Genomic DNA, 57,671 nt, shown 5'->3' on the forward strand with positions numbered 1-57,671 from the left:
CGATCTTTTCGGCAAGATGTTCATAGGCCTGCCGGGTGAGAGGAAGATTATACTCCTCCCGTGCCATCATACCACTGGATTTATAGGTCAGTACATACTGTCCACCTTCTCTTCTGACTCTTACAACAGGGGCTGTGCAGAGATATCCCTGCTCCATTTGGATATGAGGGTGATCTTCAAGATGAAACGGCAGTTCCTTTGGCAAAAACTTTCTTTCAATTTCCATAGATATGTTATCCTCCTTTTTCATTATCATAATATAATAGGGGATAGAAGTAAATGTATTTGCATTTTTGCCAGGCTTTTGTTAGAATGCAAAGTGAATTGATATGGATAATTTTCAGGAAGGAAGGATTTACCATGAAAAAAGCATGCATATTTTTAGCGGATGGATTTGAGACCATTGAAGGCCTGACTGTCGTAGATGTGTTGAGAAGAGCAGGGATTGAGACCTGGACAGTGTCTGTCAAGGAAAGCAAAAACGTGGTAACATCGAACGGAATTTCATTACAGGCAGATAAATTGTTTGACGAAGTAGATTATGATGAAATAGACATCCTGATTTTGCCGGGAGGCACTGTGGGAACGGATAACCTGAACGCACATCATGGTGTCAAAGTACTGACAGAGAAATTTGCGCGTGAGGGAAAATATGTGGCAGCCATCTGCGCGGCTCCTGGAATTCTGGGAGATATGGGACTTTTAAGAGGAAAGAAGGCTGTATGCCATCCAAGCCGTAAGGCTCATTTGAAAGATGCACTGTTTATTGACGAGCCGGCAGTGTGTGATGGCAACATCATCACAGGGCGCGCTATGGCAGCATCCTTGGAGTTTGCACTTCTGATACTTGAGAAACTGGCGGGAGGGGACGCTGTGTCTTTGGTGAATGAGGGAATCGTATATCGAAAAGAATAGGAGGTTTGAATGAAGAAACATAAAAAGTGGATCATTGTGGCAGTGATTTTGATCGTGGCCGCAGGCACAGGTTTGTTCTTCTATTTCCGTGACTTTGACGCAAAAGGGTACACTCAGGCAGTACTGGACCATATGTTTCAAGGGGAGACAAAAGAGGCTGCAAGTATCATGAAGAATGTAACGGAAGAAGAGATGGAAGAACAGTATGAAAAGCAGGTGGCCGCGTTTGTTGAGAACAATATCACAGGTGGAATCGAGGTGGCGGATAGCGATAGAGCCCGTTTTGAAAATCTGACAAAAGAGATTTTTGCGGTCATGCGCTATGAGGTCACAAAGGAAGATAAGATTTCCAGAAATGAATACGAGGTGAGCGTGGAAATCCAGCCGACAGACATTTTTCCGGTGTTTGTCGCAGGAGTGAAACAGGATTCACAAGAGCTGATGAACAAAGCCGAGGCTGGGGAATACTCCGGCAGCGAGGAGGAAATCAACCAGCAGATGCAGAGGGATTATATCAACCATGCCTATGAGCTTTTGGAGAGCGCATACAGCCGGGTGGAGTATGGAAACAAGGAGACTGTCATTTTGAAGGTGAAAGCAGGCAAAGACAGAGCCTTCTCCATATCAGAGGAGGAGTTGAATGACCTGATTTTGAAAATCCTGCGTTTAGACGAAATTCAAGACTAGCAATTTGGTATGGTTTATGCTATACTACTTCAATGACTGTGAGTATATAGAAAAGTCAGAAGATTAATTGTACCTTTCCGGGAATGACCGGGCGGATATATTTAAGGAGGAAAACGATAAATGAGTTTACAAGTAGAAAACATGGAGAAGAACATGGCGAAACTTACAATCGAAGTTTCTGCTGAAGAGCTGGAGAAAGCGCTGCAGGGTGCATATTTAAAACAGAAAAATAAAATCAGCTTGCCAGGATTCCGCAAAGGAAAAGTACCGCGCAACATGATCGAAAAAATGTACGGCGTAGAAATTTTCTATGATGACGCAGCAAACGCATTGATTCCAGAGCACTATGCAAAAGCATACGATGAGAGCGGACTGGAAATTGTATCACAGCCAACGATCAACGTAGTACAGATTGAAAAAGGAAAACCTTTTATCTTCACAGCTGAGGTGGCTGTAAAACCAGAGGTTACCTTAGGTGAATACAAAGGATTGGAAGTTGATAAATACTCCAACAGAGTCACTCAGAAAGAAATTGATGAGAGACTTGCACAGGAGCAGGAGAAAAACGCAAGAACAGTTGCAGTAGAGGGACGTCCTGTTCAGGATAAAGATGAGGTTGTTCTTGATTTTGAGGGATTTGTGGATGGAGTTGCTTTCGAAGGTGGAAAAGGTGAGAACTATTCACTCACAATCGGTTCCGGTACCTTTATTCCGGGATTTGAAGAACAGCTTATCGGCGCTGAACCGGAAAAAGAAGTGGAAGTCAAAGTGACATTCCCGGAAGAGTACCATGCAAAAGATCTTGCAGGAAAAGAAGCAGTATTCAAATGTACAGTACATGAAATTAAGGCAAAAGAGCTGCCGGAACTTGATGATGAATTTGCAGCAGAGATTTCAGAGTTTGAGACTTTGGATGAACTGAAAGCAGATATCAAAGCAAAAATCAAAGAAAAGAAAGTTAACGATGGTAAGAGAAATCAGGAAGACCAGGCAGTTGCAAAGGCAGTGGAAAATGCGACAATGGAGATTCCTGAGGCAATGATCGATACACAGGCGAGACAGTTTGTGGATGATTTTGCAAGAAGACTTCAGGCACAGGGACTTACCATGGAGCAGTATGCACAGTTTACAGGGATGACACTTGACAAGATGATGGAAGAGTTCAGACCGCAGGCATTAAAACGCATTCAGACAAGGCTTATTCTTGAGGCGATTGTAAAAGCAGAGAACATTGAAGTCAGTGAAGAGAGAATGAACGAAGAGTTCGAAAAGATGGCCAAGGCTTACCAGATGGAAACTGACAAGCTGAAATCTCTGATGGGAGAAAAAGAAGTTGAGCAGATGAAGATGGACATTGCAGTGCAGGATGCAGTGACATTGCTTGTAGATGCGGCAGTAGAAAAATAGGATGGCCGCAGATTTAGGAGGTAGAACATGAGCTTAGTACCATATGTCATTGAACAAACAAGCCGTGGAGAACGCTCTTACGACATTTATTCAAGATTATTAAAAGACAGAATCATTTTTCTGGGTGAAGAAGTGACGGATGTATCCGCAAACCTTATTGTTTCACAGCTGTTATTTTTGGAGGCGGAAGACCCGGATCGCGACATCCAGTTTTATATCAACAGCCCTGGCGGCTCCGTGACGGCAGGACTGGCTATTTACGATACGATGCAGTATATTAAGTGTGATGTCTCAACTATTTGTATGGGAATGGCAGCGAGTATGGGTTCATTCCTTCTCGCAGGAGGAGCGAAAGGAAAGCGTCTTGCGCTTCCGAATGCGGAGATCATGATTCATCAGCCTTCAGGAGGGGCGCAGGGACAGGCGACGGAGATTCAGATCGCTGCAGAGCACATCCTGAAGACTCGCCGGAAACTGAATGAGATTCTGGCACAGAATACGGGACAGAGTCTTGAGCAGATTCAGATTGACACGGAGAGGGATAACTTCATGTCTGCACAGGAAGCAAAAGAATATGGTTTGATCGACAGTGTGATCACAAACCGGTAATATAAAATCACGAAGGGGTTGTTCCAAAAGGAGCATCCCCTTTCCGTGTAAAAAAAGAGGTGATAAAATGGCAGGAAAATTGAACGAAGTAATTCGGTGTTCTTTTTGTAATAAATCACAGGCGCAGGTCAGGAAACTGATCGCAGGTCCAAACGGCGTTTTTATCTGCGATGAGTGTGTGGAAACCTGTTCTGAGATCATTGAAGAGGAATTTGAGGAAGAAGAAAAGGAAGAAAAGATGGATGCCATCAATCTTCTGAAACCGGAAGAGATCAAAGCGTTTTTGGACGATTATGTGATCGGACAGGATGAGGCAAAAAAGGTGCTGGCAGTTGCAGTGTACAATCACTATAAGCGGATTTTGGCCGGAAGAAACCTTGGTATGGAACTGCAAAAGAGCAATATACTTATGCTCGGCCCTACAGGAAGCGGAAAAACACTTCTTGCACAGACGCTGGCAAAGATATTGAATGTACCGTTCGCCATTGCAGATGCAACAGCTTTGACAGAGGCCGGATATGTGGGTGAGGATGTGGAGAACATTCTCCTCAAATTGATCCAGGCTGCAGACGGCGATATCGAGCGCGCGGAGTATGGAATTATCTATATTGACGAGATTGACAAGATTACGAGAAAATCAGAGAATCCTTCGATCACAAGGGATGTCTCGGGGGAGGGCGTGCAGCAGGCTCTTCTTAAAATTGTTGAGGGGACAGTTGCATCCGTGCCTCCGCAGGGCGGAAGAAAGCATCCGCACCAGGAACTGATACAGATAGACACAACAAATATTCTCTTTATCTGCGGCGGAGCTTTTGAAGGAATTGAAAAGATGATTGAAACCAGAATGGACAGAAAGTCTATTGGATTCAATGCACAGATTGCATCCAAACATGAGGAGAATGTGGATATCCTTTTGGAAAATGTTCTTCCCCAGGATTTGGTAAAATATGGGCTGATTCCAGAATTGGTAGGACGTGTGCCGGTGACTGTGTCACTGCACCTTTTAGATAAGGACGCTCTGATGAAAATTTTGGTTGAGCCGAAAAACGCGATAGTGAAACAGTATCAGAAATTGATGGAGCTTGACGATGTTGAGCTGAAATTTGACGATGATGCCTTGGAAGCGATCGCTGATCTTTCTATACGCAGAAAGACGGGAGCCAGAGGGCTGCGCGCGATCATGGAGAATATCATGATGGATACCATGTATCATGCACCGTCAGATGAGAGCATCCGTACATGCAGGATTACAAAAGAAGTGGTGGAGGAAGGAAAAGAACCACTTTACAATCAGGATACAGTTTCAGAAAGTGCGTAAGAATACACACGGGGGTGTTGTGAAATCTATGTTTTACAACACCCTCTTTTAGACAAGGAGTTGCAGAACATGAGTGAAAAGAAAAAGAAACTTCCAGTGATTGCTCTGCGCGGGATGACAGTGATGCCCCGGATGGTGATCCATTTTGACATCAGCCGTACAAAGTCTATAAAAGCGGCGGAATATGCCATGGACACAGAACAGATGATTTTTCTGACAGCCCAGAAATCTACACAGACAGAGGATCCTGGACTTGACGACATCTATGAGGTGGGGGTGATCGCATCTGTCAATCAGCTTGCAAAGCTGCCGAAACATATATTAAGGGTACTGGTCAGCGGCGAACAAAGGGCGCGTATCGTAAAGATGAACCAAACAGAGCCTTTTATGGAGGCAGAGGTGGAGATTCTGGAGGATACAGGACTGGATGAGGAAAACGAGCTGAGCAGAGAGGCAATGTTAAGAGGGCTTAAGGACGTCTATTTGGAGTACTGCTTAAAGATGCCAAAGATGGGAAGGGAAAGTGCCATGCAGATCATGGAAACCGATGATCTGAAAAAACTGGTGGATGAGATTGCGGCCAATGTCCCTCTGCACTATAAAGAACTTCAGGAGATCCTGGAAAAGGACAGCCTCATAGAGCGGTATGAATTTCTGCTATATAAACTGGTGAATGAAATCCAGATCATGAGGTTAAAAGCGGACATTCAGGAAAAAGTAAAGGAAAGAGTAGATAAAAATCAAAGAGAATACATTTTAAGAGAGCAGCTGAAACTCATCCGCGAGGAATTGGGGGAGGACAACGCCTTTTCCGATGCGGATGAATTTGAGGAGCAGGCAAAAAATTTGAAGGCCCCGGAGGAAGTAAAGAACAAACTGTTAAAAGAGATTTCCAGGTTTCGTAATACAATGAACAACCCTTCGGAGAACGGAGTGATTCGTACATATATTGAGACTATGCTGGAGATGCCGTGGGACAGGACCGTTCCGGATGAACACGACCTTGCCCATGCAAAAGAAGTTTTGGAAGAAGACCATTACGGACTTACCAAGGTTAAGGAAAGAGTGTTGGAATTCATGGCAGTGCGCGCCCTTGCGCCAAAGGGAAACAGCCCGATCCTATGTCTTGTGGGGCCTCCGGGAACCGGGAAGACTTCAATCGCAAAATCTTTGGCAAGGGCAATGGGAAAACCGTATGTCCGGATTTCTCTTGGCGGTGTGCGCGATGAAGCAGAGATCCGGGGCCACAGAAAAACGTATGTGGGCTCCATGCCGGGAAGGATTGCAAATGCAATGAAGAGCGCAGGGGTGAAAAATCCTTTGATTCTTTTGGATGAAATTGACAAAGTGAGCACAGATTATAAAGGAGATACATTTTCAGCGCTCCTGGAAGTGCTGGATGGCGAGCAGAACACAAAATTCAGAGACCACTACCTGGAAGTGCCGCTGGATCTGTCCGAGGTGACTTTTGTCACCACAGCGAACACACTGCAGACCATTCCAAGACCGCTTTTGGATAGAATGGAAGTCATTGAGATCACAAGCTATACGGAAAATGAAAAAATGCACATTGCCATAGAACATCTTGTGCCGAAACAGATTCAGCGGCATGGGATGAAAAAGGAGCAGCTTTCAATAAGCAAAAAAGCACTTTGGAAGATTGCGCTGAATTATACAAAAGAAGCAGGCGTACGCCAGATGGAGAGAAAGATTGAAGAAATTTGCAGGAAAGCGGCAAGAGAACTCCTGGAGAAGAAAAAGACGGAAATCCATGTGACAGAGAGAAACCTGGAGAAATATTTGGGGAGAGAGCGTTATAACTGCCAAAGAGCCAACGAGGAAGATGAGGTTGGAATCGTGAGAGGACTTGCGTGGACAAGCGTGGGCGGGGATACTCTTCAAATAGAGGTCAATGTGATGCCGGGAAAAGGGGAACTGATCCTCACAGGTCAGCTTGGGGATGTGATGAAAGAGTCTGCCCGTACTGGTATCAGCTATATCCGCTCTGTGGGAGAACAGTATTTGGTTGCGCCGGATTATTTTGAAAAGCACGATATGCACATCCATATTCCGGAAGGTGCGGTGCCAAAAGATGGCCCATCCGCAGGCATTACGATGGCAACGGCCATGCTGTCTGCAGTGACGGGGAGAAAGGTGAGGGCGGATGTTGCCATGACCGGTGAGATTACCCTGAGAGGGAGAGTATTGCCAATCGGAGGGCTCAAGGAAAAACTGCTGGCTGCAAGGAACGCGGGGATGAAACTCGTTCTTGTGCCAAAGGAAAATGAAAGGGATGTGGAAGACCTGTCAGCTGAGATAACAAAAGGATTGGAAATCATTCCGGTTTCCCATATGACAGAAGTTCTGAAATATGCCTTTGCAGGAAACGAATAGATTCAGGAAAGGATGTTACAATGGTTATAAAAAATGTAAATCTGGAGACCGTATGTGGAATCACCAGCACGCTTCCAAAGAACCTGTTGCCGGAGATCGCATTTGCCGGAAAATCCAACGTAGGAAAGTCTTCTTTGATCAATGCCTTGATGAACCGTAAGGCTTACGCAAAGATTTCAGCGACTCCGGGAAAAACGCAGACGATCAATTTTTACAATATCAATCAGGAATTATATCTTGTGGATCTCCCGGGATACGGCTATGCAAGAGTCTCTGAGAGTGAAAAGATTCAGTGGGGAAAACTGATTGAGAGATATCTTCACAATTCCGGCCAGTTAAAAGTGGTATTTCTTTTGATCGATATCCGGCATGATCCATCTGCAAATGACAGAATGATGTATGATTGGATCGTGGAACAAGGGTTTTATCCGATTATTATTGCTACGAAACTGGATAAAATAAAAAGAAGCCAGGTCCAGAAACATATGAAAATGGTGCGTGAAGGGCTGGGGCTTGCGAAAGGAACAAAAATCATTCCATTTTCAGCACAGACAAAACAGGGAAGAGATGAAATCTGGGAGTTTGTGGAAAATGAACTTTTAAGTCAAACCGAGGTGGAATAAACGTGGAAAAAGAACGTCCTTATTGGAAAGTAGCTGTCAGCCTCCTTTTGAGTGTGGGGGCGACCATACTGTTTGTTGTGGCAGGGATCAAGCTGATAGGGTATTTTATGCCATTTGTCATCGGATGGCTGATCTCAGTGATTGCCCATCCCCTTGTCTGCTGGCTGGAAAAGAGGCTGAAGATCAAGAAAAAATTCGGCTCAGCCCTTGTCATTGTTCTCGTGCTGGGAGGCATCGTGCTGGCAGCATATTTTGGAATTACCAAACTGGTGCAGGAGATCGCAAATTTCTCCAACAATTTCCCGCAAATGTACTCAGAGTTAGAGCAGGGAATTCATGACATTGGAGAAAAACTGCACGGCATGATAGAGATTCTTCCGGATGCAATCCGCAAAGGAGGAAATGCAGTCCTTGCAAATATAGACGAATGGATTGGCAAGTTGATTCAGAAAATCAGCACACCTACTGTCGCTGCGGCCGGAAATGTAGCGAAGAAAATCCCTTCTCTGTTGATTGGGATCATTGTGGCGATCATGTCCGCATATTTTTTTATTGCACAGAGAGATGAGGTGATCGCGTGGTGCAATAAAGCGGCTCCGGTGTCTGTGCGCAAGAGGATGAAACTGGTGAACCAGAACCTTCACACTGCAGTCGGAGGGTATTTTAAAGCGCAGTTTAAGATCATGATCGTGGTGGCTGTCATACTTTTTGCTGGATTGAGCATTCTGCATGTCAAATATGCGATCCTTTTGGCGATCTGCATTTCGTTTATTGATATGCTGCCGGTTTTTGGGACAGGAACTATCATGATCCCGTGGTTTATCTATAAACTGCTTATAGGAGATTACAAGTATGCAGTCGGGTTGGTGGTGCTTTATGCAACGACGCAGATCGTCAGACAGGTCATACAGCCAAAGCTTGTAGGGGACAGTATGGGATTAAACCCGATCGTGACGCTGTTTTTCCTGTACATTGGTTATAAGGTAGGGAGTGTACTGGGACTTTTAGTAGCAGTACCGATAGGGATGATTCTTTTGAATATGTATCAGGCGGGAGCGTTTGACTATATCCTGGATGATGCGAAAATATTGCTGAAGGGTATTTTAAGCCTTCGGGGAGACGGCAAACAGTAACATTGATTTATAGGAAAAACGGACGATATATCCAAAAAAGTGGTATATCGTCCGTTTTGGCGTTTGAGCATAATTATATTTATTGTACAATCAAATTTTTGATAAAATTGTAATCTATAGTAAATAATAGATGAAGAAACATGATATAGTAAAACAAAAATTGGTTAATTTTTCAAAAAGATATTGATTTTTTGTTAATTCTTTTATAATATATATAAGTAAGATAAAACCTGCAAATTTGGTGGGTAGTAAAACAAAATATTTACAGGAGGACTAAGACATGGGAAAGAAAAAATGGCTTAAAAAGTCAGCAGCTACAGCTTTTGCCGTTTCTTTGGTCGTGCCTATGGCGGCAAACGCAGCCACATCATATCATACGGCTGACAATACCGGGGTATCCGCAAAGGCAGAAGAAACTGTAGAAACCGGAATTTATCCAAAGCCGCAGGAGGAAGTGCTGACATCAGACGAAGGGATGAATCTGAAAGGAAAGGTCAATGTCGTTATCCACGGCGATCAGAACCAGGCCCTGGAGGCAAAGCTTGACAGTCTGTTGGAGAAAGAAGGAATTGACTATGAAAAGACAGATGCATTGAAGGAAGATGCGGCAAACATTTTCATTACATCTGATGCAGACGACTGTGCGGTATGTGAAGGGGAAGCAGAGGCATGGATCGATGAACAGGCGCTCAAAGAAGAGCAGGGCTATGTACTCAAGACAAGCGATGATGAAAATGAAAAAGGCGAGGTTACCATCATAGGAGCAGATGAGGATGGAGCCTACTATGGTGTTGTAAGTTTGATCCAGATGATGGAGCACAAAACGGACGCAGGATTTGCAGAAGCAGAAGTGGTGGATTATCCGAGTATTAAATTGAGAGGATATGTAGAAGGTTTCTATGGATATCCTTGGTCATGGGACGCACGTCTGGGACTTATGCAGGATTCCAGCAAGTATAAAATGAATACATATATTTACGCTCCGAAAGACGATCCTTACCACAGAGCGCAGTGGAGAGAGCTGTATCCGGAAGACCAGCTAAAAGAACTTCAGAAACTGGCACAAGAGGGCAAAAAAGACAATATGAGTTTCTGCTGGAGCGTACATCCGGGCGATGGATTTAATTACGATACGGATGACGACTATAATGCCCTGATCCGCAAATTTGAACAGCTCTATGATGCCGGAGTTCGCCAGTTCGGTATTTCCTACGATGACCTTGGAGGAACTGTAAGCGGACAGCAGCATGCAGACCTGATCAACAGAGTAAACAGAGAGTTTGTGCAGAAGAAAGGCGACGTAAAACCATTGATCGTTGTAGGAACAAGGTACTGCAATGCCTGGGGACCTGACATGCAGGAGTATTTCAAACCATTCTTCGGCACTCTGGATGACGATATAGTTGTAATGTGGACAGGTGCAAACACAATGTCTGCAGTCGAAAAAGACATTTATGAATGGCCAAAAGAAGAGGTTGGAGTGACAGATAAAAATCTTGCATCATGGTGGAACTATCCGGTAAACGATTACTGTCCTGGAAACATCATGATGGCTCCGCTTGAAAATCTGTCAAACGACGTGGATAACTTAAGCGGATTCTTCTTAAACCCAATGCCTCAGGCAGAGGCGTCAAAGGTTGCAATCTTCAGCGGCGCTGACTATTCCTGGAATGTTCCACAGTTTGAGAAGATGAGCAGCTGGGAGCGCGCAGTGGAAGAACTCGTTCCGGAAGCAGCAGACGCATTCAAACGCTTTGCAGACAACAGTTCCTACATCAAAAATGGATTTGAATTTGATGAATCCAGATATCTTGTCGATGATTTGGATGCACTGACAGAAGCGCTTAAAACAGGGGAAGGCGTTGCAGAGGCAGCAGGGACATTGAAGAGTGATTTTCAAGTGATGAAAGAAGACTGTATGGCCTTGAGAAATCTGAACAACGAAGGATTAAAAGAGGAAATTGCACAGTCTGTAAATGGATATGAGGCAGTCGCAGAAGCCGGTATCGCCGGAATGGACGCATTTATCGCTGCAGAACAAGGAGATATCTCAGGATGCCTGAAAAACCTGCAGATACTTCAGGAAAACTTAGACAAAGCGGAAACCTTTACCATTGCCAGCCTGGATGGAGACGGTTCAGTGGAGAATGTGGTAAGAGTCGGAGAAAAACGTATCAAACCATTGCTCAAAGAAACCAATGATCAGGCTCAGATGGTTTTGCTGAACAAAATAAAAATACAGACTCCGGCAAAAGCAATCGGTCAGGCAGAAGGAACAGAAGTTGTGTTTAACATGGGGAACTATTCTATCAATAATGTTCAGGCTGTTCTTGCAGATGGAGAATATGCAGGATTTATGATTCCTGAAGCAAAAGTAATTTCTGAAGTTACAGTAGAGACGACAAATGCCGATCATCTGAAACTGCAGTATTCCCTGAACGGGATAGAGTGGAATGATGCCGAAACAAGTGTAGAAGGAAATGTTCTGAAAGCGACAGAACATATCAAAGGAGCATATGTCCGTGTGGTTAACAAGACGGATGAAGATGTGGAAGCGAATATTGCTAAATTCGAGATCAAACCAGTCTATAAAGCTAAGAATGTCAGAGTATCCACAGACCTTGGAGCTTATGAGAATTATGTGATCGAAAACGCCATTGACGGAGATATGAGCACAAAATTCTATTCATACTCAGGTGCGAGTGAAGGCAGTTACGTCACAGTAGATCTTGGCACTGTCATTCCGTTGTATGATACAAAAATCTGTTTTGCAGAGAATACAAAAGGACCTGGACACGAATTTGACGCATTTTATGGAACAAAGATGGAAATTTCTGAAGATGGTGTGACTTGGACACAGATTGGCGACAGCATTGCCGACGATGACTATGTACAAGAGACGATCGATGGACAGGGGACAAGCACAGCATCCTTCAATGCAGAAGGACAGCTGGCAAGATATGTGAGATTTACAGCTACAGAAACCGGCAGCAACTGGGTTCAGGTATATGAGATCTTCTACAATGAGAGTCAGGATGTATCAGGGGAATCTGAGGTAATTCTTGTGGATGGCACATTTGATTCTGGTGACGTAAGAAACTTGTATGATGGCAATTTGTCTACTGCATTTGAACCGGAGAGTGTCAAAGAAAATGACTCTTTGACTTATGCAATGACAACGTTGACAAATGTTGAAAATCTGGTTGTTGTTCAGGATACAGCAAATATCAGCAATGCGGCAGTCAGCGTAAAAACTGTTGATGGGGAATGGCGTGGAGTTGGAACTCTTGATCAGGAAGTCACAGAAATTCCGGTTAATGACAACATTTTGGATGTCAAGTTTACATTTGACGGACAGGTTGTACCAAAGATTTACGAAGTAATTCTTGCACAAAGCGAGACAAAATTTGAAGAGGTTTCCACAGCAGTTCTGCAATATGCAGTTGAACTTGCATCCACAGCAGACACGGACGGTGTGGTAACAGCTGTAAAAGAAAAATTTGATGCTGCTTTGGCAAATGCAAAGGATATCCTTGCAAAAGTAGAGGCCGGTGACAAGAGTGTTACTCAGACAATGGTTGACAATGCATGGCAGGAACTGATCAAAGTAATGCAGTATCTGTCCTTCAAACAGGGAGACAAAGCAGACCTGGAAAAAGTGATCGCATTTGCAGAGACAATGGAAACGAACATTGATGCATATATGGACGAAGGCAAACAAGCATTTACAGATGCTCTTGCAGCGGCAAGGGATGTATATGCAGATGGCAATGCAATGCAGGATGAAGTAAACACAGCATGGCAGAACCTTCTTAGCGCAATGGCAAACATGATGCTCAAACCGGACAAAGGTCTTTTGGAAGGTCTTGTAGCACAGGCAGAAGGTCTCAATGCAGCAGACTATGAGGCAGAGGGATTTGCAGTTATGCGCACAGCGCTGGCAAACGCAAAGGCAGTGCTTGCGGATGAAAAGGCAACCCAGGAGACCGTGGATGCATCTGCAGCAGAGCTTGAAAAAGCAATGGCAAAACTGACACCGGGTGAAAGCGCACAGACAGCAGGAAAAGGTGAGACAGTAGCAAATGCAGCAGGAAGTCAGAATACCACAGACAAAAAGGATACAACATCAGCAGATAAGACGAATACAACATCCACAAAAGCAAATACGGAGAAATCTGCAAAGACAGGGGATTCTACCGCTGTTCCGGCAGCAGGAATGACTGTTCTTCTCAGCGGATGTGCACTTGCACTTCTTGCCAGAAAACGCAGAAAAGAAATGTAAGAGTGATTGGGGAGATACCTTTGGGCATCTCCCCGTTTGTGGTCAACAGGAGGAAGTTATAAGATGAAAAATAAAACAGTAAAGACATTGCTGGCAGCCACCATGTCAGTGGCAATGGTAACAGGAAACGCAGCGCCTGCAGTGCAGGCACAGGGCATGGATGAAACCGGCGCAAAAGCAGCCGCTGGGGCCCAGATCGTGCCGACTCCAAAAGAGATGAGTACAGACGGACAGGAGCTGACTATGACAGAGTCCGTAAACATCGAAGGAGCTGACGCTGCGGACAAAGACGCGGTGAGAGAGCTGAAAGAATTTTTGACGGACAAAGGCATTGAAGTCAACGAGACAGCAGATGATCAGGATACGACCATTATCCTGGGAGAGGCGGACGATGAGATCGCAGCCCTTGACAAGGCAAAAGAACGCCTTGGAATGGAGGACGCGGATGCTCTTGGAGAAGAAGGCTATGTGATGGCCGTAGATTCTGAAGATTCCAACGCAGGCACGATCGCCATTGAAGGAAAGAGCGGAGACGGTACTTTCTACGGAGTTCAGACACTGAAACAGCTGGCAGAGGAAAGCGATGGAAATGTTGTAGTTGCAGATGCCGTTATCAAGGATGAGCCTACCATGTCTGTTAGGGGTACGATTGAAGGTTTCTATGGGAATCCATGGAGCCATGCAGATCGCTTAAGCCAGATTGAATTTTATGGAGACATGAAGATGAACACATACATCTATGCTCCAAAGGATGACCCATACCACAGAGAACAGTGGAGAGAGCCATATCCGGATTCTGAGATGGAAAGAATGCAGGAGCTGATCGACACTGCAAAAGAAAACAAAGTAGATTTCGTGTTCTCGCTGTCTCCTGGAATTGACATTCAGTTTGACGGAGAGAACGGGGAAAATGACTATCAGGCATTGGTTTCCAAATGCCAGTCTCTTTACGACATGGGAGTGCGCAGTTTTGCAATCTTCTTCGATGATATCTCCAACAAAGACGGCGTGAAACAGGCAGAGCTTTTAAATCGTTTTAACAAAGAATTTATTCAGGCAAAAGGTGACATCAAACCATTGATCACGGTTCCTACAGAATATGATTCCAATGCAATGGGCGTGGCAAGCACAGTAAGTCAGTACACAAAAGACTTTGCAAAAACTCTTGATTCCAGTATAAAAGTACTCTGGACAGGAAGTGCAGTTGTTCCGGAAGGCATTGATGTTGCCAATGCGCAGCAGGTAAAATCCGTTTACGGCGACAGAATGGGAATCTGGTGGAATTATCCTTGTACGGACTACATCCAGAACAAATTGGGACTTGGACCGGTTTACGGCCTTGACAAGGGATTGGAAAATGAAGTTGATTTCCTTGTGATGAACCCAATGGAACACGCAGAACTTTCCAAGATCACACTTGCAACAGGCGCAGATTATTCATGGAATACAGCGGCTTATGATTATGAAAAATCATTTGAGACCTCCATTAATGAACTGTATGGAGATTTAGCTCCATATATGTACACGTTTGCAAATCATTCTTCCCGTCTTGTTGCAGGATGGGCATCAACCGGAAGGGCAGATGCACCGGAAGTGCGCACGCTGATGGATACAATGATGAAAAAAGTTGCAAGAGGAGAAGATGCAACAGCAGAGATCGATGCTCTGAACAAAGAATTTGACAATATGATCCTTGCAGCGGATACGTTAAAAGCAGAGCTTCCTGCAGAAGAGCTTTCACACTGCAGCGGCAACCTGGACAAGCTCAAAGCGCTGGGAGAAAATGACAAAGTGGCTCTTGAGCTGTTCCTTGAGAAGAATGCAGATGACAGAGATGAAGAGAAGATCCAGAATCTGACAAATCAGCTCCAAGGAAAGCTATCTTCCCTTCAGTCAGGAAAACTGGTATCTGAGCAGACAGCTCTGGCATTTATCACAGATGTGTTGGATTACAGTATTGAACCAAGCGCAGCATTTAATGTGTCCAATACATTCGTAGCACCGGGGGAAGAAATTCAACTTACAAATGAAAGCTCTCTTTCTTCTTCTAACCTTGAGTGGTCAATGCCGGGGGCAGCCGTAGAGACAAGCACAGAGGAAAATCCGGTTATCTCCTATGAAAAAGAGGGAGTTTATACGATCAGCCTGACAGCAAAAAATAAAAACGGTGAAGACGAAATTGTGAAGACAAATCTTATCACTGTTTCCGAGGACGCAAAGAAAGAGCAGGTAAATCTTGCACTGAATAAAACAGCTACTGCCAGTGGCTATACAGCTTCAAGCGAAGCCCCAGGAAAAGCAATCGACGGAATTGTAAATACAAAATGGTGTACAACAAATTACGGCCAGCAGTGGCTGCAGATCGATTTGGGAAAAGTAAGCACCATCACAGAAATCATTATCAACCATGCTGAAAAAGGTGGAGAAGGTTCTTCCCTGAACACAGCAGCATACCATGTGGAAGTCAGTGAAAATGGAACAGATTATAAGGAAGTACTGCGTGTGGAAGGAAACACAGCAGGTCTTACAGAAGATCCGATCCCGGTTACGCTTGGAAGATATGTGAAATTGTATATTGACCAGCCGACACAGGGCGGAGACAGTGCAGCACGTATCTACGAAGTGGAAGTAAAAGGACTTGACGAGGCGATCACAATCCCTCCGGTTTATGTGGCAGAAGTATCCACAGCAGTATTGGAGTATGCACTTTCCCTTACAGAAGATGTAAGTACAGATGGCGTGCTGGAGTCCGTAGTGGAAAAATACAATGCAGCACTTGCAAACGCAAAAGATATCCTGACAAGAGTACAGGAGGGCGATGCAACTGTTACGCAGTCCATGGTTGACAATGCATGGCAGGAACTGATCAAAGCAATGCAGTATTTGTCCTTCAAGCAGGGCGACAAAACAGATCTTGAAAAAGTGATCGCACTTGCAGCGACAATGGAAACAAACATTGATGCATACCTGGACGAAGGAAAACAAGAATTTACAGATGCTCTTGCAGCGGCAAGAGATGTCTATGCAGATGGCGATGCAATGCAGGATGAAGTAAACACAGCATGGCAAAACCTGATGAGCGCTATGGCAAACATGAGACTCAAACCTGACAAAGATGCATTGAAAGGACTTGTGACACAGGCAGAAGGTCTTAATGAGGCTGATTATGAGGCAGAGGGATTTGCAGTAATGCGCACAGCATTGGCAACTGCAAAAGAAGTCCTTGCTGATGAAAACGCTACACAGGATAAGGTAGATGCATCTGCGGCAGAACTGCAAGGAGCAATTGCAAAACTGACTCCAAGCGACAGCGCAAAAGAGACAGGAAAAGGTGAGACAAATAACGGTCAGATCCTTGCAAATGCAGGAACACAGAATACTGCAGGTACAACGACAACAGACAAGAACGATACCAAGACAACTGCAGCTAAAACATCTGCACAGAAATCCGCAAAAACAGGAGATGAGACAAGTGCTCTTCCATTTGCGGCAGGAGCAGCAGCGGCAGCATTGGCAGCGCTTGCAGCGTTCAGGAGAAAAAGAGGATAGATTTCAAAAGAAATTGAAAATGAAATAAGAGATGAGAGGCACCCTGCTAGACGATAAATGGTCTGGCAGGGTGCTTTTAGATGCGCGGAGAGTGAAAAAGGGGAAGGATTATATGGGAAAAGCTAAAGTTTAAGCTTAAACAATGAGTACAAAATCGAACATTCGTTCTTTTTCGATTTTCATCCTATATACTTTTATCATTATATTTGCTATAATATGCAAAAAGAGCAGAACAAGATACATGCAAAGAAGATTGCTATGCTTGTATGAGCAGTCTGGGGTGAAAGTATATCTTGTGAGTAAAACGATCACGGAAAGAGGTAAGTTTTCGTTATAAATCATTTACGTGTAGTCAATAAGCACCAAAAATTGTTAGGATATGTTCCCAGGTATTATTCTCAGGCTTTTGTTAAGTTTATTGAGGAAAATAGAGTATGAAATATGTCATGTCGCGAATGTTTCAAAAGAGAATTGTTGCGGTGAATGTATTGGTGTAGTAATAATAATTACAGGATTAAAGAAATAATCAATTTTCATTTGTGATATGGTTGTTTGATTTCTTTAGGTACAGAATGAATTCGAATGTTTGTTCTGTACTTTCTTTTTATACTTTGCTATAATAGCGGAAGAGAATGAAAATACTAGATTCGTAAAGGAGATTTCTATGGATCATTTTGAATTAGTATCAGAATACAAGCCAACCGGTGACCAGCCTCAGGCAATTGAAACTCTTGTCAAGGGCTTTAAAGAGGGCAACCAGTGCCAGACTCTTCTTGGTGTCACCGGTTCGGGTAAGACGTTTACGATGGCGAATGTCATTGCACAACTGAATAAACCAACGCTGATCATCGCCCATAACAAAACCCTTGCGGCTCAGCTCTACGGCGAGTTCAAGGAATTTTTCCCAAACAACGCAGTGGAATATTTCGTCTCCTACTACGACTACTACCAGCCGGAAGCCTACGTCCCGTCCACGGACACCTACATTGCGAAAGATTCCTCCATCAATGACGAGATTGACAAGTTGCGCTTGTCCGCGACCGCATCCTTAAGTGAGCGGCGGGATGTCATTGTGGTGTCCAGCGTGTCCTGTATCTATGGGCTGGGCAGCCCGGAGGATTATCTGAATATGATGATTCCGTTAAGACCGGGGATGGAAAAAGACAGGGACGAGCTCTTAAAAGAGCTGACGGATATTCAGTATACAAGAAACGATATGGATTTCCACCGAGGAACATTCCGGGTAAGAGGAGATGTTGTGGAAATCATCCCGGCGCAGGAGAGCGACCTTGCGGTAAGGGTAGAGTTTTTTGGGGATGAAATTGACAGGATCACGGAGATTGATATACTCACAGGCGAGATGAAGTCGGAAGTGAAGTTTGTAGCCATTGCTCCGGCATCCCACTACGTTGTACCGATGGAGAAAATAAAGGCAGCGGCGGTAGAAATCGAAAAAGAACTGGACGAGAGAGTTGCCTATTTTAAACGGGAAGGAAAACTTTTGGAGGCGCAGAGGATCGCCGAGAGGACAAACTTTGATGTGGAAATGTTAAAAGAGACGGGATTTTGCTCCGGAATCGAGAACTACTCCAGGCATTTGTCCGGCCTGCAGCCAGGCCAGCCGCCGTACACACTGATGGATTTTTTTAAGGATGATTTCCTTATTATAATAGACGAGTCCCACAAGACCATTCCGCAGATCGGGGGGATGTACGCGGGGGACCAGTCCAGAAAATCCACGCTTGTGGACTATGGTTTCCGTCTTCCTTCTGCAAAGGACAACCGTCCTTTAAGTTTCCAGGAATTTGAGGAGCGGATTGACCAGATCATGTTCGTGTCCGCTACGCCGGGAAAATACGAGGAAGATCATGAACTTTTAAGGGCAGAGCAGGTGATTCGCCCGACAGGACTTTTGGATCCGGAAATCGAGGTCCGTCCTGTGGAGGGACAGATTGATGATCTGGTAGGAGAAGTATACAAAGAGATTGAAAAGAAAAATAAGGTTCTGATCACAACACTGACAAAACGCATGGCAGAGGATCTGACAGATTATATGAGGGAGCTTGGAATCCGTGTGAAATATCTGCACTCGGATATTGACACATTGGAGAGGACAGAGATCATCAGGGATATGCGTCTGGATGTATTTGATGTGCTGGTTGGGATCAATCTTTTGAGAGAAGGTCTGGATATCCCCGAGATCACACTTGTGGCTATTTTGGATGCGGATAAGGAAGGTTTCCTTCGTTCTGAGACATCGCTGATCCAGACGATCGGACGTGCGGCAAGGAACTCGGAAGGACATGTGATCATGTACGCGGACACAGTGACAGATTCCATGCGTCTGGCGATTGAGGAGACAAAGAGAAGACGTGCGATTCAGATGAAATACAATGAGGAGCATGGAATCACACCAAAGACAATCCAAAAATCCGTCCGCGATGCCATCACTATTTTCAAGAAAGTGGCGTCCGAGGAGATGCGCATGGAAAAAGATCCGGAGTCCATGAGCCCGAAAGAGCTTGAAAAATTGATCAAAGACGTGGAAAAACAGATGAAGAAGGCAGCAGCAGAGCTGAACTTTGAGGCAGCGGCAGAGCTGAGAGATAAATTAATTGAATTGAAACAGAGGTTGAAAGAATAAAATGGCAAATGCAGTTAGACAATATATAAAGATACGAGGCGCAAATGAGCACAATCTGAAAAATATAGATATTGACATTCCAAGAGATGAGCTTGTTGTTCTGACAGGACTCAGCGGTTCAGGAAAATCTTCTCTGGCGTTCGATACCATCTATGCGGAAGGACAGCGCAGATATATGGAGTCGTTGTCTTCCTACGCAAGACAGTTTTTAGGGCAGATGGAGAAACCAAATGTGGAGAGCATCGAAGGGCTCTCCCCTGCCATCTCCATTGACCAGAAGTCTACAAACCGGAACCCGAGATCCACGGTGGGGACAGTGACGGAGATTTATGACTATTTCCGTCTTTTGTACGCTCGGGTGGGAATTCCGCACTGCCCAAAATGCGGCAAGGAGATACGCAAGCAGACAGTGGATGAGATGGTGGACCAGATCATGAGGCTGCCAAAGTCAACAAAGATTCAGGTGCTGGCTCCGGTTGTAAGGGGGCGTAAGGGCACACATGCAAAATTGCTTGAGAGAGCAAAGAAAAGCGGATATGTACGTGTGAGAGTGGACGGCAGCCTGTATGAGCTTTCGGAGACGATTGAGCTTGATAAAAATATTAAGCACAATATCGAGATTGTGGTGGACCGTCTGGTCATCAAAGAGGGAATTGAAAAGAGGCTGACAGATTCCATTGAGAATGTATTAAGTCTTGCGGAAGGTCTTTTGGTCGTGGACGTGATCGGGCAGGAACCGATGAATTTCAGCCAAAGTTTTTCCTGTCCGGACTGCGGCATCAGTATTGATGAGATTGAACCGAGAAGTTTTTCCTTCAACAATCCGTTTGGAGCCTGCCCGGTCTGCTATGGGCTTGGGTATAAAATGGAATTCGATGTGGAGCTGATGATACCGGATCCTTCTCTCAGCATTGATGAGGGGGCTATTGTGGTACTTGGATGGCAGTCCTGTACAGACAAGGGCAGTTATACAAGAGCGATTTTGGATGCACTGGCAAAGGAGTATGACTTCCGGCTCGATGTACCATTTGAGAGTTACCCGGAAAAGGTAAAAAATATTCTTTTGCACGGGACGGATGGAAAGACTGTGAAAGTTTATTATAAAGGACAGCGTGGGGAAGGAATCTATGATATAGCTTTTGAGGGGCTTATCAAAAACGTGGAGAGACGATATCGAGAAACCGGATCAGAAACGACAAAAGCAGAATATGAAAGTTTTATGAGGATCACCCCTTGTCATGAATGTAAAGGACAAAGGCTGAAGAAAAGTGCGCTGGCGGTCACAGTTGGAGATAAAAATATTTATGAAGTGACATCCATGTCCATTGAAAAGTTGAGAAATTTCCTGGAAGAACTGAAACTTTCCAACACACAGATGATGATAGGCGGACAGATTTTAAAAGAGATCAAGGCAAGAACCCAGTTTCTCATTGATGTGGGGCTTGATTACCTGACACTTGCAAGGGCAACAGGTACGCTCTCCGGCGGGGAGGCGCAGAGGATCCGTCTGGCCACACAGATTGGTTCCGGCCTTGTGGGAGTGGCGTATATTTTGGATGAACCGAGTATCGGCCTCCACCAGAGGGATAACGATAAGCTTCTGCGCACATTAAAACATTTGCGGGATTTGGGAAATACGCTGATCGTGGTGGAACACGATGAGGATACCATGATGGAGGCAGACTGTATTGTGGATATCGGGCCTGGAGCAGGAGAACACGGAGGAGAAGTTGTGGCGGTCGGAACAGCGAAAGAGATCATGGAGAATGAAAACTCTGTCACCGGCGCATACTTAAGCGGACGGATAAAAATACCGGTCCCTGAATTTCGTGCAGAGCCAAAAGGCTGGCTGAAAGTGGTAGGAGCTGCGGAGAATAATTTAAAGAATATTGATGTCAAGTTTCCTCTTGGCGTGATGACCTGTGTGACCGGGGTGTCCGGTTCCGGAAAGAGTTCCCTTGTCAATGAGATTCTCTACAAAAAGCTTGCCAAGGTGCTGAATCGGGCAAGGACCATACCGGGGAAACACAAAAGGATTGAAGGGCTGGACCAGGTGGATAAGGTCATTGACATTGACCAGTCTCCAATCGGGAGAACTCCCCGCTCTAACCCGGCGACATACACCGGGGTGTTTGATTTGATCCGGGATCTGTTCGCAGCGACAGCGGATGCCAAGGCGAGGGGATATAAAAAAGGAAGATTCAGTTTCAATGTCAAGGGAGGAAGATGTGAAGCATGCAGCGGAGATGGAATCATAAAGATAGAGATGCATTTTCTTCCGGACGTGTATGTGCCGTGTGAAGTGTGCCAGGGAAAACGGTACAACAGGGAGACATTGGAAGTAAAATATAAAGGAAAGAGCATTTATGATGTGCTCAACATGACAGTGGAGGAGGCAATGGAGTTTTTTGAAAATGTTCCAAGTATCAGAAGGAAGATGGAGACGCTCAATGATGTGGGATTGTCTTATATCCGTCTTGGACAGCCTTCCACCACACTTTCAGGGGGGGAGGCACAGAGGATCAAACTGGCAACAGAGCTGAGCAAACGGAGTACGGGAAAGACGGTATATATTCTCGATGAGCCAACTACAGGGCTGCATTTTGCGGATGTGCACAAGCTGACAGAGATTTTGCGCAGATTGTCCGCTGACGGAAATACCGTCATTGTCATTGAGCACAATCTTGATGTTATAAAAACAGCAGATTATATTATCGACATTGGCCCGGAAGGGGGCGACGGAGGCGGTACCGTGGTGGCCGTTGGAACTCCGGAAGAAATTGCGGCCAATCCAGCGTCCTATACAGGCAAATATATTGATACAATCCTTAAGAAAAACTAAAATAAAAAAAAGTGCTTTCCATTTATCGGAATTTTTATTATAATGATACATGCGTAATTATGGGACAACTAAAAGGTATGAAATAGATAAGATAAATGAAAGGGGTATTTAAATGTCAGTGGATATCGGAATCGACTTGGGGACGGCGAGCGTTCTTGTATACGTAAAAGGAAAGGGAGTTGTGCTCAAAGAGCCATCTGTTGTGGCTTTTGACAGAGATACAAATGCTATTAAGGCAATCGGGGAAGAGGCAAGACTTATGCTGGGGAGAACACCTGGAAATATTGTGGCAGTCAGACCGCTGAGAAAGGGAGTAATCTCTGACTATACAGTGACAGAAAAAATGATCAAATATTTCGTGCAAAAAGCGCTTGGAAAAAGAACATTCAAAAAACCCCGCATCAGTGTATGCGTTCCAAGCGGAGTGACGGAAGTGGAGAAAAAAGCAGTCGAGGAGGCAACTTTTGCAGCAGGCGCAAGAGAAGTCAATCTGATCGAAGAGCCGGTGGCAGCGGCGATCGGTGCAGGAATCGATATTTCAAAGGCGTGCGGAAACATGATCGTAGATATCGGAGGCGGAACTTCAGATATTGCGGTTATCTCCCTTGGAGGTACAGTGGTAAATACATCCCTGAAACTTGCCGGAGATGATTTCGATGAAGCAATTGTCCGCTACATGAGAAAGAAACACAATCTTCTGATCGGAGAGAGGACTGCGGAGGATATCAAGATTAAGATCGGGACAACCTATCCACTTGTGGAGGAAGAGTCGATGGAAGTAAGAGGAAGAAATCTGGTGACAGGACTTCCAAAAACTGTGACAGTCACTTCTTCTGAGACAGAGGAAGCATTGCGCGAACCGGCAGGACAGATTGTCGAAGCAGTAATTTCTGTGCTGGAGAGAACACCGCCGGAATTGTCTGCAGATATTCTTGACAGAGGAATCGTACTCACGGGAGGAGGCTCCCTCCTTCGAGGATTGGAAGAGCTCGTAGAAGAGAAGACGGGTATCAACACTATGACTGCGGAAGACCCGATGCAGGTAGTGGCGATCGGAACCGGTCAGTTCGTAGAGTTCATGAGTGAAAAGAAAGAGCTTTAATAGAGGGAAAGATACCATTGGGACCACAGGAGGGCGTTGCAGAGTTGAACATTTGCTGCTCCCTCTTTTTTATTTGCAGAGCCGGCATTGACGGGGCTGTACAGATGAGCGGAAGGGAGTTACTATGGAAGTAGTTAAAGGGTATGTCGAGCACATCGTATTTCGAAACGAAGAAAACGGATACACAGTCTTTAATATAGAAAATGAAAACGGGGAGCTGACATGTGTGGGTGTGTTCCCCTATATCAGCGAGGGCGAGATGCTGGAGATGACCGGCGATTATACAGAACATGCAATTTACGGACAGCAGTTTAAAGTGAAATCCCATGAAATTAAGGAGGCTGAAGATATTGTCTCCATGGAAAGATATCTTGGATCCGGGGCGATTTCCGGAGTGGGAGCTGCGCTTGCAGGAAGAATCGTAAGGAAATTTAAAGAGGAGACTTTCCGCATTATCGAGGAGGAACCGGAAAGACTTGCAGAGGTCAAAGGAATCAGTGAAAGAAAGGCAAGGGAAATCGCAGAGCAGATGGAAGGGAAAAAAGACATGCGCAAAGCCATGATCTTTCTTCAGAAATATGGGGTTTCCGTTAATCTTGCGGCAAAGATTTATCAGCATTACGGGCAAAATGTATACCGTGTGCTTGAGGAGAATCCCTATCAGCTTGCAGATACGATTCAGGGAGTGGGATTTAAAACTGCGGATGAGATTGCAGAAAAAATTGGGATCAGACAGGATTCTGATTTTAGGATTCAGAGCGGAATTTTTTATACACTGCTGCAGAGCGTGGCAGAAGGAAACATTTATTTGCCAAAGGAAGAACTCCTGGAAAAAGCAGGGGAGCTTTTGAGAACTGGAATCGAGAACATTGAGAAATATTTGATGGACCTTTCCATGGAAAGGAAGATTGTGGTCAAGGACAATGATGGAAGAACATGTATTTATCCTGCCTTGTATTATTATATGGAATTAAATACGGCAAAGATGCTCCATGACCTTGACGGAGAGTGTGATGTTGCGGATGTTGTGATTGAAAGCAGGATGAAAAAAGTGGAAGAGAATGCGGGGCTTTTTCTGGATGAAAAACAGAGAGCCGCAGTGGTGGAGGCAGTGCGTCATGGAGTTTTCATTCTGACCGGGGGACCTGGCACAGGAAAGACAACGACCATTAATGCCATGATTCGGTATTTTGAGAGTGAAGGGATGGATTTTCTGCTCGCAGCTCCGACAGGAAGGGCTGCAAAAAGGATGAGCGAGACAACAGGTTATGAGTCACAGACTATCCACCGGCTTTTGGAAGTGAATGGGAACCCTGAGGAAGAAGGGGCCGGCAGCGCATTTATGCGAAATGAGGAAAATCCTCTGGAGGCAGATGTCATTATCATTGATGAAATGTCTATGGTTGATCTGCCTCTTCTGCACGCACTTCTAAAGGCAGTCAGCGTGGGCACAAGACTGATCCTGGTGGGTGACAAAAACCAGCTGCCCTCTGTGGGGCCGGGAAGCGTGCTGAAGGATATGATAGAATCCGGATGCTTTTCTATGATGGAGCTGACAAAGATTTTCAGACAGGCCAGTGAGAGCGATATCGTCATGAATGCACATCGTATCAATGAAGGAAAACCGCTCATTATGGATAATAAAAGCAACGATTTCTTTTTTCTGAAACGAATGGATGCCAATACAGTGATCGCAGTGACGCTGGCACTTGTACAAAAGAAACTCCCCAAATATGTGGAGGCGGATGCTTTCGATATTCAGGTCATGGTTCCTATGCGTAAAGGGGCTCTTGGAGTGGAACGATTGAATGTGATCCTTCAGCAGTATCTCAATCCTCCTGCAAAGAACAAGGAGGAGAAGGAGTATGGGGACAGAATTTTTCGGGTGGGCGATAAAGTGATGCAGATTAAGAATAATTATCAGTTGGAATGGGAGATTTCTACCAAATATGGTCTTGTCATTGACAAAGGGCTTGGGGTGTTCAATGGTGATATGGGAGTCATCACGGAAATCCACAATAAATCGGAAACGTTGACTGTGGAGTACGACGAGAAAAAGAAGGTAGAGTATACATTTAAAATGCTCGATGAACTGGAACACGCGTATGCGATCACTATACATAAAGCCCAGGGGAGTGAATATCCGGCAGTGGTAATGCCAATTCTGACAGGCCCGCGCCAGCTGCTGCACAGAAATTTGCTGTACACAGCAGTGACCAGGGCGAAGAAATGTGTGACTTTGGTTGGCGATGACATGATGATTCAGAGGATGATCCAAAATGTAAATGAGCAGAAAAGATATACGAGCCTGGCCGAAAGGATCCGTGAATTCAAAACCGTATAATGAAAGAGATAAATTTGATGTGCCAAATAAGTTGCTTGAAAAATGTTAAAGATATTTAAGAAATTATTTAGTTTACTATCGGAGCTGCTATATCCATGGAAATGCCCGTTTTGCAGAAGGCCTTCCAATAAATGGATCTGCGATTCCTGCAGGAAAAAGCTGGTGGAAGTAAAAGAGCCCAAATGTGTAAAATGCGGAAAGCCTGTCAGGAAAAAGGAACAGGAGTACTGTACTGCCTGCAAAAATCCAAAGGAACTGCCGTACGAAAGAGGAATCAGCTTGTGGGTGCACAAGCCTCCTGTCAGCGAATCCATTTATCGGTTTAAATATCACAACTGTCGTCTTTATGCGGATGCCTATGCAAAAGAGTGCGCCCGACGTTTCAAAGGACAGATAAAAAAGTGGAATATCCAGCTGATCGTCCCGGTACCTATGTACGACAAAAAGAGGCGCAGGAGAGGATACAATCAGGCACAGGTATTGGCAGAAAAATTGGGTGAAGAGCTCACAATTCCGGTGGACAGTGAAAGCGTCGCCCGTGTTCTTCCGACAACTCCTCAAAAGTTAAAAGGCAGGCAGGACAGAAGAAAAAATTTAAAGGATGCATTTCGAATGAAAAAAGTGTTGAACGGCATCGAAAATGTTCTGGTCGTGGACGACATTTATACAACAGGTGCCACAGTGGAAAAAGTGGCAGAGTGTTTGAAAAAAGCAGGAGCGAAACACATCTGGTTTTTTACGATAAGTATTGGACAAGATTTCTGAAAATATGTTATACTAAAATGAATATTTATTGGGATAATGAAATGTCAAGTGAGGTGTCGGGAATGCTGGATGAAAAACGTGTCGTGCTCATGACTAAGATGGCAATGTACGAGGAAAATAATAAAGGAAAAGAGGATATCCGGGTCAGCACTTATTTCAGAAAGGATTATTCTTCCAAGAATCTTCTCTGGAGTTTTATATGGTTCACGGTAGGATATATATTACTTGGCCTTCTTGTGGGAATATCGTTCTCAGAGGCACTGATGAATGGTGGAAACATCATGGTGCTGATTTTGAGCGGAATCATCGCAATCTTTGTGTACATAGCCGGTCTCATCGGTACTCTCGTCTATACTTACCGGAGATGCAAAAAAAGGCACAGTGACGCAAGGCAGAGGGTGAAAATATACAACAGGGACCTTGTTACACTGTTGAAAATGTACGAAAAGGAGAGCAAATCATGAGTAAGGTGTTTGAGTTTCGGGAGTATCTAAAAAGAGTCTACGGCCTGTATTCGAAATATATTGACAAGGGGTTCCAGTTTGTTTTCGGGCTTGCCGTGTTTATGATTTTGAACAATGAAATTGGGTTTGTGGAGCTGGCTGCACGGCCGTTGGTTGCTCTTGTGCTGGCGGTTGTCTGTACATTCCTTCCCATGTCCGCGATCGCAGTAGCAGCAGGGCTTATGATGGTTGTGCAGATGATGGGGGTTTCCATAGGCATAGCGATGGTAGTGGCTGCTATATTGGTTGTAATGACAGCATTTTACCTTCGGTTTTCACCAAAAACATCCCTTGTGATCCTGCTCGTGCCTATAGCATTTATTTTAAAAATACCGTATGCAGTGCCGATCATATGCGGGCTTGTGGGGAGTCCTGCCTATATTGTCCCGATCCTGTGCGGAACTTTGATCTACTATATGATGAACTACATTGCGGCCGGCATTACGGTCGTGAAAGGTGCGGACGGAATGCTGGGGCAGGTCACGGTGTTTATGGAGAAAGTATTTCAGGACAGGGGAATGTGGATAGTGGCGGCAGCGTTTACTCTCTGTATTCTGCTTGTATACACTGTAAGAAAACAGGCATTTGACCATGCGTGGGAGACAGCGATCGTATCAGGTGCTATCATCAATATCATAGTGATTGTTGTGGGAGATATTGCATTTGATGTTACAACCTCTTATTTTCCAATGGTGGCAGGCAGCATCGTTTCTGTACTGCTGGCCCTGATCATACAGCTGTTTGTTTTTTCTGTGGATTACAGCAGAAGTGAATACCTGCAGTTTGAGGATGATGAATACTGTTATTACGTGAAAGCAGTGCCTAAAATTTCTGTTCCGGTATCAAGAAAGACTGTAAAAAAAATCAACGTCCGTCAGGATGACGAGACAGGGGAAGTTGAAATCGTACGGGACGAGACAGGGGAGAAATAAAGTACAGATTAGGGAGAATAATTAAGGAGGTGGTTACGATGTGGCATAATATGATAGATGAAATTAAGGAAGGACTTTGGGGGCTTTCCATTCCGACTATCCGGATAACGGATATCATAGAGATTTTCATCATTGCAGTGATCGTCTATAAGATACTGGTATGGATAAAGAATACAAAGGCCTGGATGTTATTAAAAGGGATCATTGCATTGGCAGTTTTTATTTTGATAGCAGCGCTATTTAAGATGAACACGATTTTATGGATTGCTGAGAATTCTATCAGCGTGCTTGCCATCGCTGCCGTTGTGGTTTTTCAGCCGGAACTTAGAAGAGCGCTGGAAAAATTGGGAGAGCAGAATCTGATCTCCAATATTATTCCGTTTGGACAGCAAAAGGAGTCGGAGCGCTTTGGAAATGAGACCATTGATGCAATTGTGTCTGCGTGCTATTCCATGGGCAAGGTGAAAACGGGGGCGCTTATTGTGGTGGAGCAGGCGATCATGCTCACCGAATACGAGACAACAGGCATCCAATTGGATGCCAAAGTGTCCAGCCAGCTTTTGATCAATATCTTTGAACACAATACACCACTGCACGATGGTGCAGTCATTATCAGAGGAGACAGGGTGGTTGCTGCCACATGTTACTTACCTCTGTCTGAAAATATGTCTCTTAGCAAAGCGCTCGGAACAAGGCACAGGGCAGCAGTGGGCATGAGTGAAGTGAGCGATGCTCTTGTTATTGTGGTTTCCGAGGAGACGGGAAAAGTGTCCACAGCATTTGGGGGAAGACTTGTGACAGATGTAACTCCGGAGTATCTGACGGAAAGATTGATCAATGTACAGAACAAGACAGTGGACACAAAACGTTTTGTTTTATGGAAAGGAAGACAAAGACATGGGCAAAAGCATGAAAGATAAGCTGATAGATAATTTAGGGCTGAAAGTCATTGCTCTTCTTTTCGCGGTTGTGCTGTGGTTGCTTGTGGTCAATATCAACGACCCGATCGAGAGCAGGACATTCAGCAATATCAAAGTAAATGTACTGCATGAGGAGATTATTGAAAATCAGGCAAAGACATGGCAGGTGCTCGATAATACAGACAGCGTGACTGTCGTTGTAAGAGGGAAACGCTCCATTTTGGAGAGAATGAGAACGGAAGATATTTCTGCGTCCGCGGACATCAAAGAGCTGATGTTGGAAAACATGGTTCCCATCGAAGTCACAGTGAGGGGATTTGAAGGCGAGTATCGGGAAGCATATGCGTCTCCGAAAAATATGCAGATAAAAATAGAGAACAGCAAAAAAGCGGAGTTTCCGATCACAGTGGTTACAACCGGAGAAGTTCAGGAAGGGTATGCACTTGGTTCCACAGAAGCCAGTCCGAAGATGATTTCCGTTGCAGGACCGCAGTCATTGGTCGGAAGAATTGAGAGAGCTGTGGCAAGAGTAGATGTGAGCGGCCTTGCGGAGGATACGACTTTGGATGCAACGCTCATCTTGTATGATGCAGCGGGAAATGAGATCAATCAGGATCTGCTGTCCAACACGATCGGCGTGGAAGGTTTGAAAGTGAAAGTGAGTCTTCTCAAGACAGCACTCATTCCATTGGAATTTGATGATTCCAAAATCCGCGTCTCAAAAGGGCACGTATATACGAAACTGGAATGTGAGCCTGACTCCGTGGAAGTTGTAGGAGAGGAAAGCGACCTGGAAAATCTCTCCAGTATTGAGATTCCGGCGGGAGCCCTTGATGTAGGAGAAATTTCGGAAAAGACAGAGGTTCCTGTTGACATCACCCCGTACCTCCCGGAAGAGATCAAGCTTGCAGACGAGAATGCGAATATTGTGGTGGTGACAATCCTGGTTGACAAAGTAAATGCAAAAATCATCAATCTTCCTGTGGAGTCCATTGTAAGGGACAATGCGCCGGAAGGATTTAAAGTAGAGTACGGCGATACAAAGGAGATTGCGCTTGCTTTTACGAGTGAGGACCAGTCCCGACTGAATGAGCTGACAGTGGATGACCTGAAAGATAAAGTGCGGGTTGATTTGCGGGGAATTACCCAGGAAGGAACCTATACGCTCAAATTGCAGGTGACCCCTCCGGAAGGATGTGAGCTGGAAGAAGAAGCAGAAGTAACGCTTACACTGACCAAAAGGTAGAGAAAGGATAGGGCATTATGGTTAGCCAGAAAGTAAAGATTACAAATACAACAGGACTTCATCTGCGCCCGGCAGGATTGTTCTGCAAAACAGCTGTGGAATATCAAAGCAATATTACTTTCCGGGTGCGCAACACGATTGCGAACGCAAAAAGCGTGCTGAGCGTTTTGGGAGCCTGTGTGAAGTGCGGAGATGAGTTGGAGATATTCTGTGATGGCGTGGACGAGGAGGAAGCGCTGCGCGGGATGGTGGAAATCATTGAGAGTGGTTTGGGAGAATAGATGCCGGGAAAAAGTCTCTGGACATCTTCTAAATTATGAGATATGATGATTAAGTTTGAGATAAAAAATAAAGAGGTGAATTTATGGGAACAGCTACACTGGTAATCATGGCAGCTGGAATAGGCAGCCGTTTTGGCGGAGGTATCAAGCAGCTGGAGCCAGTAGGACCGAATGGAGAGATTATCATGGATTACTCCATTTATGATGCCTGCAAAGCGGGGTTTGATAAGGTTGTTTTTGTCATACGTGAAGATTTGGAAAAAGACTTCAGACAAGTAATCGGCAACCGGATCGCAAAAAAAGTAAATGTGGAATATGCATTTCAGGAAATTTGTGATATTCCGGACAAATACAAAGAAAAATTTCCGAATAGAACGAAACCATGGGGAACAGGTCAGGCGGTTTTGTGTTGCAGAGAAGTTGTAAAAGAACCTTTTCTAGTAATTAATGCAGATGATTACTATGGTCGAGAGGCCTATGAGGAAGCATACAAATATTTGACGTCACCGCAAGAAGATAGAGATAGACAGCAGGCGGCAATGGTTGGATTTGTCCTTGAGAATACTCTGAGTGAAAACGGCGGTGTGACCAGAGGAATCTGTAAAGTAGATGAAAATGGCATGCTCAGCCACATTATGGAGACACAGGGGATTGAAAAAAAAGATGGATTTGCGGTGTCTGGAGAAAAGAAAATCGCCTTAGATTCACCGGTTTCCATGAACATGTGGGGGTTGTATCCTGATTTTTTTGATACGCTGGACAAAGGTTTTTTTGAATTCTTGGAAAATTTAAATGAAAATAACGAAAAATCAGAATATCTTTTGCCTACGATCATGGGAGAACTTTTGGAGCAGAACAAAATTGATATTAGAGTATTGAAGACTCATGACAAATGGTTCGGTGTAACATATAAAGGTGACAAGGAAATCGTGGTAAAATCTGTTCAGCAACTGATAGAGGCTGGACTTTATGAAGGGTTATAAGGAGGATAATCATGAGAACCTATTTGGTAACCGGAGGAGCAGGGTTTATCGGCTCAAATTATATTCATTACATGTTTAAAAAATATGGGGATGAAATCCGTATCATCAATGTGGACAAACTTACTTATGCAGGAAATTTGGAAAATCTAAAAGATGTTGAGTCGCGCGAAAATTATACATTTGTAAAAGCAGATATCTGCGATGCGGATGCGATCAATCGTATTTTTGAAGAGAATGACATTGACCGTGTCGTACATTTTGCAGCGGAGAGCCATGTAGACCGCAGCATCAAGAATCCGGATGTGTTTGTAAAAACAAATGTGTTAGGAACATTGGTGATGCTCAACGCAGCAAAAAATGCGTGGGAGATTGGAGACAATATCTATAAAGAGGATAAAAAGTTTTTACACGTATCCACAGATGAAGTATATGGTTCTTTGGATGACGAGGGCGGATATTTTTATGAGACAACACCATATGATCCACATAGCCCATATTCAGCAAGCAAGGCGTCTTCCGATATGCTCGTAAAGTCATATATGGATACTTATAAATTTCCGGCTAATATTACCAACTGCAGCAATAACTACGGTCCATATCAATTTCCGGAAAAATTAATCCCATTGATCATCAACAACGCGCTTCAAGGGAAAAAACTTCCGGTATATGGAGATGGAAAGAATGTTCGTGACTGGCTCTATGTGGAAGACCATGCCAAAGGTATTGACATGGTACAGGAAAAAGGACGTTTGTTTGAAACGTATAATATAGGCGGACATAACGAAAAACAGAATATAGAAATTATACACATCATTTTGAACACTCTTCAGGAAATGCTTCCAGCTGATGATCCGAGAAAAGAACTGGTAAGTGAGGATCTCATCACATATGTGGAAGACAGAAAAGGGCATGACAGAAGATATGCCATTGCACCGGACAAGATAAAAGAAGAGATTGGCTGGTATCCGGAAACAAAATTTGAAGATGGAATTAAATTAACCATTCAATGGTTCTTTGAGCATGAGGATTGGATGAAGAATGTAACAAGCGGAGATTACCAGAAATACTACGAAGATATGTATAATAATAATTAGCAGACGAGCAGTGTTGAAAAACACTGCTGGTTTGCGTTATCAAAGAAAGTGAGGAGTTTGATATATGAAAGGTATCATTTTAGCAGGAGGTTCAGGGACAAGGTTGTATCCCCTTACAAAAGCAGTGTCAAAACAGATTATGCCGGTGTATGATAAACCGATGATATATTATCCGCTTTCAACACTCATGTTGGCGGGGATCCGTGAGGTGCTTATCATTTCAACACCTAGAGATTTGCCAGTTTTCAAAGAGCTTTTAGGATCCGGAGAGGAACTTGGAATGTCATTTTCTTATAAAGTACAGGAGGCTCCCAACGGCCTTGCGGAGGCGTTCATCATCGGAGAAGAGTTTATTGGCGATGACAATGTCGCACTGGTTTTGGGAGATAATATTTTTTATGGGCAGAGCTTTTCAAAGGTGCTCTTAAATGCAGCAAAGCTGGAAAAGGGTGCAACAATCTTTGGATATTATGTAAAAGACCCAAGAGAATACGGTGTTGTGGAATTTGATGAAAACGGAAAGGCATTGTCTATCGAAGAAAAACCGGAAAACCCTAAGTCCAATTATGCAGTGCCGGGACTATATTTTTACGATAACAGGGTTGTTGAGATTGCCAAAAATGTAAAACCATCTGCACGTGGAGAGTTGGAAATCACAAGTGTAAACAATGCTTACCTTGATGAAGGGACACTGCATGTTGAGACGCTTGGGCGGGGATTTGCATGGCTGGATACCGGAAATCACGATGCGCTTTTGGATGCAGCAGATTTTGTGGCAGCTTTCCAGAAAAGACAGGGACTTTATATTTCCTGCATTGAGGAGATTGCCTACAAAAGAGGATTTATTGACAAAGCACAGTTGGAAAAATTGGCACAACCGCTTTTGAAAACAGCATATGGCCAGTATTTGATGGATATTGTAAACGGATTATAAGTTTTGGATAAAGAAGAAGGAGATTGTCATGGGAAAGATTAAAGTAACAGAATGTCCGATCAAAGGATTAAAAGTCATTGAGCCGCAGGTGTTCGGCGATGAACGCGGATATTTTATGGAGACCTACAATTATAATGACTACAAAGCAGCAGGAATTGACATGGAGTTTGTACAGGACAATCAGTCCAGCTCCAGGAAAGGCGTGCTTCGCGGACTGCATTTTCAGATCAATTATCCGCAGGATAAACTGGTTCGGGTAGTGAGCGGAGAAGTTTTTGATGTGGCAGTTGATTTGAGAGAAGGATCTGAAACATATGGAAAGTGGTATGGAGTCATCCTGTCTGCTGAAAATAAAAAACAGTTTTTTATTCCGAAAAATTTTGCTCATGGATTTGTCGTGCTTTCTGAGACAGCGGAATTTGCCTATAAATGCACAGATTTTTATCATCCAAATGACGAGGGTGGTATTGCTTGGAATGATCCGGATATTGGGATTGAATGGCCGATTCCGGAAGATATGGAGTTGATTTTGTCTGAAAAAGACCAGAAATGGCCGGGAATCAAAGAATATCGAAAATAGTAAGTTATAAGTGGAGGAAATGCAATATGAAGGTATTGGTTACAGGCGTAAAAGGTCAGCTTGGATATGATGTGATAAACGAACTGGAAAAAAGAGGCCATGTGGCGATTGGTACGGATGTGGAAGAGATGGATATTACAGATGCCGGCAAAGTAGAAACGGTTCTAAAGAACGAAAAACCGGATGCAGTGGTTCATTGTGCTGCTTATACAGCAGTTGATGCTGCGGAGGATAATGAAGATCTTTGCAGAAAAATCAATGCAGAGGGTACAGAAAATATTGCCAAGGCTTGCCAAGAGCTGAACTGTAAAATGCTGTATCTTAGTACGGATTATGTGTTTGATGGAGAAGGTGAACGCCCATGGGAACCGGACGACGAGAGGGATCCTTTGAATGTGTATGGGGTTACAAAATATGAAGGTGAACTAGCGGTTGAAAAATATGTGGAAAAATTTTTCATTGTAAGAATCGCATGGGTGTTTGGAAAGAACGGCAAAAATTTTATCAAAACCATGTTAAATCTGGGAAAAACACATGATGAAGTTAAGGTAGTGGATGATCAGATCGGTTCTCCAACTTATACATTCGATTTGGCAAGACTGCTTGTGGATATGATTGAGACAGATAAGTACGGAAGATATCACGCTACAAATGAAGGTCTGTGTAGCTGGTATGAGTTTGCAAAAGAGATTTTTAAACAGGCCGGAATGAATGTAAAGGTGAGTCCTGTGACAAGTGAGGAGTTTGCTGCGAAAGCAAAACGTCCGCACAACAGCAGGATGAGCAAAGAGAAATTGTCAGAGAATGGGTTTGAAAGATTGCCGAAGTGGCAGGATGCATTGGAGAGGTACTTGGAAGAGATTGTATAGTAAGGGAAAAGTAATATGAATTTAAAAAAGCAAAATATAAAGACGGGGATTATGTTTGTAATGTCATTTTTGTCAACATACGCAGTTCAAGGAATGCTGAAAGTGACCTATGAAAAGTATCCAATCAGTAACAGTATATTTTCTTTACTGATATTTTGCGCTGTATATGTGTTGCTGAAAACGGTCTCCAAGTGGATGAATGGTAGGCTTATGGTGATATCGATTATTTGGGGAGGGATATTTTCTGCATGTATGGTATGTGGGACTAATCTTATTATGTCTGATTTCACAAAACTAAATCAACTAGAGACATGGCTTAAAATTGCTTTTGGAATTCCTTTGTTTTCTGCACTAGTTGCATTTGTTTTGGAAAAACTTCCTGAAATAAATAAAGTTACCAATATTCCTTTTTTTGAAAAGTTTGTGAGAAGGGAATGGGGAGTTAAAAAAACTTTTTTTGTATCCTGGATTTTGATTTTTGTATCTTGGATTCCAGGCTTAATAGCCAGTTATCCTGGCATTTATGCATATGATAGTGTATATCAAATGGGATACTATACAAGTGGGAATATTTATCTTCATCATCCATTGATTCACACATATTTATTAGGTTTTTGTGTAGAAACATTGGGTGGGATGTTTGGTGATTTGAAAGTTGGTTTGCTGATTTATTCTTTATTCCAAATGTTGTGTTTATCTGCAACTTTTGCGGGAATTATGGCATACATGACTAAAAGAAAGCTTTCTACTCTCATGAAAGTTTGTTGGTTGCTCATATTTATGTTTTTGCCTTTGAATGCAATTATGTCTTTTTCGGCAACAAAAGATATCTTGTATTCTGCTTTTTTTGCCTTATTAGTAATTTTAGCTTGTGTGATAGTAGAAAATGAAACAATTCTTTATAAAAAATGGTTTTGTATGGCGTTTATTGCAATTGTTTTGGGAGGAATGGCATTTCGAAGTCAGGGAAAATATGTCTTTATTTTCGGAAGTGTATTTGGGTTTGTGTTACTTCGGAAACATTGGAAAAGATTGCTGCTTATGTTCACTGTTACTATGATACTGTTCGGAATTTATTCGGGACCTGTCACAAAATTGTGCAATGGGGTAGAGTTTAATTCTCTTCATGAAATGATGAGTGTACCATGCGTACAATTGTCGAGAGCTATGTTAAAAAATTCAGAGGAATTAACAGTAGGAGAAAAACAGAAAATAACAGAGTATGTTCCTGATTATGGTGCATATAAAACTTTTGAAGGAATTTCAGATTCTATGAAAATTACCTTTAATGAGAAAAAATTCAAAGAAAATCCATTGGACTTTTTGAAGTTATGGGTTTCCGTAGGTATAAAAGCCCCGATGAGTTATATAGATGCGTTTGCTAGGTTAACGATTGGATGGTGGTATCCAGACATGAATTATCGGGATCCAAAGGCTTATCACCCATATTGGGAATATGATTCAACTCAGCAAATAGAGGGACAAAACTGGACGATTGTAGAACGTTCAACACCAGAAGGCTTTCAGTGGCTTGCAGATTTTTATGAACAATTGACATATGAAAATAGTTATCAAAAAGTTCCGGTTTTGGCATTGTTATTTAGTTCGGGCTTTGTGTGTTGGATGATGTTTTTATATATTGCAAGTTGTATTTATAAAAGAAAATATAAATATTTATTTCCTGTATCGTTTGTTTTTGGATTGTGGTTGACTGTTTTACTAGGCCCGGTGGTATTGTATCGATACGTCTATCCGATAGCAATTACAATTCCGATTTTATGCTGTTTTATTATGACGGCACCGGAAACATATTATGTGAAAGAAAAGAGGATGATAAAAAATGGATAAAATAGCAGTGCTTATTCCATGTTATAATGAAAGCCAGACGATTCACAAAGTGGTAGAAGATTTCAAAAAAGTTTTGCCTGAGGCAGTTATTTATGTATATGATAATTGCTCTACAGATCATACAGATGAAGTTGCGAAAGCTGCGGGAGCTGTTGTGAGATATGAATATCAGCAGGGAAAAGGAAACGTAATACGTCGGATGTTTCGAGAAATTGATGCACAGTGTTATATTATGGTGGATGGTGACGATACCTATCCAGCAGAATATGCACGAGAGATGTCAGAGATGGTTTTGGAAAAACAAATTGATATGGTGGTTGGTGATCGTTTATCTTCTACGTATTTTACAGAGAATAAACGGAGATTTCATAACTTCGGGAACAGGTTGGTTCGAGCTAGTATTAACACACTGTTCAAAAGTAAAATCAAAGACATTATGACAGGATATCGGGCGTTCAGCTATCAGTTTGCAAAGAGTTTTCCGGTTCTTTCAAAAGGATTTGAAATTGAAACTGAGATGACAATTCATGCAGTGGACAAAAATATGGCAGTTGACAATGTGATCATTGAATACCGTGACAGACCAGAGGGCAGTGAATCCAAATTGAATACAATCTCGGATGGGATTGCTGTTTTAAAAACAATCGTAAGTCTTTGGAAAAACTATAAACCGTTTCATTTTTTTAGCGTATTGGCTATACTCCTAATTTTAATTGATATTTTAGTTTTTATACCGACTGTTTTGATACCATATACACAGACTGGAATGGTAGAAAATTTTCCGACACTGATTGTGTGTGGCTTTGTAGTCATGGCTGCCCTTATGTCATTTTTTAATGGGATGGTATTAGATACTATTATAAAAAAAGAAAAACGAGAATTTGAATTCAGATTGCAATTGTTGGAGAAAAATCATGAATAACATAAAGAAATTGATCATGCAGATGGTTAAATTTGGTGGAGTTGGCATATTATGTTTTGTTATCGATTTTGGAGTGCTTTTTATTCTGACTGAAGGGTTTGGATGCTACTATCTTCTATCAGCAGGAATTTCTTTTACAGTATCTGTAATTGTCAATTATATTATGAGTGTAAAGTATGTATTTGATATTAATCCCAAATACAGTAAAAGTAGAAACTTTATTATGTTCGTCATTTTCAGCTTGATAGGATTGATTCTTACAGAAGTGATTATGAAATTAGGAGTTGACATTCTAAAATGGAATTATATGATTGTAAAAGTCGGAGCAACTGGAATTGTAATGGTTTTCAATTTTGTTACGCGTAAAATTTTTCTGGAATAGTAAAATTTTGAAAAATGAGATATAGAAACAATAAAGACATATTTTTCATTTGTGAAAACTATGTCTTTTGTTTTTTAAAGAGGCAAATATTACAGAAATGTTACAAAATAAGAAAGTTTTAAGGAAACAAGCCTTGCGGAACAGGTGGCTATCATTTATAATGAGGAATGATATTACGATAAATGATAAATTGGTGGGAGTATGATGTATTGGATTAAAAAATTTGAGGCTACACTATGGCTTGTAATTAAAGTTATTTTATATGTATCATTGTTGGGAATTTTTATGGGGATCCTTTCCATAGAAAATCCGCCTATTTTAAGATTGTCCAGAACTATGGGTATTACTTTGAGTACTTTTGTGATTGTTGGAATCTTATTTATCCGGGTATATGGTACGTATGATGTCGGAAGAAGAAAAAGTAAGCCGATTATTTATTCTTTGGCTTTGGCTGTACTATTTACAGATATCATAACTTATTTACAGCTTATGATCATGAATACAATTGTGCCAAAGTGGAATGCTTTTCGTCTGAGCAGTATCGGAGCTTTGGTTATCACATATATTGTTCAGGTATTGGTTATCGTAGTCTTCACTTATGCAGGAAACGGTCTCTTTTTTATGCTGCATGATCCAGAAAGCTGTTGTGTTATTACGTCATCTCAGGAAAGTTTGGATTGTATTGTCCGTGCTATTTTGAAGTTTAAAAAGCAGTACAGAATAGATTATATTGCAGATTACAAAGACAAAGATTTACACAAAATTATAAAAAAAGCAGATACAGTTTTTTTGCACGATGTGCCGGCAGTGGAGCGCAGTGAGATTATCCGCTATTGTTATAAGAAAAAGATCAATATCTATTTTAATCCGGAAATTGAGGATATTGTGGAGATGAACGCGCAATATTATCTCTTGGACGATGTATCTGTGCTCAATGCAAATGTAAAAGCATGGACCATGGAACAACGGATCGCAAAAAAACTTCTGGACATGTCTTTGGCTATTGTACTTGGAATTGTGACATCCCCAATTTGGATCGTAAGTGCCATTGCTATCAAGGCGTATGATGGAGGACATATTTTCTTTAAGCAAAAACGTGCTACTTTAAACGGAAGAGTTTTTGAAGTGTATAAATTCCGGACAATGAAAGAAAATGTGGAAAATCGTTCTGTGACGGACAACGACAATCGCATCACTAAGCCTGGAAAGATTTTGAGAAAAATCAGAATGGATGAGCTGCCACAGCTTTTGAATATCTTAAAAGGGGATATGAGCTTTGTGGGACCGCGTCCGGAAATGCTGGAAAACGTGGAGGCTTATGAGGAAGAGCTTCCGGAATTCAGATACAGATTGAGAGTAAAGGCTGGTCTTACCGGATATGCACAGATTGCAGGAAAATATAACACTACTCCAAAGGACAAGCTCATCATGGATATGATGTACATTGAGCAGTTTAATATACTCAAAGATATTCAGCTGATTTTCCAGACCTTTATCGTACTTTTAAAGTCGGACAGTACAGAAGCTTTCCAGACTGGAGATGAGGAGAAAAAATATATCTTTCATGCAGCAGAAAATAAGGAAGAAGGAGTATAGATGATGAAAAAGCAATATGACTATGTCCTTGTTGGTGGAGGACTTTTTGCAGGAACATTTGCGTATTTTGCAACAAAAAAAGGGAAAAAATGTCTGGTTATCGAAAAAAGGAACAAACTTGGTGGAAATCTTTACTGTGAGGATGTGGAGGGAATCCATGTCCATAAATATGGTGCGCATATTTTCCATACAAGCAACCGCAAGGTGTGGGATTTTGTGAACTCACTTGTGGAGTTTAACCGTTACACAAACTCACCGGTTGCAAATTACAAAGGGGAAATCTACAATATGCCATTCAATATGAATACGTTCAGCAAAATGTGGGGAGTTGCAACACCGAAAGAGGCAAAAGCAATCATTGATGAACAGAAATCTGCCATCAAAGGGGAACCGAAAAATCTCGAAGAGCAGGCAATCAGCCTGGTTGGCGAGGATATTTACCGAAAACTGATTAAAGGATATACAGAGAAACAGTGGGGAAGAGACTGTAAAGATTTACCGTCCTTTATTATCAAACGGCTTCCGGTAAGATATACCTATGATAATAATTATTTCAATGACCTATATCAGGGAATTCCGATTGGCGGCTATAATGTACTGATCGAGGCATTGTTTGACGGCTGTGATGTGAAATTGAATACGGATTATAACCAGGACAGAGAGACATATAATGCACTTGGCCAAAAAGTGATCTACACAGGAGCTTTGGATGCATTATATGATTTTTGTTATGGACCATTGGAGTACAGGAGCCTTCGCTTTGAATCTGAAGTGTTGGATGAAGAAAACTATCAGGGCGTGGCTGTTGTCAATTATACGGACAGGGAGACTCCATATACAAGAGTGATCGAACATAAACATTTTGAATTTGGGACACAGACAAAGACTGTGATCACAAGAGAGTATCCGGCAGAATGGGAAGAAGGGATGGAGTACTATTACCCTGTAAATGACGAAAAGAATCAGGAGCTCTATCAGAAATACAGAAAAAAAGCAGATGAAGAAGAAAAAATTTTACTGGGCGGAAGGCTTGCCGAGTACAAATATTACGATATGGATAAAGTCATTGAATCTGCATTCCAGTTAGTGGAAAAAGAATTGCAATAGGAGAAATAAGATGGAAAATAATATCAAAGTCAGTATCATCATGCCTGTGTATAAGGTAGAGGAATATGTTGGAAAAGCAATTGAAAGCATTCAAGCCCAGACATTGAAAGAATGGGAGTTTTTGATCGTGGACGATGGGACGCCGGACCGAAGCGGTGAAATTTGTGACGAGTATGCTGCACGTGATGAGAGAATCCATGTGATTCACAAGGAAAATGGCGGTGCTCCGAGTGCGAGAAATATGGCGATTGAAATTGCAAAAGGAGAATACATGTATTTCATGGATTCTGATGACTGGGCAGAGCCGACGATGCTGGAAGATATGTATAATCTTGCAAAAAGAGACAATGCACAGTTGGTTGTGGCCGGATTTTATATCGATACCTATTATGACAAAGAAAACTATGTGACAGACAATTTTTTGGTGGAGGATGCAGTTTATCCAAATAAAGAGGCATTTCGCAAAAATGCATATAAATTGTTTGATAAAAACTTGTTGTATACTCCGTGGAATAAATTGTTTGAGTCAAAATATATCATGGAAAATAACTTGAGATTCCCAAAAACTTTTTGGGACGATTTTCCGTTTAATGTAAGTATTGTCAAGAATGTAGAACGTGTGACAGTAACTTCAAAACAGTATTACCATTTTTTGCGTGCACGTTCCGAGTCAGAGACAGCGGCTTATCGTCCGGGAATGTATGAAAAGAGAGAAGAAGAGCACGGCTGGATGATTAACTTGTACAAAGAATGGCATGTGGGAGATCCGGCAAGTACAGAAATGATTGCGAGACGTTATATGGAGAGATTTGTGGGATGTGTGGAGAACATTACAAATCCGAAGTGTATGATGTCCAAGAAAGAAAAGAAACAGGAAATCAAAAAGATGCTCCAAAACCCAAGAATTGACAAGATGGGAAAAGTGGCGCGTCCGCGTTCCTTGTATATGAAGATTTTGCTGTTACCGATCAAGTGGCATAATACATTGCTCACTTACTGGGAGGCAAAAGTGATCACGTATGTGAAGACGAAAAATACGAAATTGTTTACGAAATTAAAGGCGGGAAGATAATGGAAGGAAAAAGACCGTTTATCAGTGTAGTGATGCCGGTGTATAATGCAGAAGAGTATTTAGAAAAAAGTATCACGAGCATTTTGGAACAAACCTTTCAAGATTTCGAATTAGTTATAATCAATGATTGTTCAAAAGATAATAGTAAATCTATATGTTTGCGTTTTGCAAAAGATAATAAAAAAATAAAATTTTTAGATTTAAAAGAAAATGTCGGTGCAGGAGCTGCGCGTAATTATGGAATTGAACATGCAACAGGATATTATCTTGCTTTCGTGGATTCGGATGATAAGATAGCAACAGATTTGTTTGAACAAGCAGTTTTGGCCTCAGAAGAAGGAAAGATTGATATGGTCGTTTGGGGAATGACTGAATTGTATTTAAATAGAAAAGGAGAAGTGAATCATATCAAAATTGTACAGTCTGAGAAAGGAACCTGGAGAGGAGAAAAAATTGCAAAAAAAATCCTTGAACTGGAAGAAAAGACACTTTTAGGCTATCAATGCAATAAATTGTATAAAAAATCTATTGTAGATACTATGTGTTTGAGGTTCGAAAAGTCTATATTATATGAAGATTATTTTTTTACATTAAAATTTTGTGAACATATCCATTCTATAACTTATATAGAACATGCAGGATATTTTTATTACAAGAGATTTAATGAAAGCATTACTACAAGATTTGTTCCAGAGTATTATCAATTAAGTAAACGAAGAATAGAGGAAATGTATGGATATTGTAAAAAAGAAGGTATTTTAGAAAGTAGCATACAAGTTTTGAACAATATATATATACGCTATATTTTATCTGCAGCTACCAGGAATGAAGATAAACGCTGTAAGCTAAATAGAATTCAGAAAAAGCAATGGTTATATAAAGTGAGCAAAGATAAGTTATATCTTGAAATTTGTAGTGGAAGAAAGACGAAATCAATCACTCTGAATGTTTTTAAATGGATGATGGAAAAAAATTTAAACATTGGATGTAGAATTATTTCAAAAGGTATATATAAAGTGAAAAAATATGGGCCACTTCTGTTTTCAAAAATAAAATAAAGAGGAAAGAAAAAATGAAATATATTAAATATTGGGCGATATATTTAATGCGTACAGTGTTAAAAATATTTTATATTGTTCCTGTAAATAGAAAAAGGATATATTTTTCTGCAAATAGAGGAACTTCTATAAGCTGCAATCCAAAGTATATTTACGAATATATGGTAGAAAATTTTCCGGGACAATTTGAATATGTTTGGGAATATGTCATGGACAGGAAAACTGATAAACAGACGAAATATGTAAAACCTTATTCTTTGCAGTCAATTTTATATTTGTTGACCTCAAAAGTAATTATTAGTAATGACGGGTTAGGCAGCTATATCCCAAAAAGAAAGAATCAATGCTTTATTAATACTTGGCATGGGGGTGGAGCGTATAAAAGAGTTGGAGAGGAAACGATTGAAGGCTGTGGAGTAGAAATGAAAATTAACAAGATATGTGGAAAACAGACGGATATTTTTATTTCTAGTTGTAGAATGTTTTCAAAAGTAATGTCATATTCGAAAGCGGTTGATCAGAATAAGTTTTTGGAATGTGGAATGCCTCGAAATGATTTCCTTGTAAACGGGAAAGGAAAAGAAAAAAAGGAAAAAGTCTATCAATATTTAAAATTAGACAGCTCTAAAAAAACAGTTATGTTTGCACCGACGTACAGAGGCAATGAAGGAGATGCAAAATTTGACAATGAAATAGATAAGGACAGATGTCTGAATGCTTTGCAAAAGAGATTTGGGGGAGAATGGGTGTTTCTAATTCGTAAACATCACTTTGTTGAAAAAGATATAGAGTCGGAAGGATGTATAGATGTCAGTGATTATCCGGACATGCAAGAACTTTTAGGTGCTGTAGATGTATTTATCACGGATTATTCTTCGACGATCTGGGATTATTCATTGACATTTAAACCAGGATTTTTATTTGTGCCAGATTTAGAAAAATATCAAGCCGAAAGAAATTTTTATACTAATCCGTCGACATGGGCGTTTCCATTAGCAAAAAGTAATGTAGAACTGGAAAGACTGATTTTAAATTTTGATCAAGAAAAAAATAGAAAGAAAATAGAAACTCATCATAAAATTTTGGAAAATAAAGAAACAGGATGTGCAACGGAAATGGCTGTCAATAAAATTGTAAATTTTTTGATGAAATAGAAAGGAAAATATTATGAATGATTTTTATGATTTAAATGATTTGGTGGCATTTTATTTGAAAAAATGGAAAAGTGTTTTGGCGGTAATTATGATTGGTGCCATTGCTTTTGCGGGAGTTAGGCTGGTTTCTAATATTCAACAATATAAAAATCAAGATGAGAATCAAGTGATTAAAAATCAAGCAGAGGGAGAGGAACCAACTTGGAAACGAATTACATATACTGTTAAAGTTGATGATCTTTATGATATTGTTGAAGGGATACCTGTTTTAAAAACAAAAGAGATTACAGAGGCTTTTTTGAAAGGTGCAAAAAGTGAAAGTGTAATGAATGAGCTGTTAAATAAATATTTTGAAAAAGAGAAACAAGAAGATACGTCTAGAAAAGAAAGTTTCAACCATTATGGATATATTTTAGATAAAGAAAAAGATTATCCATATACTTATTATGATTTTATGAACCAGACAATTGTTGAGCAGGATACAAATATTGAAAACTATGTGATGATAGGGTTTAAGTCTACAGATGAAGAATTGGCTGAAGAGATTGCCAAAGAATATACTGATATTTTAATAAAACATGTCAACGAAATTGTAAAAGAGAGCAAGTGTGAAGTAGTTGATAAAACATTAGTATATGAGCTTCCAGCAACATCAGCAGGGGCAGTGTCATCTAGAAAAGTAGATGCAGCTGTTAATACGGTGATTACAAAATCGAGCATTGTGAAACAGACCATAAAAGGTGCGATTTGGGGAGCAATGATAGCAGCTTGCTTGATAATTGTGGTGCTATTTTTTATATATTACACAAGTAAGAAGGTTCGGAAATACTCGGATTTGAAAAAAAGCAATATAGATATTTTAGGTGTAATTGCTGATGGAAAAATAGGAAGATATAAAAAATTTATAGGAAGACTTGAGGGAAATAATGAATATTTTGCCAATCAGGAGGAGTTTGCACAATATTTTTGTGAGTTTTTAAAAGTAAATGGTATTTCTGAAGGAAATATATTAATATGTGGGAATGACCATAAGAAAAAATTGACCAAATTTCAGGAAGTTTTGTCAGAAATTTGTAGAGATATAAAAATTGATTTTATATATGAAGGTTCTTTATCAATTTCTAAAGAGGCTTTAAGAAACGTAAATAATGTATCCTATGCAATTATAGGTGAAGTTTTTAATAAATCTTTGATAAACTCAATGGAAGAAGAATATAAATATTGTCAAAATTATAACATAAAAGTATTAGGATTAGTGGCGATAGAATAGAAACAAGGCGGGAGAAAAATGTCAGTTTTAGTATATAGCGTTACAATGATTTTAACAGTAATAGGCGCATATTTATGGGACAATTACAAAAAAAAAGAAAGAATTCAAGTAAAGGAAAAATGTTTGGAAACCGTCTTTGTAGTATTAACTTTTTTACCGATGTATTTGGTTAATGCTAGTGCTTATTATACTGGAGGAGATTATGCTACATATGTTCAATATTTTCAAAAGATAAGACTAGGAATTGATATAGATACAGATATTGCATACTATTTGATTAATCGTTTTGTTATTGCGATAGGCGGTGAATTTCAATTAGTCTATTTTATTGTTTGTTTTATTGGATATGGTCTATTGCTTTTATGTGTTAAAAAATTTTCGGATAATTATGCTCTAACTTTATTTTTATATTTTGCATATGCATATTTTTTTCGATTTGGTATGAATTTGATAAGACAATTTATTGCAGTAATGTTAGTATTTTTGGCATATGAATATATTGAAAAACGAAAATTGATTTTATTTACTATATTGATAATTTTGGCCACTTCTTTTCATTTTTCTGCAATTATTATTTGGCCATTTTATTTTATATTAAATCGAAAGTTAAAATTATCATTTTTTTTAATGATTGCAATGGTATGTATTCCTTTTAATTTTAAATTTCAAGAAATAATGACGTTTTTGTTTGCTAAATTCAAACCATCGTATCTAACAAGTAACTATATTACACGTACTTTTTCGTGGGATATTGCTTTTATTTTATGCCATATTATAGCGCTTGGAATTGTATTTTTGTATTATGATTATTTGCAGACCAATATAAAAAATAGAATTATGATAAATGCTCTATATATAGGAATTATCATTTCTACATTAGCGTGTTGGTTACCTGAATATAAACGATTTGCATATTATTTTTTGTTTCCGGAAATTTGTTTAATAGCAAATGCGTTACAAGTCGAAAAGCGAAACAAAATAAAAATAGGTATATTGATAATACTGTCTTTAATTTTGCTTTTCCATTTAACTAGAGCTTTGCCTATATGGGAAGTGTTCCCGTATAAAAGTATTTTTCAATAAACTATATAAATTAAGTTGAAACATTAAAATAGATTTGGAGTTTGTATGAAATGAAAAATAGCAAAACAATTAAAAATTTGTCTTATTCAGTATTGGCAAATGGAACAAATACATTAGTATCTATGATTCTAGTTTTATTTGTTCCCAAAATTTTAGGGGTAACAGAATATTCATATTGGCAATTATATTTGTTCTATTCATCGTATGTCGGTTTTTTTCACCTTGGATGGGCTGATGGAGTTTATTTGAAATTTGGCGGTAAAAAATATGAAAGTTTAGATAAGACATATTTTAATACGCAATTTTGGTTGTTAACTTTTTGCGAAATAATATTAGCTATAATTATCGGGGGATGGGCCTATATGTTTGTCCCTAATACAGATAAGCAAGTTGTATTTAGTGCCTTTGCACTTTGCTGTATTTTGCAAATTCCGCGTACATTTTTACAGTATTTATTGCAAACAACAAATCGAATTGTAGATTATGCGAAAAATTATTTGCTCGAAAAAATTATTTATGCAGTTTTAGTAATTGTATTGTTGATGATAGGAATGAGAGAATTTAAAGTTTTAGTTGGCGCAGATTTAATTGCTCGAACTGTAACGCTCATTTTATTGTCTTTAGAATGCAAAGACATAGTGTTTCGGCCTATTAAGAATGCCTTAAAAGGTTTTAAAGAAGCTTGGGATAATATTACCGTAGGAATAAAATTGATGTTTGCAAATATTGCAAGCAATCTTTTATTAGGAGTTGTTAGGTGGGCAATTCAAAATCACTGGTCTGTAGAAATCTTTGGAAGAGTATCTTTAAGTATTACAGCATCTAATCTATTGATGACTTTTATAGGTGCTGTCAGTATAGTCTTATATCCAATGTTAAAGAATATTTCCGAAGAAAAATATTCAGAAGTGTATATAAAAATGAGAAATATGTTGATGATACCAGTATTGGGTTTGCTTGTAGTGTATTATCCTGCGAAAGTAATTCTTTCCTGGTGGTTGCCGCAATATGCGGAGAGTTTACGTTATATGGCTTTATTGTTTCCGATGTGTGTATTTGAAAGTAAAATGACCATGTTGATAAATACATATCTTAAAGCATTACGGAAGGAAAAAGTCATTATGCAGATAAATTGGATAGCTGTAATAGTGACAATAGTAACAACTGCGATTTCGGTATATATTGTTGATAATCTGACGTTAGCTATAGTATCACTGCCGATTCTGATGGGAATCAGATCATGTATTGGTGAAATCATTCTAGCAAAGGAAATTTCTATATCTATAAAAAAAGATATGATTGTTGAATGGATATTAACATTTATATTTATTTGCACAGGATGGTTTTTGCAGTCTTGGATGACTACTGTAATTTATGCATTTGCATATATAGTATATCTCATTTGGAAAAAGAAGGATGTATTAATGTATTTAGAGATTATTAAACATGAGTTATTAAAGAGAAGGAATGGATAATGAAACAAGAGAAAATAAAAGTTAGTTTAATAGTTCCTGTGTATAATGCACAAGAATATTTATCAGAAACATTAGAGTGTATTGTTAATCAAACTTTAAAAGAAATAGAAATAATTTTGGTTGATGATGGTTCAAAAGATAATAGCGGAAAAATATGTGATGAATATTCTAAAAAAGATCAGAGAATAAGGGTATTTCATCAAGAAAATCATGGAATGTGTGCCTCAAGAAATTTTGGTATATCAATTGCAGAGGGAGAGTATATAGCTTTTGCCGATAATGATGATTTATTAGACAAAGATTTTTTGAAAGATAACTATGAACTGGCTGTAAAAACAAATGCAGATTTAGTTAAATTTGGTAGAAAAACAATTTATATCAATGAAAAAGGTGAAAAACGGGGAGAAGAAACCAGAAAATTTGAAAAAATAATTATAGATAGAAACCATATTAAAAAGAAGTATTTTGAAATTCAAAAAACAGGGGCGTTAAATGGAGTTTGGGACGGTTTATATAAAAAGAAAATGCTACAAGAATGTGGCATAAAGTTTCATGAGGAATTTAGGTATGGATTTGAAGATGCGTTGTTTTGTAGAGAAATTATGCCTTATGTAAATAAAATAGTATTTAATGATAAGGTTTATTACTATCATTACATAAGAGAGACATATAGCGCATCTGCCAAGTTTAATGATAGTGCACTTGATAAATATAAAAATGCATGTGAATTGGAAATGAAAGTGTGGGAAAAACTAGGAATCGATAGAGAAGAGAACGGAGATAAAGAGTTAGAAATAGCCAATGAGTATTTGGTACCAATACTTTTTATGTTGACTGATAAATCTTGTAGATATACATGGAAAAGAAAAAAGGATTATTTGAATAAGCTTCAAAATTATGAAGGATTTCAATTTGAATTAACGAAAGAAAAAGTAAAAAAAATGAAAATAAAAAATAGAAATCAGAGTATTATCATAAAGATGTTTCAAAATCGAAAATATACATTGATTCTTTATATTGCAAAAGTTTATAAATACCTAATTGATAGAAAATTAAAAAGAGGTGTAAGGTGATTATGGAAAATGTGGCGGTAATCTTTGCTGGAGGAATTGGGAGAAGAATGAATAGTAAGGCTTTGCCAAAACAGTTTTTGAAACTGTATGGTAAAGAAATTATCATTTATACATTGGAACATTTTCAACATCATGAGAACATAAGCAAAATAGTAGTTTCGTGTGTAGAAGAATGGATTGATTTTTTAAAAGAATTAGTTGAAAAATATAATCTTACAAAGGTTGTGAAGATTGTTCCAGGAGGAAAAACAGGCCAAGATTCAATATATGCAGGCATTGTGGCTGCACAAGAGGTGAGTGATGAAGATGCAATTGTGTTGATTCATGATGGAGTGCGACCGTTGATCAATGCTCAACTTATATCTGACTGTATAAATACAGTAAAAGAAAAAGGAAATGCAATTACGGTAACACCGGCAATTGAGACGATTGTAAGTGCAAACGAAGATAATAAGATTGTATCTATTACTGACAGATCAGAATGTATGTTGGCGAGGGCTCCTCAATGCTTTAAACTGAAGGATATTTTACAGATGCATAAAAGAGCTCTAGAGGAAGAAAAGCATGATTTTATAGATTCAGCATCATTAATGAAAAATTATGGGACTACATTATATGCGGTTGAAGGACCTGTCGAGAATATAAAAATCACAACTCCAATGGATTTCTATACATTCAAAGCATTATGTGAAGCAAGGGAGAATTCTCAATTATTTGGAATATAGAGTGGGAAAGAGGAAAATTATGAACTTAAATAAAGTTATAGTAAGTGATTTCGCCGAAGTTTTAGCAGACAGTGACATGAAAGCGTTTGAAAATAGTACGATAATGGTTACAGGTGCAACAGGAATGATAGGGTCTTTGTTGATTAAATTTTTGTTGTATTATAATGAGCTGACACTTTCTCATATTAAGATTATTGGGGTGGCAAGAGATAGTCAAAAAGCGCAGAAGATTTATGGAGACTGCTTAAATGATTCTTGCTTTACTCTGTTATATAAAGATATAACAGAGCCGATTGATATAGAATCAAATCTTGATTATATATTTCATACGGCAAGTGCGACTAATTCTAAGTTTTTTGTAACTCATCCTGCGGAAACCATGGATACTATGTATATTGGAACTAAAAATATTTTAGAATTAGCAAGAAAGAAATCGCTCAAAAGTATGATTTATCTTTCATCTATGGAGATGTATGGAAAACCAGATGCTGAATTGGAGTATGTAAAAGAGGAAAATTTAGGTTATATTGATATTTTGAATGTAAGAAGCAGTTATTCAGAAGGAAAACGTATTAGTGAATGTTTGTGTGCAGCGTATTGCCATCAATTTCAAGTTCCAGTCAAAATTGCTAGATTAGCTCAGACTTTCGGAGCAGGAGTATTGGAAAATGATAATCGAGTATACGCACAGTTTGCCAGAAGTGTTATTGAAGGTAAAGATATTGTTTTGCATACGAATGGAAAATCATGGGGCAATTACTGTTACACAAGTGATTTGATAAAAGCGTTAATACTATTGAATATTAAAGGGAATAATGGTGAAGCGTACAATATTTGTAATGAAGAAAATACACGAATGATTGTTGAAATGGCGGAACTTGTTGTTAGAAAGTTCGGAAATGATCAAGTTAAGTTAGTATTTGATATTCCGGAAGATAATTTGAAATATGGATATGCCCCGGAAGTAAAGATGAGATTGAGTTCACAAAAATTAAGGGGAATTGGCTGGAATCCACAAGTAAAGCTTGAGGAAATGTATAGAAGAATGATTCAATATATGAAGTTAGAGTTTGTGTAAGGAGTGTATGGCTTATGAAAAGGGAAGTGATTTCAGTCGTTCTTTGCTGTTATAATGGGGAGAAATATATAGAAGAACAGATGGAATCATTGAAAAATCAAACTAGACAACCAGATGAGGTTTTGATTTTTGATGATTGCTCTACTGATAAAACAGTCGAAATTATAAAGAAATATATTGCTGCAAATCAGTTGAAAACATGGAGTATAACTGTAAATGAAAACAATAAGGGTTGGAAGACGAATTTCATAGATGGTCTAAAAAAAGCAAAAGGAGAAATAATATTTCCATGTGATCAAGATGATATTTGGTATTTGGACAAGATAGAAAAGATGGCTGGCATTTTGGAGAATAATGAAAATATTTTGCTCCTTGCTGGAAATTATGAAGCCTTTTATGAGGGCGATAACTATCAAAAAGTAGATAGAGTATTTAAGAAAAATATTCAAAATGATGAAAATATTTATAAAATGGAGGCGAATGAAAAAGGTGTTTATATCTTGAGTCCAGGGTGTGTTATGGGTATTAGAAAAGAACTCCTTGACATTTCGTTAAAATATATGTTTCCAGAGTATCCGCATGATGCACTTTTGTGGAGAAATGCAATGTTTCTGGACGGATTATATCGTTATGATAGAAACGTAATTCGTTTTAGAAGACATGGCGAAAATGCTTCGGATAAAAAACAACATCAAAAAGACCAAAAACTGGAAAGCATCAGATACTATATAAAAGTTTGCGATAAATTACTGCAACTGGTTATAGATCGTCATGATGAAAAGAAGGAAAGGATTCTAGATAATACAAAAAAATTTTGGGAATTAAGAGAGAATTTTTATGAAACTCGATCTATTATTTTGGGAATCAGGCTATTGCTTTTTTATCACACATATTATCTAACGTGGAAAGCATCTGTAGGAGATTTGTATATTGTATTAAGAAATAAATAAATTAGATATTGAAATATGCAGAAGGATAAATGGTTTATTTGCATAATCAAGGGGTAGAAGAAAATGAAAAGAGTAATGATTAGTCTTATAACAATAGCCTTGGTTTTAACAAATTGTGTGGTGAGTTTTGCTGCAACAATAAATGAAACTGAAGTTGTGGGAGAAAATCAAGTATTTAGTGAAGAAAAAGTGAAAGACAATGATGGAGAAAGCAATCGATTACAAACTCAGCAGGAGGGGGAAGAAGACTCTCAAAATGCAAGTTTAAAAACTAGTGAAAAAAAGAATCAAATTGGTTACAATGCTCATGTTCAAGACATTGGTTGGCAAGGGTGGAAACAAGAAGGACAGATAGCTGGTACAACTGGTCAAAAAAAGCGTCTCGAAGCTATTCAAATACAAATACAAAACTTAAAGTATTCAGGTAATATTCTATATAGAACTCATATTCAGAATATTGGGTGGCAGAGTTGGAAAGAAAATGGAGAAATATCTGGTACAACTGGAGAAAAGCTACAGATAGAGGCGATTGAAATTAAACTGACAGACGAATTGGCGGAAAAATATGATCTATACTATAGGGTACACAGTCGAGAGTTTGGCTGGTTAGGATGGGCTCGAAATGGGGAAACGGCAGGTACAATCGGATATGCTTACAGAGTAGAGGCAATAGAGATAAAATTAGTTGATAAAAACCAGTTTATACCTGAAAATGATAAAGAATCAAGCAAGATTTCGTTTATCAGTTATCAGACACATGTACAGGATATAGGAAATCAACCATATGTTTTAGATGGCGCAGTAGCTGGTACAACGGGAAAGAAACTTCGAGTAGAAGCGATACGTATCAAATTAAAAAATTTGCCTGATAGCGCTGTTGATTATAGAGTACATATTCAAGACCAGGGTTGGCAAGAGTGGAAAAAGAATAACGAACTGGCTGGGACGACAGGCGAGAAAAAGCAAATAGAAGCAATAGAGATAAAACTGAACGGAGAAGCAGCACAAAAGTATGATATATACTATCGAGCTCATTGCCAAGAGTTCGGATGGTTGGATTGGGCGAAGAATGGTGAAACAGCAGGCACAGCAGGATATGGTTATAGAATGGAAGCAATCCAGATTCAGCTTGTAGAAAAGGGTGCAAGTGTGTTCCCGGAGGAAGGAGTGGCTTTTAAAGAAAAACTTGTTAAATATCAGGTTTATATTCAAGGCAGTGGTAGTCAAAATGTTGTATCAGATGGACAAGTAGCAGGAACAGAAGGAAAAAATCTGCGTATGGAAGGAATTAAAATTGCACTATCCTCCTTACCAGGAAGTTATGTGACATATCGTAGCTATATTCAAGACGAAGGCTGGCAGGATTGGAAATCCAATATGCAATTATCCGGAACAACAGGTCAATCTAAAGGAATTGAAGTAATCCAAATTCAGCTATCAGGATCCGCTGCATCTGAATATGATATTTATTATCGTGTCCATGTCGCAAATTTAGGCTGGCTTGGATGGACGAAAAATGGAGAAAAAGCGGGGTCGAGATTTTATAATTCCTCAATCGAGGCTATTCAAATCCAAATGTTAAAAAAGGGAGATCATTCTATTGCGATTGGAGAAGCCTATAAAGAAGGAATTCAAAATGGAATTGATGTTTCGGAATATAATGGAAATATTAACTGGAGTAAGGTGAAAAATTCAGGAATATCATTTGCTATGCTTAGATGTGTGAAAGGATCAAATCCAAACTCTATTTCAGTAGATGCAAAGTTCAACCAAAATATAAAGGGAGCATCCGACAATGGGATTTCCGTGGGTGTATATCGATACAGTTATGCAGACACGGCATCAGAAACAAGAAAAGAGGCCATGGCAGTGGTGAATGCAATCCAGAATAGTGGATACCGGATTCAGTATCCAATTGCATATGATATTGAAGATGAGAATGTGCAGGGAGATTTATCAAAAGCACAGCTTACTGAAATTATTAAAATTTTTAAAGGAATTGTGGAAAACCACGGATATAAATTTATGATCTATGCCAATAAAAATTGGCTGGATAATAAAATTGATATGAAGAGCTTTGAGGATGAAGATGTATGGATTGCCAGATACCGTGACTACACACCTTCTTTGGGACACGGATATACGGGGGCCGGAAATGTGACGATTTGGCAATATTCTGATAGAGGTACAGTGCCGGGGATTCAAGGAGCTGTTGATATGAACATTGGTTACAAAGAATATTAATTGAGGACATTCAGGGGCTTGACTAAGGACACATATCCAAAGTTTAGCCCCTGTTTTGGTAGAAGTCACTAAAATTTTGAGAAGGAGCTGTTACCAAGATGAAAAGAAAAAGGAGACATAAAAAAAGAGCACTGGTTCTTATTGTCGAGATTATCCTTCTGGTGATGCTTGCAGGAACCATGTTTGTTATGGCAAAGTATGACAAATTTCAGAAAATTGCCGTAAATGAAGAGGATATCGAAACAAATGATGGCATGAAAAAAGAAGGATATACCACTGTCGCCCTGTTTGGAGGAGATTCCCGTGACGGACAGCTTGAGGCGGGAACACATGCGGATACAATCATGGTTGCGGCTTTAAATAATAAGACAAAAGAAATACGGCTCGTATCTGTGTACAGGGATACTCTTACCAGACAGGCAGATGGATCTTTAAAAAAGGCGAATAATGCGTACTTTAGCGGAGGACCTACAGAGGCTATCAATCTGCTGAACAGAAATTTTGATTTGGATGTGGAGGATTATGTCACGGTTGATTTTAAGGCACTTGCTGATACCGTAGATCTTATAGGAGGAATTGAGCTATCCCCGACCCAGGAGGAAGTGGATTGTATGAATGAATATCTGAAGGAGACTGCCAATGTTGCAGGAAAAGAGGCAAATTTTGTAGAGAGAGCGGGACAGCAGACGTTTGACGGGGTACAGGCAGTGACTTATGCACGAATTCGAAAGATTGCAGGCGGCGATTATAAAAGGGCGGAAAGACAGCGTCTTGTTCTCGAAAAAATATTTGAAAAAATAAAGGGACTGAGTATCACAAGACTCAATGAATTGATTGATACGATCTTGCCTAGTGTGTCTACGAGTTTTTCATTAACGGAATTGATTGGTCTTGCATCACAGGCACCAAAATATCAACTGGGAGAAATGCAAGGATTCCCATATCGGACAGTGGACAAGACAATGGAAGACACAGGAAGTATAGTCGTCCCGACAGGGGTCTTGGATAATGTAGAAGATCTCCACAAATTTTTGTATCCGGATGAGACTTATGAGGTTTCGCAGACAGTGCAGGACATTGCTTTGGAGATTGAAAATTATACCGGAATTACGAAGGATGACTATGATGAGGGGGAAGTGATCCTTAGTGAATAAATGTAAGATGAGAGGGAATATTAATGACCGAGACGAGAAAAAGGGCACACTTTTTATATATTGATTGTCTGAATGTAACAGCATGTTTTTGTGTCATCTGGATGCATTGTAATGGACTCGTACATTCATTTGCGAATTCTGTAGTGTGGAAAGAGAGTTTGATTGTTGAAACAATTGCATATTGGGCAGTTCCAGTGTTTTTTATGATTACAGGGGCAACATTAATGGACTATCGTGATAGATACAGTACTGTTACTTATTTGAAAAAAAGAATAGAAAAGACGGTACTGCCGTTTGTGATATGGAGTATCATAAACATCCTTTACAAGTCATGGAGGGGCGACCTGGATTTGAGTACATTAAATCCCAAGACTTTTTTTGATATGTTCATAAACACAAAATTTGAGGCGGTTTATTGGTTTTTTATCCCGCTATTTGCTGTATATTTAAGTATTCCTGTTCTCTCGTTACTGAAAAAGAACAAAAAGATTTTGATATATACAGTTGTGTTAGGATTACTTACATATTCTTTTTTGCCAACAATGTTTGCTATTCTGAGAGTACCTTATAATTCTGCATTGTCTTTTCCCATTACAGGAGGATATATACTATTTGTCTTGATAGGATTTTTACTGGCAGATACAAATATTGAACAAAAATATCGGATTTTATTTTATGTACTAGCGGTATTTGGAATTTTGGTTCGATATTGTTCGACATATATTTGGTCAATAAGAAGTGGGGTATTAAACAAAACTTTTTGGGGCTATCTAAATTTTCCGTCTGTCTTTTTGGCTTGTGGTGTCTTTGTAGCATTTAAGTATTTTCCGTGGAACAAATTGCTTGAAAAATATGAAACAATTAAAAAAATCTTAGAAAAAGTTTCAGGAGCAAGTTTTGGAATTTACTTAGTACACATTATGGTAATGAATCAGATAATTGAATGGTTGAATGTAGATATAGCAAGAAGAGCATGGAGAATAGGAGGAGCTATTATTGTTTATTTGATATCGTTAATAATAGTATTGATGATGAAAAAGATTCCTATTTTAAAAAGGATAGTTCCTTAAAGCACACTTTTTTGAATTTTTCACGTAATTATGGACAATAATAAGAAAAACGTGTATGATAGGGAAAGGTTCACTTTTATTAAAAAACAAAGGAAGGAAGAAGAAATACATATGAAAGTTTTGAAACGATTATCAGCTGTTTTATTAACTTTATGTCTGATGTTGTCTCTGGTGCCTGCGATAGACACCTATGCAGCGGACGGGTCCATTGTTTTTTCTGATCCGGAGACAAAGGTCGGAGAAAATGTAGAAGTAAAAGGTGTCATCCGTACCACAGGAGGAGCAGCCATCGGTGATGCGGATATTACGATGAATTACGACAGCTCTGCGCTGGAGTTCGTGTCCGGAGACAATGTCCGTACCGAACGTGCAGGAGAGATTGTTTATTCGGGGAAAGGTACCGGCGAGGAGACGGAATTGTCATTTATGATGACGTTTAAAGTGCTCAAAGAAGGACAGTCCCAGATCACGATTGCGGATTACACGGCTTATCTCTATTCTGACGAGACATTGACATGCCAGGAGGGAACGTCCACTGTCACGGCAAAACCGGGAGACGGAACAGCATCCGGTGAAAACCAGACAGCAGCTGCAGGATCTGCTGTCACAGTAAACGGTGCGCAGTATACGATTTCCGGAAATTTTTCGGATTCTGATATTCCTACGGGATTTTCCAAAGCAGAGATGACATATGAAAACAGCACAGTACCTGCAGTAAAGCAGGATACAAGCGAGCAGTATGCAGTATACCTTGTTGATCAGGAAAACAAAGGTAAGTTCTTCCTTTACGATCCGGAAGGAAAGGATGAGAAGTTTTATCCGCTGGCGCAGGTGATTGTTTCAGAGAGGACAAACCTGATATTTTTACAGAATGACGGCAGCGTAAAATTGCCGGAACAGTATGAAGAGACAACAATGAAAATTGACGATATGACTTTCCCGGCATGGCAGAACACAAAAGAAGACGGGATCTTTCTTCTATATGCATTGAACAATAACGGACAAAAAGCATTGTACCAGTACGACAATAATGAAGATACTTATCAGAGATTTACGGACACAGCAAGTCAGGCTGCCGTAAAACAGGAGACAAAGGTAGGAAAGCTGGAGACTTTGATGAGAAATTATCCGATCCAGGTGATGATTTCCGTTGCAATTGCCTTTTTTGTACTTCTTGTCATTATCATTATTTTAGCTGTCAAATTGCGGCACCGCAATCTGGAGCTGGACGAGCTTTACGATGAGTACCATATCGATGAAGACGATGATTCGGGAGAAAAATCATTGGACGGAGCGTATCCGGAAGAAGAGGAAGATTACGGCGAAGACGAGCCGACCGATGTATTCTCCGACGAATATGACGATGATTTTGATGAATATGACCTTGAGGATCAGGCTGCATATGCGGATGAATCAGATGATATTCTAAAGTCAAAATACGAGGACGAGTATGA

General features: G+C 40.3%; 45 protein-coding genes (2 of these 45 cut by a window edge). 44 read left to right on the forward strand and 1 reads right to left on the reverse strand.

What is annotated here, in order from left to right:
- Positions 1-226, reverse strand: partial view of a CYTH domain-containing protein gene (locus B5F18_RS06795; protein WP_087156924.1) — the 5' end (the start) only. 260 nt of this gene lie to the left of the window's left edge; 226 of the gene's 486 nt are visible here — the first part of the coding sequence; the start codon lies at positions 224-226; its stop codon lies off the left edge, out of view.
- Between the two features lie 134 nt (positions 227-360).
- Here B5F18_RS06795 and B5F18_RS06800 point away from each other — a divergent pair, with 134 nt between their 5' ends.
- The 44 genes from B5F18_RS06800 to B5F18_RS07020 form a co-directional block, all read left to right on the forward strand.
- Entirely contained in the window at positions 361-915 is a 555-nt protein-coding gene (locus B5F18_RS06800) for a DJ-1 family glyoxalase III (RefSeq protein WP_087156925.1), read from the forward strand.
- 9 nt (positions 916-924) lie between these two features.
- Entirely contained in the window at positions 925-1,602 is a 678-nt protein-coding gene (locus B5F18_RS06805; protein ID WP_087156926.1) for a hypothetical protein, read from the forward strand.
- A 120-nt stretch (positions 1,603-1,722) separates the two neighbouring features.
- Positions 1,723-3,009: a trigger factor gene (gene tig, locus B5F18_RS06810; protein WP_087156927.1), complete on the forward strand. Its 1,287-nt coding sequence runs from the start codon at positions 1,723-1,725 to the stop codon at positions 3,007-3,009.
- A 27-nt stretch (positions 3,010-3,036) separates the two neighbouring features.
- A complete protein-coding gene (gene clpP / locus B5F18_RS06815) occupies positions 3,037-3,618 on the forward strand; it encodes an ATP-dependent Clp endopeptidase proteolytic subunit ClpP (RefSeq protein WP_087156928.1) in 582 nt (193 codons plus the stop codon).
- Positions 3,619-3,685: 67 nt separating this feature from the next.
- Positions 3,686-4,936 carry an ATP-dependent Clp protease ATP-binding subunit ClpX gene (gene clpX / locus B5F18_RS06820; RefSeq protein WP_087156929.1) on the forward strand — a complete coding sequence of 417 codons (1,251 nt, stop codon included), beginning with the start codon at positions 3,686-3,688 and terminating at the stop codon, positions 4,934-4,936.
- Positions 4,937-5,005: 69 nt separating this feature from the next.
- Complete coding sequence (gene lon, locus B5F18_RS06825; protein WP_087156930.1) at positions 5,006-7,330, forward strand: endopeptidase La; 2,325 nt, start codon at positions 5,006-5,008, stop codon at positions 7,328-7,330.
- Between the two features lie 20 nt (positions 7,331-7,350).
- Positions 7,351-7,953 (forward strand): ribosome biogenesis GTP-binding protein YihA/YsxC, encoded by a 603-nt coding sequence (yihA, locus tag B5F18_RS06830; protein ID WP_087156931.1) that lies wholly within the window; start codon positions 7,351-7,353, stop codon positions 7,951-7,953.
- A 2-nt stretch (positions 7,954-7,955) separates the two neighbouring features.
- Positions 7,956-9,086: a sporulation integral membrane protein YtvI gene (gene ytvI / locus B5F18_RS06835; protein ID WP_087156932.1), complete on the forward strand. Its 1,131-nt coding sequence runs from the start codon at positions 7,956-7,958 to the stop codon at positions 9,084-9,086.
- A 280-nt stretch (positions 9,087-9,366) separates the two neighbouring features.
- Positions 9,367-13,368, forward strand: a complete 4,002-nt coding sequence (locus tag B5F18_RS06840; RefSeq protein WP_087156933.1) for a beta-N-acetylglucosaminidase domain-containing protein — start codon at positions 9,367-9,369, stop codon at positions 13,366-13,368.
- A gap of 63 nt (positions 13,369-13,431) precedes the next feature.
- Entirely contained in the window at positions 13,432-16,917 is a 3,486-nt protein-coding gene (locus B5F18_RS06845) for a beta-N-acetylglucosaminidase domain-containing protein (RefSeq protein WP_087156934.1), read from the forward strand.
- A 664-nt stretch (positions 16,918-17,581) separates the two neighbouring features.
- Positions 17,582-19,561, forward strand: coding sequence for an excinuclease ABC subunit UvrB (uvrB, locus tag B5F18_RS06855; RefSeq protein WP_087156935.1), 1,980 nt, complete (start codon positions 17,582-17,584; stop codon positions 19,559-19,561).
- Position 19,562: 1 nt separating this feature from the next.
- Positions 19,563-22,403: an excinuclease ABC subunit UvrA gene (gene uvrA / locus B5F18_RS06860; RefSeq protein ID WP_087156936.1), complete on the forward strand. Its 2,841-nt coding sequence runs from the start codon at positions 19,563-19,565 to the stop codon at positions 22,401-22,403.
- A 112-nt stretch (positions 22,404-22,515) separates the two neighbouring features.
- The gene (locus B5F18_RS06865; protein WP_087156937.1) at positions 22,516-23,505 is read left to right on the forward strand and encodes a rod shape-determining protein; all 990 of its coding nucleotides are present in this window, start codon (positions 22,516-22,518) and stop codon (positions 23,503-23,505) included.
- Positions 23,506-23,629: 124 nt separating this feature from the next.
- The gene (recD2, locus tag B5F18_RS06870; RefSeq protein WP_087156938.1) at positions 23,630-25,849 is read left to right on the forward strand and encodes an SF1B family DNA helicase RecD2; all 2,220 of its coding nucleotides are present in this window, start codon (positions 23,630-23,632) and stop codon (positions 25,847-25,849) included.
- A gap of 42 nt (positions 25,850-25,891) precedes the next feature.
- Complete coding sequence (locus B5F18_RS06875; protein WP_087156939.1) at positions 25,892-26,614, forward strand: ComF family protein; 723 nt, start codon at positions 25,892-25,894, stop codon at positions 26,612-26,614.
- A gap of 41 nt (positions 26,615-26,655) precedes the next feature.
- Positions 26,656-27,078, forward strand: coding sequence for a DUF805 domain-containing protein (locus B5F18_RS06880; RefSeq protein WP_143468383.1), 423 nt, complete (start codon positions 26,656-26,658; stop codon positions 27,076-27,078).
- On the forward strand, positions 27,075-28,049 hold the full coding sequence (locus B5F18_RS06885; RefSeq protein WP_087156941.1) for a hypothetical protein: 975 nt from the start codon (positions 27,075-27,077) through the stop codon (positions 28,047-28,049). Before B5F18_RS06880 ends, B5F18_RS06885 begins: the two co-directional genes overlap by 4 nt.
- 38 nt (positions 28,050-28,087) lie before the next feature.
- Positions 28,088-28,969 (forward strand): diadenylate cyclase CdaA, encoded by an 882-nt coding sequence (cdaA, locus tag B5F18_RS06890; protein WP_330394131.1) that lies wholly within the window; start codon positions 28,088-28,090, stop codon positions 28,967-28,969.
- On the forward strand, positions 28,947-30,215 hold the full coding sequence (locus B5F18_RS06895; protein ID WP_162607556.1) for a CdaR family protein: 1,269 nt from the start codon (positions 28,947-28,949) through the stop codon (positions 30,213-30,215). The genes cdaA and B5F18_RS06895 overlap by 23 nt, the downstream gene beginning before the upstream one ends.
- A gap of 17 nt (positions 30,216-30,232) precedes the next feature.
- Positions 30,233-30,496, forward strand: coding sequence for an HPr family phosphocarrier protein (locus B5F18_RS06900; RefSeq protein WP_087156943.1), 264 nt, complete (start codon positions 30,233-30,235; stop codon positions 30,494-30,496).
- An 83-nt stretch (positions 30,497-30,579) separates the two neighbouring features.
- The gene (locus B5F18_RS06905; RefSeq protein ID WP_087156944.1) at positions 30,580-31,479 is read left to right on the forward strand and encodes a sugar phosphate nucleotidyltransferase; all 900 of its coding nucleotides are present in this window, start codon (positions 30,580-30,582) and stop codon (positions 31,477-31,479) included.
- Between the two features lie 11 nt (positions 31,480-31,490).
- Positions 31,491-32,573, forward strand: coding sequence for a dTDP-glucose 4,6-dehydratase (gene rfbB / locus B5F18_RS06910; protein ID WP_087156945.1), 1,083 nt, complete (start codon positions 31,491-31,493; stop codon positions 32,571-32,573).
- Between the two features lie 64 nt (positions 32,574-32,637).
- Entirely contained in the window at positions 32,638-33,507 is an 870-nt protein-coding gene (gene rfbA / locus B5F18_RS06915; protein ID WP_087156946.1) for a glucose-1-phosphate thymidylyltransferase RfbA, read from the forward strand.
- A gap of 28 nt (positions 33,508-33,535) precedes the next feature.
- On the forward strand, positions 33,536-34,087 hold the full coding sequence (gene rfbC / locus B5F18_RS06920) for a dTDP-4-dehydrorhamnose 3,5-epimerase (RefSeq protein ID WP_087156947.1): 552 nt from the start codon (positions 33,536-33,538) through the stop codon (positions 34,085-34,087).
- A 26-nt stretch (positions 34,088-34,113) separates the two neighbouring features.
- The gene (gene rfbD, locus B5F18_RS06925) at positions 34,114-34,956 is read left to right on the forward strand and encodes a dTDP-4-dehydrorhamnose reductase (protein WP_087156948.1); all 843 of its coding nucleotides are present in this window, start codon (positions 34,114-34,116) and stop codon (positions 34,954-34,956) included.
- A gap of 15 nt (positions 34,957-34,971) precedes the next feature.
- The gene (locus B5F18_RS06930; RefSeq protein WP_087156949.1) at positions 34,972-36,804 is read left to right on the forward strand and encodes a DUF6020 family protein; all 1,833 of its coding nucleotides are present in this window, start codon (positions 34,972-34,974) and stop codon (positions 36,802-36,804) included.
- Positions 36,797-37,726: a glycosyltransferase family 2 protein gene (locus B5F18_RS06935; RefSeq protein WP_087156950.1), complete on the forward strand. Its 930-nt coding sequence runs from the start codon at positions 36,797-36,799 to the stop codon at positions 37,724-37,726. Before B5F18_RS06930 ends, B5F18_RS06935 begins: the two co-directional genes overlap by 8 nt.
- Positions 37,719-38,108: a GtrA family protein gene (locus B5F18_RS06940; protein ID WP_087156951.1), complete on the forward strand. Its 390-nt coding sequence runs from the start codon at positions 37,719-37,721 to the stop codon at positions 38,106-38,108. Before B5F18_RS06935 ends, B5F18_RS06940 begins: the two co-directional genes overlap by 8 nt.
- A gap of 204 nt (positions 38,109-38,312) precedes the next feature.
- Positions 38,313-39,704: a sugar transferase gene (locus B5F18_RS06945; RefSeq protein ID WP_242955819.1), complete on the forward strand. Its 1,392-nt coding sequence runs from the start codon at positions 38,313-38,315 to the stop codon at positions 39,702-39,704.
- Positions 39,705-40,811 (forward strand): UDP-galactopyranose mutase, encoded by a 1,107-nt coding sequence (gene glf, locus B5F18_RS06950; protein ID WP_330394132.1) that lies wholly within the window; start codon positions 39,705-39,707, stop codon positions 40,809-40,811.
- A 10-nt stretch (positions 40,812-40,821) separates the two neighbouring features.
- A complete protein-coding gene (locus B5F18_RS06955) occupies positions 40,822-41,883 on the forward strand; it encodes a glycosyltransferase family 2 protein (protein WP_087156953.1) in 1,062 nt (353 codons plus the stop codon).
- Entirely contained in the window at positions 41,883-42,941 is a 1,059-nt protein-coding gene (locus B5F18_RS06960; RefSeq protein ID WP_087156954.1) for a glycosyltransferase family 2 protein, read from the forward strand. Before B5F18_RS06955 ends, B5F18_RS06960 begins: the two co-directional genes overlap by 1 nt.
- A 14-nt stretch (positions 42,942-42,955) precedes the next feature.
- On the forward strand, positions 42,956-44,095 hold the full coding sequence (locus tag B5F18_RS06965; RefSeq protein ID WP_087156955.1) for a CDP-glycerol glycerophosphotransferase family protein: 1,140 nt from the start codon (positions 42,956-42,958) through the stop codon (positions 44,093-44,095).
- Between the two features lie 13 nt (positions 44,096-44,108).
- The gene (locus B5F18_RS06970; RefSeq protein WP_087156956.1) at positions 44,109-45,365 is read left to right on the forward strand and encodes a hypothetical protein; all 1,257 of its coding nucleotides are present in this window, start codon (positions 44,109-44,111) and stop codon (positions 45,363-45,365) included.
- An 18-nt stretch (positions 45,366-45,383) separates the two neighbouring features.
- Positions 45,384-46,448, forward strand: a complete 1,065-nt coding sequence (locus B5F18_RS06975; protein WP_087156957.1) for an EpsG family protein — start codon at positions 45,384-45,386, stop codon at positions 46,446-46,448.
- A 50-nt stretch (positions 46,449-46,498) separates the two neighbouring features.
- Positions 46,499-47,923, forward strand: a complete 1,425-nt coding sequence (locus B5F18_RS06980) for a lipopolysaccharide biosynthesis protein (RefSeq protein ID WP_087156958.1) — start codon at positions 46,499-46,501, stop codon at positions 47,921-47,923.
- Positions 47,923-48,996: a glycosyltransferase gene (locus tag B5F18_RS06985; RefSeq protein ID WP_087156959.1), complete on the forward strand. Its 1,074-nt coding sequence runs from the start codon at positions 47,923-47,925 to the stop codon at positions 48,994-48,996. The genes B5F18_RS06980 and B5F18_RS06985 overlap by 1 nt, the downstream gene beginning before the upstream one ends.
- 2 nt (positions 48,997-48,998) lie before the next feature.
- A complete protein-coding gene (gene ispD, locus B5F18_RS06990) occupies positions 48,999-49,721 on the forward strand; it encodes a 2-C-methyl-D-erythritol 4-phosphate cytidylyltransferase (protein WP_087156960.1) in 723 nt (240 codons plus the stop codon).
- 19 nt (positions 49,722-49,740) lie between these two features.
- Complete coding sequence (locus tag B5F18_RS06995) at positions 49,741-50,799, forward strand: NAD-dependent epimerase/dehydratase family protein (protein WP_087156961.1); 1,059 nt, start codon at positions 49,741-49,743, stop codon at positions 50,797-50,799.
- 14 nt (positions 50,800-50,813) lie between these two features.
- A complete protein-coding gene (locus B5F18_RS07000) occupies positions 50,814-51,749 on the forward strand; it encodes a glycosyltransferase (protein ID WP_087156962.1) in 936 nt (311 codons plus the stop codon).
- A 63-nt stretch (positions 51,750-51,812) separates the two neighbouring features.
- Positions 51,813-53,993, forward strand: a complete 2,181-nt coding sequence (locus B5F18_RS07005; protein ID WP_087156963.1) for a GH25 family lysozyme — start codon at positions 51,813-51,815, stop codon at positions 53,991-53,993.
- A 98-nt stretch (positions 53,994-54,091) separates the two neighbouring features.
- Positions 54,092-55,147 carry an LCP family protein gene (locus B5F18_RS07010; RefSeq protein WP_087156964.1) on the forward strand — a complete coding sequence of 352 codons (1,056 nt, stop codon included), beginning with the start codon at positions 54,092-54,094 and terminating at the stop codon, positions 55,145-55,147.
- A 23-nt stretch (positions 55,148-55,170) separates the two neighbouring features.
- Positions 55,171-56,217: an acyltransferase gene (locus tag B5F18_RS07015; protein WP_087156965.1), complete on the forward strand. Its 1,047-nt coding sequence runs from the start codon at positions 55,171-55,173 to the stop codon at positions 56,215-56,217.
- Between the two features lie 111 nt (positions 56,218-56,328).
- Positions 56,329-57,671, forward strand: partial view of a cohesin domain-containing protein gene (locus tag B5F18_RS07020; protein WP_087156966.1) — the 5' portion only. 121 nt of this gene lie beyond the right edge of the window; the window shows 1,343 of its 1,464 coding nt (coding positions 1-1,343); it begins with the start codon at positions 56,329-56,331; its stop codon lies beyond the right edge, outside the window.

It is taken from the genome of Lachnoclostridium sp. An181 (genome assembly GCF_002160325.1).
In the GTDB taxonomy this organism is placed as follows: domain Bacteria; phylum Bacillota; class Clostridia; order Lachnospirales; family Lachnospiraceae; genus An181.

Bases quoted from the DNA above. Each gene is read 5' to 3' on its own strand.
- B5F18_RS06800 (WP_087156925.1), top strand. From the start codon at position 361: ATGAAAAAAGCATGCATATTTTTAGCGGATGGATTTGAGACCATTGAA.
- B5F18_RS06805 (WP_087156926.1), top strand. From the start codon at position 925: ATGAAGAAACATAAAAAGTGGATCATTGTGGCAGTGATTTTGATCGTG.
- tig (WP_087156927.1), top strand. From the start codon at position 1,723: ATGAGTTTACAAGTAGAAAACATGGAGAAGAACATGGCGAAACTTACA.
- clpP (WP_087156928.1), top strand. From the start codon at position 3,037: ATGAGCTTAGTACCATATGTCATTGAACAAACAAGCCGTGGAGAACGC.
- clpX (WP_087156929.1), top strand. From the start codon at position 3,686: ATGGCAGGAAAATTGAACGAAGTAATTCGGTGTTCTTTTTGTAATAAA.
- lon (WP_087156930.1), top strand. From the start codon at position 5,006: ATGAGTGAAAAGAAAAAGAAACTTCCAGTGATTGCTCTGCGCGGGATG.
- yihA (WP_087156931.1), top strand. From the start codon at position 7,351: ATGGTTATAAAAAATGTAAATCTGGAGACCGTATGTGGAATCACCAGC.
- B5F18_RS06840 (WP_087156933.1), top strand. From the start codon at position 9,367: ATGGGAAAGAAAAAATGGCTTAAAAAGTCAGCAGCTACAGCTTTTGCC.
- B5F18_RS06845 (WP_087156934.1), top strand. From the start codon at position 13,432: ATGAAAAATAAAACAGTAAAGACATTGCTGGCAGCCACCATGTCAGTG.
- uvrB (WP_087156935.1), top strand. From the start codon at position 17,582: ATGGATCATTTTGAATTAGTATCAGAATACAAGCCAACCGGTGACCAG.
- uvrA (WP_087156936.1), top strand. From the start codon at position 19,563: ATGGCAAATGCAGTTAGACAATATATAAAGATACGAGGCGCAAATGAG.
- B5F18_RS06865 (WP_087156937.1), top strand. From the start codon at position 22,516: ATGTCAGTGGATATCGGAATCGACTTGGGGACGGCGAGCGTTCTTGTA.
- recD2 (WP_087156938.1), top strand. From the start codon at position 23,630: ATGGAAGTAGTTAAAGGGTATGTCGAGCACATCGTATTTCGAAACGAA.
- B5F18_RS06875 (WP_087156939.1), top strand. From the start codon at position 25,892: ATGTTAAAGATATTTAAGAAATTATTTAGTTTACTATCGGAGCTGCTA.
- B5F18_RS06880 (WP_143468383.1), top strand. From the start codon at position 26,656: ATGTCAAGTGAGGTGTCGGGAATGCTGGATGAAAAACGTGTCGTGCTC.
- B5F18_RS06885 (WP_087156941.1), top strand. From the start codon at position 27,075: ATGAGTAAGGTGTTTGAGTTTCGGGAGTATCTAAAAAGAGTCTACGGC.
- cdaA (WP_330394131.1), top strand. From the start codon at position 28,088: ATGTGGCATAATATGATAGATGAAATTAAGGAAGGACTTTGGGGGCTT.
- B5F18_RS06895 (WP_162607556.1), top strand. From the start codon at position 28,947: ATGGGCAAAAGCATGAAAGATAAGCTGATAGATAATTTAGGGCTGAAA.
- B5F18_RS06900 (WP_087156943.1), top strand. From the start codon at position 30,233: ATGGTTAGCCAGAAAGTAAAGATTACAAATACAACAGGACTTCATCTG.
- B5F18_RS06905 (WP_087156944.1), top strand. From the start codon at position 30,580: ATGGGAACAGCTACACTGGTAATCATGGCAGCTGGAATAGGCAGCCGT.
- rfbB (WP_087156945.1), top strand. From the start codon at position 31,491: ATGAGAACCTATTTGGTAACCGGAGGAGCAGGGTTTATCGGCTCAAAT.
- rfbA (WP_087156946.1), top strand. From the start codon at position 32,638: ATGAAAGGTATCATTTTAGCAGGAGGTTCAGGGACAAGGTTGTATCCC.
- rfbC (WP_087156947.1), top strand. From the start codon at position 33,536: ATGGGAAAGATTAAAGTAACAGAATGTCCGATCAAAGGATTAAAAGTC.
- rfbD (WP_087156948.1), top strand. From the start codon at position 34,114: ATGAAGGTATTGGTTACAGGCGTAAAAGGTCAGCTTGGATATGATGTG.
- B5F18_RS06930 (WP_087156949.1), top strand. From the start codon at position 34,972: ATGAATTTAAAAAAGCAAAATATAAAGACGGGGATTATGTTTGTAATG.
- B5F18_RS06935 (WP_087156950.1), top strand. From the start codon at position 36,797: ATGGATAAAATAGCAGTGCTTATTCCATGTTATAATGAAAGCCAGACG.
- B5F18_RS06940 (WP_087156951.1), top strand. From the start codon at position 37,719: ATGAATAACATAAAGAAATTGATCATGCAGATGGTTAAATTTGGTGGA.
- B5F18_RS06945 (WP_242955819.1), top strand. From the start codon at position 38,313: ATGTATTGGATTAAAAAATTTGAGGCTACACTATGGCTTGTAATTAAA.
- glf (WP_330394132.1), top strand. From the start codon at position 39,705: ATGATGAAAAAGCAATATGACTATGTCCTTGTTGGTGGAGGACTTTTT.
- B5F18_RS06955 (WP_087156953.1), top strand. From the start codon at position 40,822: ATGGAAAATAATATCAAAGTCAGTATCATCATGCCTGTGTATAAGGTA.
- B5F18_RS06960 (WP_087156954.1), top strand. From the start codon at position 41,883: ATGGAAGGAAAAAGACCGTTTATCAGTGTAGTGATGCCGGTGTATAAT.
- B5F18_RS06965 (WP_087156955.1), top strand. From the start codon at position 42,956: ATGAAATATATTAAATATTGGGCGATATATTTAATGCGTACAGTGTTA.
- B5F18_RS06970 (WP_087156956.1), top strand. From the start codon at position 44,109: ATGAATGATTTTTATGATTTAAATGATTTGGTGGCATTTTATTTGAAA.
- B5F18_RS06975 (WP_087156957.1), top strand. From the start codon at position 45,384: ATGTCAGTTTTAGTATATAGCGTTACAATGATTTTAACAGTAATAGGC.
- B5F18_RS06980 (WP_087156958.1), top strand. From the start codon at position 46,499: ATGAAAAATAGCAAAACAATTAAAAATTTGTCTTATTCAGTATTGGCA.
- B5F18_RS06985 (WP_087156959.1), top strand. From the start codon at position 47,923: ATGAAACAAGAGAAAATAAAAGTTAGTTTAATAGTTCCTGTGTATAAT.
- ispD (WP_087156960.1), top strand. From the start codon at position 48,999: ATGGAAAATGTGGCGGTAATCTTTGCTGGAGGAATTGGGAGAAGAATG.
- B5F18_RS06995 (WP_087156961.1), top strand. From the start codon at position 49,741: ATGAACTTAAATAAAGTTATAGTAAGTGATTTCGCCGAAGTTTTAGCA.
- B5F18_RS07000 (WP_087156962.1), top strand. From the start codon at position 50,814: ATGAAAAGGGAAGTGATTTCAGTCGTTCTTTGCTGTTATAATGGGGAG.
- B5F18_RS07005 (WP_087156963.1), top strand. From the start codon at position 51,813: ATGAAAAGAGTAATGATTAGTCTTATAACAATAGCCTTGGTTTTAACA.
- B5F18_RS07010 (WP_087156964.1), top strand. From the start codon at position 54,092: ATGAAAAGAAAAAGGAGACATAAAAAAAGAGCACTGGTTCTTATTGTC.
- B5F18_RS07015 (WP_087156965.1), top strand. From the start codon at position 55,171: ATGACCGAGACGAGAAAAAGGGCACACTTTTTATATATTGATTGTCTG.